Below are 57,671 nucleotides of genomic sequence, written 5' to 3'. Positions count from 1 at the left end.
GCTACTGTTGCGAGGAGTAAAAACAGGAGGGAATATAGTTTCGAAGTCATACCGAGTTGTAATTAAGGTGGAAAGTCATACAAAATTACCATTATCCTGTGATAAAAAAACGGGGAAAAACCCGGATTAACATTTTTTTAGTTTAAAAAGATGTTTTTATAAAAATTAATGACTAACTGTTATAATGTTAAGATGTTGCTAAAATTTATACGAAACCATTCTGTAGTAACGTTATAATAATTTAATGACCTTTCAATTCTTCGGAATTATACCGTGCCGATAGCCGGGCACATTTCTGTTTTACTACATTTTTTTAACGTCATATTACAGAATCGGATATGGTTTTTCCAAGGGAGCCTTTTTCGGTTCCTGACGATTGTAATTTTACCGTGTTAAAAGTATTGAAATGAAGCACGAACTTAACATAATGTCCATTTGGAAAGGGGAAACCAAAGCCCTCTCTTTTTTTCAGCGGCTTTTCAGGCGACCAAAAGCTACCCCAAAACCACTGACCACTCCTAAGATGATCAGTGAAGATTGTAACGGCATTATGTTAGGCGGAAAAAACGTGAAATCATTACTGTTTTCGACCGATATGGCGATTATTGAAAACAATGATGCCGATGCAATATTGGCTGTTTATCCATTTGCCCCTTCTCCGAAAATTATGAAGGCATTAATTGATTTTTCCGATAAACCGGTAATATGTGGAGTAGGCGGGGGGCTTACGCAAGGGAAGGTGGCAATGGAAATGGCTATACAGGCGGAAGCCTTGGGCGCTGCGGCGATAATCGTAAACCAGCCGTTTAAAAACAAAGACCTCAACGTGATCCGGAAAAAGATTACAATTCCCATTATTTCCAGTGTTTCGGTAGCCGATTTTTCCTTTCAGGATCGGGTGGATGCCGGAGTGGATGTTTTTCATATCACCGGTGGAAAAAATACCGCTAAGATTCTGGAGCAAATCAGTTATGCGGTTCCGGGTTATCCGATTATGGCAACCGGCGGAAAGAGTCTGGAAAGTATTCAGAGTGCGATTACTTCGGGCGCGGATGCAATTGTGTTAACACCACCAACTAGTGGTGAATTGTTTAAGTCAATTATGGACGGGTATCGTAAAGGACTGGATTACCTACGACAGTAATCGATTGCTATTTCGCCTTTTTATATTCTTTAATAATACGATTATCAACCTGATTGTCTTTTAAAATAGCGATGATCAAATCTTTTGGTGCTTCTTTTCCGTTGATACGGGTCAGGATTTCCAGGGTCATATTGTTGTTCTGACTGATAAAGAGTAATCCGTAATCCGGACTAAAATAGCGGATTCCGGTAACCATGGTTTGATGATTGTGCTTGTTACCACACAACGGATCATAACAATTGTAATCGATATGTTTGTATAAAATATATTCCTTGTCGTCGAGATGATAGGTTATCTTTTCGGCGTAAAAGGCATCCGTTAGACCGGTATTAAGACTCTCTTTTCCTTTTAGGTCTTCACGGGTAAATGGGAATGTAAACTTACGTTGGTGACCGTGAATGGTCATCGCAATGGCATAATGATTTTTTTCAGCGCGAATTACCGATTCCGAATAGCTAAACTCCTGTATTTTTTCTCCCTGAACGGCAAGGTATTTCAGATTGGTAAAACGATTGACCGGACGAATGTCAAGACTATTCTTTTGCGAATAACAAAAGCATATATTTAAAAAGAGGAAAACGGAAAGAAGGCGCATCATAGTAAGCGGAAATGAGGATCAAAGATACAGATTATCCCGTTTGAGTCCGTCTAGAATCAATTGGAAATTATAAGGACTAACACTATTGATCATAAGAGAATATTCTTTGTCGTAATCGTTATAAAGAATACGGATCAGATCATAATCGGTTTGCCAGTAGTATTGATAGGTATCGGAACATTCCGGAACAAAAGTATAGTGTCGGTTCAGGTGATCCTTAATCGCCTTGATGTTTTCGGCCGCCAGCTCTTTGGTCGGAAAAGACGAATGATGTCGGTATTGACGCTCCAAAGCATATACCTCAATCATAATTTCAATGGATTCGTAGACACAGAAATACTGATTCACCGCATCATCCCAATAATAAATTCCACCGTCTTCCGTAAGCAAATAATACGGATCGGATTTACTGTTATCCATCGAAAAAGCGGCTTTACCGTCGATGGTGGTATAGTAGATTTTTTGATTTTTGGCCGTTATGGCATCCGATAAAAAATACAACCGAACGGCATAATCAGAATTTAGATCGGGAGAAAAAGTATACCCGGAGTAATTCTGTTGTATCTCGTACAGTCGATCACTGTTTTCCAGTCGATAGCGGGAAAGATATTTTTGAGTCGCTGTCGCCGGACAGATCCAATCCGGATTCCGGTCGAGTGTGTTTAGATAGTTTTGGGCGCTGCTGCTTAGTGTCATATCGTTGGAAAAGTAAGACAATTTATAAAACTTTAGCGAATAAAAAAACACCGGTCTTTTTACGGAACCGGTGTTTTCAACCAAAAACCAACCCTTTCGGGTATTATGAAAACCAAATTATTCTATACTGTGATCCGTTACTACGGCTATTTTTTATTGTGAATCGGTTATCGCCTGATTGCGGAAAACCAATTGGCCGTCGAAACTGTCCAGTAACACGATACTATCGGTGGCTACTTTACCGGAAAGAATTTCCTTGGACAATTCGTTTAGCACTTCCCGTTGGATCACCCGTTTTACCGGACGTGCACCAAAGTGCGGATCGTATCCTTTTTGCGCCAGATAATCGATTGCTTCCGGTGTGGCATCCATCGTAATATGCTGTTGTGCCAGCATTTTGATCACGCTTTTTAACTGTAATCCTACGATTTCACGGATGTTTGCCGAACTCAACGGTGTAAACATCACGATCTCATCAATACGGTTAATAAATTCCGGACGAACGGTTTGTTTTAGTAAACCAAGCACTTCTACTTTGGCCGCTTCGGTTGCCGCTTCGATACTTCCTTTCAGATTCTCGAATTTCTCCTGTATGATATGACTACCCATATTGGAGGTCATGATGATAATCGTATTTCTAAAATCAGCCAGACGACCCTTGTTGTCCGTTAAACGTCCTTCGTCCAATACCTGTAACAGGATGTTAAACGTATCCGGATGGGCTTTTTCAATTTCATCCAATAAGACTACGGAATACGGCTTTCTTCGAACGGCTTCCGTCAACTGTCCACCTTCGTCATAACCTACATATCCCGGAGGCGCACCAACCAGTCGGCTCACACTATGACGTTCCTGATATTCACTCATATCGATGCGTGTCATCGCATTTTCATCGTCAAACAGGTATTCGGCCAGAGCTTTTGCCAATTCGGTTTTCCCTACACCGGTGGTACCCAGGAACAGGAACGAACCGATCGGTTTACGGGAATCCTGTAAACCGGCACGACTACGGCGTACGGCATCACTAATCGCCTGTATGGCTTCTTCCTGTCCAACCACTCTGTGGTGTAATTCGTCTTCCAGTTTTAATAATTTTTCGCGTTCGCTTTGCAGCATTTTGGTTACCGGAACACCGGTCCATTTGGCGACAACTTCTGCGATATCGTCATGGGTAACCTCTTCCTTGATCAACGAATGACCGGATTGGTTTTCCTGTAATTGTTTTTGCAAGGCGTCCAGACGTTCCTGTGCTTCTTTGCTTTTTCCGTAACGGATTTCGGCTACTTTACCGTAATCACCATCACGTTCGGCGCGTTCGGCCTGTAATTTCAGGTCTTCAATTTCCTGTTTGGTCGCCTGAATATTGTCTACAACATCTTTTTCCGATTTCCATTTGGCAAAAATCTCGTTGCGTTCTTCTTTCAGGTTGGCCAGATCAAGACCTAAGATCTTAAGCTTGTTTTCGTCGTTTTCACGTTTAATCGCTTCTATTTCGATTTCAAGCTGCATGATTTTACGATCCAAAACATCCAGTTCTTCCGGTTTGGAGTTGATTTCCATACGCAATTTGGAAGCCGCTTCATCCATTAAGTCAATTGCCTTATCCGGAAGAAAACGATTGGTGATATAACGTTGCGACAATTCCACAGCGGCAATAATTGCATCGTCTTTGATACGCACTTTATGATGTGCTTCATACTTTTCCTTGATACCGCGCAGAATCGAAATCGCGCTTTCGGTATCCGGTTCGTCCACCATAACTTTTTGGAAACGACGTTCCAGCGCTTTATCTTTTTCAAAATATTTCTGATATTCGTCCAGCGTAGTTGCTCCGATAGCTCGTAATTCGCCACGCGCTAAAGCCGGTTTCAGAATGTTAGCCGCATCCATCGCGCCTTCGCCACCTCCGGCACCAACCAATGTATGGATCTCATCAATAAATAATACGATGTCACCTTCGGCAGAAGTTACTTCTTTTACGACCGATTTTAAACGTTCTTCGAATTCCCCTTTGTATTTGGCTCCGGCAATCAACGCACCCATATCCAATGAAAAGACTACTTTGTCTTTTAGGTTTTCCGGTACGTCTCCCTGAACAATACGGTGTGCCAGCCCTTCGGCGATGGCGGTTTTACCCACACCCGGTTCTCCAACCAGCATCGGATTGTTTTTGGTACGACGGGATAAAATCTGTAATACACGGCGGATTTCTTCATCACGACCGATCACAGGATCCAGTTTGCCGTCGTTGGCCAGCTGGTTCAGATTTTTCGCATATTTGTTTAAGGCATTATAGGTTTCTTCGGCCGAAGCTGAGGTTACCCGTTCGCCTTTTCGGATTTCATTAATGGCACTTTCAAGGCCTTTTTCGGTCACACCCTGATCTTTTAAGATCTGTGCCACTTTGCTTTTCGATTTGAATATCGCCAATAATAAATGTTCGATCGATACATATTCGTCGTTCATTTTCTTGGCAATATTGGCGGCTTCGTTTAAGGTTGTTCCGGCATCGCGGGAAAACATCAATTCGCTTCCGCTTACTTTAGGAAAACTTTGAATCGTACTGTCCAGAATTTGTTTGAACAGGTTTACATTCACATTCAGTTTTTTCAAAATGAATGGTGCCACATTCTCATCAACTTCGAGGATACCTTTAAAGATATGCTCGTTCTCGATTTGTTGATGGCCTGAACCTTGCGCAATTTGTTGCGCTTGTTGCAGGGCTTCCTGAGATTTGATTGTTAGGTTATTAAAATTCATATTTTTAAATGTTGTTTGTCGATTGTGATAGTTATTTTTTAACTTTGATTGGTAATAGTCAATTTATGTTCCAATGTGAAAAACAAGACAAATTGGCGTTTTAGCACTTAAATTTACAAAAAATAAATGCCAAAATGGCGTAAAATCGGACAGAAATGGGATTTTTAGATAAAATATTCGGAGGACAGGAAGAGGCTGTACCTTCAAAAGTGAACTGGAAACGTTTAGAAACAACCACTTTGGATGCAATTGCGGAACAGTCTTTCGAAAAACCGGCGGTTATTTTTAAACACAGTACCCGATGCAGTATCAGTCGTATGGCTTTAAAACAATTTGAACGGGAATATGCTTTGGACGACGAGCTGGATGTGTACTTTTTGGATTTACTGGAACACCGACCGCTTTCGAATGGGATAGCGGAGCGTTTTGGCGTACAGCACGAATCGCCGCAACTTATAGTGATCAAAGATGGAAAAGCGGTTTATAACGCTTCCCATAGCGCGATACAGGCCGACGATCTGAAACGATGGGCCGAATAAAAAAGAGGTTCCAAACGGAACCTCTTTTTATTTATAGTACCGCCTGCATTTTTTGACGGATCTCATCCAGACACAAATTATTGATACTGCCTTCGTGGGTATGAGAAATCGCTTCCGGGGCATTATAAGTCCCTTTTTCAATTTGTTCCGCTACGATTTTATACGCATCGCGAAACGGAATGCCTCGGGTTACCAGTTCGTTCAGTGTATCAACGGTAAAAAGGTGTTTGTATTTCGAATCCTTTAAAATGGAGGTGTTTACTTCGATGTTCTGTAGTGCATAACAGGTCATTTCCAAACAGGATTTTAAATTTTCCACAGCTGGAAATAAGCCTTCTTTTAGCAACTGAAATTCCCTGTGATAACCACTGGGCAGGTTATTCGTAAGTAACGTCAGCTCGTAAGGAAGACTTTGTATTTTATTGCATTTACCGCGAATCAGTTCAAACAAATCCGGATTTTTTTTATGCGGCATAATGCTTGACCCCGTGGTTAAATGACCGGGAAGCCTGATAAAATCAAAATTCTGGCACAGATACAAGCACGCATCGGTTGCCATTTTCGATAAGGTTGCTGCGATGCTACTCATTGCAAAAGCGACTGTTTTTTCGGATTTGCCACGGCTCATTTGTGCGGCGACAACATTGTATTTCAACATCGAAAATTTTAGCGATTGTGTGGTATGCATACGGTCGATAGGAAATGAACTGCCATAACCTGCCGCAGAGCCCAATGGATTTTGATCGACCACTTTTAATGTGGCATTCAATATTATAATATCATCAATCAGACTCTCGGCATAGGCGGAAAACCAGAGTCCAAACGACGATGGCATAGCGATTTGCATATGCGTATAGCCCGGTAATAAAACGTCCTGATGCTTTTCGGCCAGAACAAGCATTAATTCAAATAATTCCGTAATCAGGTTTTTAAGCACACCGATTTCGGTTTTCAAATAAAGATGTAAGGCCACCAAAACCTGATCGTTTCGGGAACGTGCCATATGGATTTTTTTCCCGGTGACGCCCAATTTTTCAATCAGCATAAATTCGATTTTGGAATGTACATCTTCAAAATCCGTATTGATGGCAAAATTCCCACTGTTGCAATATTGTAAGATATCTTCCAGTGCCAGAACGATATCGGTGGCTTCCTGTTCTTTTAACAGACCTGTTTTGGCCAGCATTTTGGCATGTGCAATCGAAGCCAACACATCGTATCGGGCGAGTACCAGATCCAGTTCACGGTCGTTTCCAACGGTAAAGTTTTCTATTTTCTGATCGGTGGCGATCCCTTTTTCCCATAGTTTCATACTATTCTGTTTTTTTCGTTAAAAAGCCATTGAGGATTTCGATATACAAAGCGATTCCTGTTTCAATTTCATGGCGGTAAATAAATTCATTGGCGGTATGGGAACGCAGCGAATTCCCGGGTCCTAATTTTAAAGATGGACAACTTAAAACCGATTGATCGGAAAGGGTAGGCGAACCGTAGGTCGTACGCCCCAACGCGACACCCGATCGAACTAATGGATGTTCCGGCGCAATAGAAGAAGCATTCAGATGCATCGAACGCGGTTCTACCGTTGCGTTTACGGATTGTACAACCGTATCGAGAATTTCGTGGTTACTATACTGATCATTCACACGAATATCGACTACCAGTTGGCATTCGGATGGTACAACATTATGTTGCTTTCCGGCATTGACCTGTGTAACGGTCATTTTTACCGGGCCAAGTATTTCGGATACTTTTTCAAAACGATAGTTCCGAAACCATTCGATTACGTTTAACGCATTATAAATCGGATTGTTTGGGTTGTCATGTGCTGCGTGACTGGCGGTTCCGTGTACGGTTATATCCAGTACCAAAAGTCCTTTTTCGGCTATAGCCAATTGCATTTCGGTCGGTTCACCAACAATGGCACAATCCAGTTCCGGAAGGTGTTGTAGTACGCTATTCAGACCATACGGGCCGCTACTTTCTTCTTCGGCCGAAGCCACGATCACGATATTATGCGACAGGTTTTCCTGCGGATAGAAATAAGCGAATGCGGCAAGTAAGGCGACAAGGCAACCACCGGCATCATTACTGCCCAATCCGAAGATTTTTCCGTCTTTTTCCAAAGCGGTAAACGGATCGAGCGTATAGGCCTGATTGGGTTTTACGGTATCGTGATGGGAATTGAGCAATAACGTAGGCTTGCTACAGTCGAAGTGACGGTTATAAGCCCAGAGGTTATTATTTTCCCGATTATATGGAATGCCATGCTGTTCGAACCAGTCGGCGATTAATACAGCCGTTTGGTTTTCTTCTCCGGAAAAAGAGGGTGTTTCGATTAGCTTTTTTAGCAAAAGAATCGCTTCAGCGGTTAAAGAGGTTATCGTTTTCATAGTTACAGCTGGATGACGGTACATAATGTATTTGGATTTTCTAAAGTGGATAGGTTTCCGATGATCACGCGATCAACGCCTTTTGTCAATGCGCTGAAACAATTATCGAGTTTGGGAATCATTCCCGAATGAATACCCCCAATAGCCAACAGATCGCGGTATTTCGATGTTGTTAGTAATGGAATCAGAGACGATTCGTCGTTGGTATTAATCAATACACCTTGTTTTTCAAAACAATAGATGATTTTTACCGAATAGGTATCCGACAAAGCAATGCCCAGTTCCGCGGCAATGGTATCGGCATTGGTATTGAGCAACTGACCTTTTCCGTCGTGTGTGATGGCACAAAATACCGGTACCGCTTTTGTACTGAGAATCGAAAGGAGTTGCGGGGCATTGATATGACGGATATCGCCCACAAAACCAAAATCGATATCCTTAACGGTTCTTTTCTCCGATTGAATCAGATTGCCATCGGCTCCGGAAAAGCCAAAAGCCGGACAATCCAAAGCGTTGAGTTGTGCCACCATTCGTTTATTGATCAACCCGGCGTAGGTCATTACAACGACATCCAGCATCGGCTGATCGGTAATACGTCGGCCATCTACCATTTGCGTTTCAAGGTTTAATGCTTTTGCGATCTTACTGGCTTCTTTACCACCGCCATGAACCAGAATTTTGGTCCCTTTTAATTGTGAAAAAGCTGTAAGCGCCTGTTGCCAGGCAATCGGATCGTCAATTATGTTTCCGCCTATTTTAATAAGGGTTAGTTCCGGTTTAGCTGTTTTCATCCTGTAAAATTTTAGTCAGTATTGCCTGTGTGGCATAGGTTCTGTTATTCGCCTGCGGAATCACTATGGAATTTTCGCCATCCAAAACCGCATCACTCACAATCTGGTTACGGCGTACCGGAAGACAATGCATAAACTTAGCCTGGTTGGTAAGCGCCATTTTTTCCGGGGTTACCATCCACGACAAATCCTGAGAGGTAATTGCGCCGTAATCGTTGTAATTGCTCCAGTTTTTGGCATATATAAAATCGGCATTCTCAAAAGCCTTGTCCTGATTGTACACTATGGTGCTGTTTTGCGTGATTTCGGAATTGAGTTCATAGCCTTCCGGATGGGTAATCACAAAATCGACATTGGCTTTTTGCATCATTTTGACAAACGAATTTGGAACCGCATGCGGCAATGCTTTCGGATGTGGTGCCCAGGTTAATACGACTTTTGGTTTTTGTCGGGTTTTATATTCCTGTATGGTTAGTATATCGGCTACGGCCTGTAGCGGATGTTCCGAAGAGCCTTCGAGACTGATCACCGGAATGGAAACCGTTTTTACAAAAGCGTTGATCACATATTCTGCTTCGTCTTTTTCCTTATCGGTTAGTGTAGGAAAACTACGGATAGCTATGATATCGCAGTATTGTGCAACTACCTGTGCGGCTTCTTTGATGTGTTCGGATTTAGTCCCATCCATCACGGCTCCGTCTTCAAATTCCAGACTCCAGCTTTCGGTATTCAGGTTTAAGGTGATACAATTCATTCCCAGATTAGCCGCCGCTTTTTGTGTACTCAATCGGGTTCGCAGACTTGGATTAAAAAATAAAAGCCCAATGGTTTTATTGGTACCTAATGCTTTATGCGCATAAGGATCGGATTTGATCTGTTTGGCCAGTAATAAAAGCGCGTCGAGATCGTCTATATGGTTTACGGATGTAAAATGTTTCATGGTATTTTAGTTTAAGGGGGTAAGGACTTTTTCGAGTCCGTTTACAAATAAATCGATCTGTTTTTGGGTGATGGATAAAGGAGGAAGAATGCGCAACAGATTTTTCTGCGATGCATTTCCGGTAAAAATATGGGCTTCGTAAATCAGTTTTTGACGCAATTCACTAACGTCAAAATCGAATTCCAATCCGAGCATCAGGCCTTTGCCTTTTATCTTTTTTACCGCCGGAATTTGTTGGATCTGCGTTATAAAATAATCATGGATCAAATTGACATTCGCGATCAGCTGTTCCTGTTCGATGGTTTCCAAAACCGACAAAGCAGCCGCACAGGCCAGGTGATTCCCACCGAAGGTAGTACCCAGTAAACCGTAGGATGCTTTAAACTTTGGATGGATCAGAATTCCGCCGATAGGGAAACCATTGCCCATTCCTTTGGCAACCGAAATAATATCCGGCTGAATCGCATGATGCTGGTGCGCGAAAAACAACCCGGAACGGCCATAGCCACTTTGGATTTCATCCAGAATCAGGACAACATTATTCGTATTACAGATCTGTTGTAAAAACTGAAAAAAGGACGTAGTTCCCTCGTCCAAGCCGCCTACGCCTTGAATTCCCTCGATAATCACGGCACAAACATCTCCTTTGGCGATTTCCTGGGCAACAGCCTCACTGTCGTTTAACGGAAGAAAAACAACCTCGTGTTTGCTGTTCAGCGGCGCGACGATCGATGGATTATCAGTTACCGCAACAGCGGCAGAGGTTCGTCCGTGAAACGCTTTTTGAAACGCAATAACTTTTGCTTTTCCGTTGTGAAAGGAGGCCAGTTTTAAGGCATTTTCGTTGGCTTCGGCACCGGAATTACACAAAAACAGCGAATAGTCGGGATAACCGGATAGGGAAGTCAGCTTTTGCGCCAATTGTTCCTGTATCGGGTTTTGAATGGAATTGGAATAAAAACCGATTTTTCCAACCTGATCGGTAATGGCTTTTACATAGGCCGGATGCGAATGACCAATGGAAATCACACCGTGACCCCCATAAAAATCAAGATATTCCTGGTTGTTAGTATCCCATACCGTTGCGTTTAAAGCGCGGACAGGAGTGAGGTTGTATATTGGATAAACATTAAATAAAGACATTGTTAAAAAATTAAAGGGGTTAAAAACTGCCTGATTTTAGTTGCAGTCCGGTTTTTTCGTCCAGACCAAACATCAGGTTCATATTTTGTATCGCCTGTCCCGAAGCACCTTTTATCAGGTTATCGATAATGGAAGTGATTAACAGGTATTTTCCTTTTTTTTCCAGACTGATGATACATTTGTTGGTTTGCACTACCTGTTTTAGATGAATGGTGTCGGTAGTAACAACCACAAAAGGATGATCCTGATAAAAAGTTTTGTATAAGGCAACAATAGCATCCAGTGATTTCTCCGTTTGGGTATATAGGGTCACAAAAATCCCACGACTAAAATCCCCTCGGTTTGGAATAAACAGCAACTCCTGATTAAAACCGGGTTGCAGTTTGTCCAGACTTTGTTGGATTTCGCCAAGATGCTGGTGTTCAAAAGCTTTGTAATGCGACATATTATTAGTCCGCCAACTGTGATGTGTAGTTCCGGAAGGTTGTACACCAGCACCCGTACTACCGGTAGTCGCGTTAATATGAATACTGTTTTGTAGTTCCTGATCCTGTGCTAAAGGTACTAATGCCAGTTGTATCGCAGTAGCAAAGCAACCTGGATTGGCTACAAACTGAGCCATTTTGATCTTTTTACGGTTTAGTTCCGGTAGGCCGTACACAAAAGAACCGGCATCGGGATGTAAACGAAAATCATTACCCAGATCGATAATACGCGTATGGGGAGCAAAATGATGTTTTTCCAGAAAAGCCTTCGACTGACCGTGGCCTAAGCAAAGAAAAACAAGATTTACTTCGGGATTGATCGTATCGGTAAAGAGCAGATCCGTATCGCCCAGCAAATCCTGATGCACATCTGTAACGGATTTTCCGGCATTGGTCGTGCTATATACAAAGTCGACTGTTGCTTTGGGATGGTTTTGGAGCAAACGTAATAACTCTCCGGCGGTATAGCCCGAACCGCCAATAATACCTGTCTTAATCATAATCGAGGGCATTTACCTGTGAATAAATAGTTGGTGCATTTCCGAGGATTTTAATAAAACCCTTTGCATCCGTAGCCGTCCAGGCATTGTTCATTTCGCCATACTGACCAAATCCGGTGTTCATTAAATCGTGTTGGGATGCAATACCATCGAGCGAAAAATGATAGGGTTTTAGGGTAACGGTAACTGTTCCGCTTACGGTTTGCTGCGTATCGGTTAGAAACGTTTCGATATTACGCATCACCGGATCGAGGTATTGCCCTTCGTGAAAAAGCATACCATACCAGTTCCCCAGTTGTTCCTTCCAATATTGCTGCCATTTGGTCAATACATGTTTTTCGAGCAAATGATGTGCTTTGATAATGATTAGCGGAGCGGCGGCTTCAAAACCGACACGTCCTTTAATCCCGATAATCGTATCACCCACATGAATGTCGCGACCAATCGCAAAAGCACTGGCTAAACTTTCCAGTTTCGTGATATTGGTCGTTGGAATGGCTTTCTCACCGTTTAGGGCTACCAGTTCCCCTTTTTCAAATTCAAGAACGACTTTTTCGGGTGTTGTTTTTTGTAGTGGCGACGGATACGCTTCGTCCGGTAACGGAAGATGTGAGGTTAACGTTTCCTTTCCGCCCACACTGGTTCCCCAGATTCCTTTATTGATCGAATATTGTGCCTTTTCCCAGGAGTAGAAAACACCTTGTTTTTCGAGATAATCGACTTCTTCCTGGCGGGATAATTTCAGATCGCGGATTGGCGTCATAATTTCAATTTCCGGAGCAATGGTTTGAAAAATAAGATCAAAACGGATTTGATCATTTCCGGCTCCGGTACTTCCGTGGGCTATCGCATCGGCTCCGATTTTTTGAGCATAACGGACAATTTCCAATGCCTGAAAAACCCTTTCGGCACTTACCGAAAGCGGATAGGTATTGTTTTTTAGCACATTCCCGAAAACGAGGTATTTGATGGCTTTCTGATAATATTTCTCAATAATGTTACAATTGGTATGCTGAAAACTTCCCAATTCGTAGGCACGGGCCGTGATGGTTTCTAATTCGGTTTCGGAAAAACCACCGGTGTTCACCAAAACGGTATGTACCTGGTAGTCTTTGTTCTGTAGGTATTTCAGGCAAAAAGAGGTGTCCAGTCCGCCGCTATAGGCTAAAACTACTTTTTTGATTTCCTTGGCTGTATGTTGTGCTGTCATCGTATTTATTTTTTTAAGAAAAGTGCCAGTTTGATATTTTTCAGTCGGCTTAACACTTTTTGATTAAAGGTATAGGTTGCTTTTGGCTTTCTTTTTTCGTTTGGATCGTATAACATTCCGGTACAAAGACACATTTTATTTTCCTTCCGTTGCAGAATATCAAAATTCGAACAGGTTGTGCAGCCACTCCAAAAACTCGGATCATCGGTTAGTTCGGAAAACGGTACCGGCCGGTAGCCTAAATCGGAATTGATTTTCATCACGGCCAGACCGGTAGTGATCCCAAAAATTTTAGCTTCGGGATACTTTTTTTGCGAATAGTCAAAAACAAACGTTTTGATTTTTTTAGCCAGTCCGAGGTGACGGTAATCCGGATGAACAATAAGGCCCGAATGGGCTACAAACTTGCCGTGACTCCAGCTTTCGATATAACAAAAACCGGCGAATTTTCCGTTTTCGAGTGCGATAACAGCATCCTGCATGTCGATCTTTTTACGGATGTATTCCGGTGTCCTTTTGGCAATACCGGTGCCTCTTTGTAAGGCTGAGGTTTCGATCGTGTCGCAAATCTCTGCCGCATAGACATAATGCTCCTTTTGAGCAATAACAATGATTACATTCATCTTTTACAATGATGGGTAAATATTAATAAACAATAAAAACTAAAGGGATATAGAAAGAAGTCGAAACCGTCGGGATGTTTCGAAAAAGGCAGTGTTTACCGTCGTGTTGCAGGAATTGCAAACGGTAATCCTAAAATAATACTTAAAATAATAAGGCTAATCAAGCCGGTAAAAACAATAGCTATTTCCAAAATGGGAAAAAATAGAAGATGAATAACAACAGGAAAAACTCGGGTACTAGGATAGACTCCGCACTGTCCGCGAAGTAGTGGACAGGCTTTTCCGTAGGGAACGGTTACTATGTAATGCCGTTAATTTCATCGGGACAAATGTAATATAAATTATAACATAAGTTGAAAAAAATAATAAAAATGCTGTTTTTTGTCTTTAAATGAGTGTTTTTGTACGATTTCTACAATAAAAAAACCGGGATTAATCATCTGATTAATCCCGGTTTACTGTTACAAAGGTTCTTTATTTTTTCACGACTTTTCGGATATATTCTTTATTTCCGGTTGTGATTTTTAAAATATACATACCTGTTGCCAGGTTGCGGATATCGATTTGCTCGGATAACGTATTATTCGTTGGCATCACGTTGCTTTCCAATACGATACGACCATTGGTGTCCACCAACATCAGGTTCACTTTCTGATCGGCGATATTTTCTACCGATAAGTTTACAAAACCATCAGACGGATTCGGATATAATTGTAGGTTTTCAAAACCATTTACAGGACTTTCCGTAGCCATTCGGGCACCACAGCTAATGGCCACAGCCGAACGGGTTCCGTTGGAATTGCTGGTTGATCCGGCGCTGTTTTTTGCTACCATCGAATAGGTATAACTCGAACCAGCGTTGATCAAATAGGTATTTAAAAACGAAGTACCGGTAACATCCGGAGCGTATAAGTTTCCGTTACGATAGATATCGTAGGTAGTGGCATTGGCAGAAGCCGTCCACGTCACATTAATAGCGCTGGTTGTTCCGCTACAAGTTGGTGTTAAAGTAACCGTAAACGCACCTGGAGCACCACAAGCCGGTGGTGTAGCCGACAAGGTTCCGTTAGAGTTATTGGTTGTTGTACTTCCGGCATTTTTCGCTTTTACGTAGTAGGTATAAGCCGTTCCGGAGGTAACTGCCGTATTCAGGTATTGTGTTCCGGTAATACTGCTGGCATATAAAGCCCCGTTGCGATAGATATCATAACTGGTCGCATTGGCCGAAGCCGTCCAGTTTAGTCGAACGCGGGTTGCGGTTCCGTTACATTCCGGAGTAGCGGTTAAGGTAAATGCACCTGGAGCACTGGTACTACATGTTAACCCTAAATTCGATTTTAAGGCATTAAAATAAGCAGATGCAAACGAATCCCTCCAGGTAGAGCTGGTTAGTTTGGCAGCATCGGCTGTAGTGTCGACAAAACCGATTTCATTTAAACATCCCGTAGCGGAGGAATAACGCAATACGCCCAGGTGATAGGCCAGGAAGCTATTGTCTTCCACGCATCGTCTGTTGGCCCAGGAACCGTAGGATACCATATCGGTCTGGATTTTCTGAGCGAAAGCAATATCCGGAGCGGTATTGGTATCGTCGGCGGTACAATAAAAGGTTTCGGTACCGGTTCCACCACCGGCATTACAGTGAATACTTAACAAACGGTCGGCATTCCAGTTGTTCGACATGGTTGCCCGTTGCGTTACCGAAGTCCAACTGTTCAGATTGGTTGTACGGGTCATATATACGGTCCAGGAACAACTCCCCTGGATGAGGTTACGGGTTCGTAAACCGACTTCCAGTGAGGTTTCAATTTCTGTAGCGGTCCGGCCATCGGGATTATCGCTGGTTGTGGCACCATAGCCATGTCCCGGGTCGATAACAATGATTTGTGCATTTGCTGCGAAACCTAATATCAGGGCAAAAAGGAGTGTAGTTATTTTTTTCATAGCATTAGTTTTTTAGTTCAGAAGTGAAAATTCTACCGGTTTTATCATCGGTAAACAATACTTTGTTTTTTCCGTAGAAAGAAGGGAACATTTCGGCAAAAACCTCCGTATTTGTAATTTTTCGCGGTTTGAAAGCTTTGGTGTCAAACAAATACAATTCGGAGTTGCTCACGCTATGTCCGTCTTCACTTTCGTCTAAAAAACCTAACAGGAATTGATCATCTGCCGACCATCCGGTGGCGATTCCGGTTCCGACTTTTACGGGTTTATTTTCCCCATTCAGATCGTAAACAAAAATATCGGCTCCGTTGTGAACGGCCACTTTTTTACCATCGTTAGACAATATGGCATTGTAAAACTGCCCTTCATCGTTGGTGATCACCCAGGTTTTTTCAGTAGCAAGATCTTTCGCTTCGATCTTTAAAGTCATTAGATTGGTGTAAACCACAACTGGAGTTTCCTTACCCTGGTAGGATGGCAGAAATGTGTGGTTGATATCGTCTTTTAATTCGCGTCTTTGAGTCGTCACATCATAGGCGTACACTTTTGACTGCGAAAAGAAATCTTTTTCACCTTTTTCTTTAAAATAAAAGGTGCTGTTGTTGCGATCCCAGGTATAACCGTAACCGCTTCCTTCCTTATCGGAAATTTTTTGAACCGTATTTTTGGCCAGATCCAAAAGATAGATTCCTTTAAAATGCTCGCCGGTTAAAAGGGCATGTGTTCCGTCTGGCGAAACTACGGGATTAGTAAAAAATCCCTCGACGTTTACGCGATTAAAATCGGATAGTTTCTGAGCATGCCCGCAGATGCCTAAAAACAACATCGAAATGTACAGTAGGTTTTTTTTCATAATGTATAGATTTGATTTTCATAAAATTACTATTTATATGGTACAAAATGCGAAATATTTATTAACAAATAATTAATATTATACTTCTTGTTAATATTTACGGGGTCTGCGCATAAAAAAAGCACTTCTTTTGGAAGTGCTTTTAGGGTGTTTTTCAACAATATTAGCGACGGAATTTATTCCGGGTGATGATGTTTTTTAGTTTTGCTTTCAGATCTTCACCGGTATCATAAACCATTTGTTCGTTACCCGGGAACGGAACCGGTTTGCGGTCGAAATATTTAAAATAGTTATCATCGCAGGCACGACGATCGCCCTGATAGTTGGCATAGATATTCTGGAAAACATATTCACTGCTCAACGGAAACGAATCGATCAGTTGGTTGGTTTTAAAATCGATATAATCTACTTTGGCCGTTACCTGACAGGCTTTAAACTGTGTAAACTCATAAATATCAATTCGGATCGTACGGAAATTATCCACTTTAACGGGTTTTCCCAAACTGTCGCGAACCACGCGACCATTGGCATCAACCAGATTTTTAACACCGTCTTTGATTTGTTTTTCTTTGATAAACTGGCGCTCTTTGATTTGCTCCGGAGAGATTTTAATATCGCGGAAGTTAACAATCAGGCCATAATCGTAGTTGACTCCTTTCTGACGGTTACTATGGTAAACCGTCCATTTATCGTCCAGACCAAGCGTACTGAAATCCAGTAAATCCGACTCCAGACGAACCGGAATTACCATATTGGTTTCGTTTTTAGAGTATACATTTACAAAGTCGGTTCCTTTAAACTGGGCTTCGTCCATTAATTTGGTAACGTCTTTAAAGTTAGGACTCAGCGTTAGCAGATAAGCGAAATCATCGTAAGCTCTTCTGTAATTTAGTTTGTTATTGGTTGCCATTAAGGCTTTGGAATTGTCGTACAGGAATTTGGCCAGTGCATTTTTACTGCTTACAATCTGATCGGAATAATCGTCAAACGGAAAAATAGCATTCCGGTTTTCTTTTATAAGTCGGAGTGGCAATAACGGACGAATACGCTCCTGACGGTTGTTGAGCTGCAAATAGGTATTGTATAATTTTTCCAGTTTGGAAGGATTCGCATCTTTAACAAGGAGTTCAATGGTGCGAAGATCACGGTCTTTGGCTTTGGCAAATGCTTCTTCCAGCAGGTACACATAATCTTGTTTTCCTTTTGCATTTTTATTGTTTCGCAATCCTTCGATAGCCCGGTCAATGGCCCCGTCGTAATCGCCTTCACTCAGCATATTCTGGGTTTGCTTGACACCACAGGAACAGACAAATGCCAATATGAATACTACAGCAGTAATTTTCCTCATAAATGAAATCTTTAAAGATGTCCAAAAGTATAAATTTTGAGCGGATAATAAGAAACGGGCATAAAAAAACTCCGGACGAACCGGAGTTTTTATTAGGAATATAGTATCTTATTTTCGTTCGAACGGCGGTAATAGTTTACTGGAAACTTCACCAAATCCGATACGTACCTGATCATTCTGGCAGTAACCTTTCATGATAACTGTATCCCCGTCGTTGATAAACTTACGTTCGGTACCATCGTTCATTTTTAATGGGTTTTTACCACCCCATGTTAATTCCAGCATGGATCCGAAGCTGTTTTCCGTAGATCCGGAAATCGTACCAGAACCCATCATGTCACCGGAATTCACACGACAACCGTTAACGGTGTGGTGTGCCAGCTGCTGACTCATGGTCCAGTACATATATTTAAAGTTCGATTCACAAACTACCGTAGCATCGGCATTTTCCGGAGCGATAGCCACTTCCAGGTTGATATCGAACGCGTGATCGCCGGTTTGTTGTAAATACGGAAGCGGGGTTGGTTCCTGTTTCGGACTTGCCACGCGGAAAGGCTCCAAAGCATCCAACGTTACAATCCATGGTGAAATGGAAGAGGCAAAGTTTTTAGCAAGGAAGGGACCTAGTGGCACATATTCCCATTTCTGAATGTCACGGGCACTCCAGTCGTTTAACAATACCATACCGAAAATATACTCTTCGGCTTCTTCCACAGGGATATTTTCGCCCATAATGTTGGCATCAGTCGTAATAAAAGCGGTTTCCAATTCGAAATCCACTAATCGTGACGGACCGAATACCGGTTGGGTTTCACCATTTGGAAGGGTTTGTCCCATCGGTCGATGTACCGGAATTCCGGAAGGCACGATTGTAGAACTTCTTCCGTGGTAGCCTACCGGAATATGCAACCAGTTTGGTAATAGCGCATTGTCCGGGTCACGGAACATTTTGCCCACATTTGTAGCGTGTTCTTTGCTGGAATAAAAATCGGTATAATCGCCGATTAAAACCGGTAATTGCATTTCGATGTCATTTACGTTAAAAATAACGATTTCTTTATGGGCATCGTTATCGCGTAATTGCGGATTTACGATGTCAAAAATATCAGCTAGTCGGTTACGTACTAAACGCCATGTTTTTTTACCGTCGGAGATAAAATCGTTCAGCGTATCCTGCATAAACATATCGTCAGTTAGTTCAATACCTTCAAAATAACCCAATTGTTGCAGGGCTCCCATATCGATTGCAAAATCACCAATACGTGTTCCGATAGTTACCACGTCATCTTTAGTTATAAAAACCCCAAAAGGGATGTTTTGTATTGGAAAATCGCTGTTCACGGGGACGTCTAACCACGATTTTCTGGTAGGGTCATTGGCACTTATAGGCATATTGTATGTTTGTTTTTGTTGTTGAAAAATTCGAAATCAAATATAGTAGCTATTGTGAATTTAACAAACGATTTTCGTATTTTTGAGGTCAATTTAACGAAATATTATAAAATGCAACGCGACGAACAAATTTTCGACTTAATTCTTGAAGAACAAGACAGACAAATTCACGGCTTGGAACTTATTGCATCTGAGAATTTCGTGAGCGATCAGGTAATGGAAGCTGCGGGTTCAGTTTTAACGAATAAATATGCGGAAGGGTACCCGGGTAAACGGTATTACGGTGGATGTGAAGTAGTAGACGTAATCGAACAAATTGCAATTGACAGAGCTAAAGCTTTGTTTGGAGCTGACTATGTAAACGTACAGCCACACTCCGGATCGCAAGCCAACACAGCCGTTTTTGCAGCCTGTTTAAAACCGGGCGATAAAATATTAGGTTTCGATCTTTCACACGGAGGACATTTAACACACGGTTCGCCGGTGAACTTTTCCGGAAAATTATACAATCCGGTATTCTACGGAGTGGAAAAAGAAACCGGAATGCTGAACTACGATAAGATTCAGGAAGTAGCAACCCAGGAACAGCCAAAATTGATTATTGCAGGAGCTTCGGCTTATTCCCGCGATATGGATTTTAAACGTTTCCGCGAGATTGCCGACAGTGTAGGGGCTATTTTAATGGCAGATATTTCACATCCGGCCGGTTTGATTGCTAAAGGATTGATGAACGATCCGGTTCCGCATTGTCATATCATCACGACAACAACACACAAAACCCTACGTGGGCCAAGAGGTGGAATGATCATGATGGGGAAAGATTTTGAAAATCCGTTTGGAGTCAAAACACCAAAAGGAGAAATCCGTATGATGTCGTCTTTATTGGACGGATCGGTATTCCCGGGTAACCAGGGAGGACCGTTGGAGCATATCATTGCGGCAAAAGCAGTAGCCTTTGGCGAAGCGTTAAGCGATGAGTTCTTTACCTATGCAATGCAGGTTCAGAAAAATGCAAAAGCTATGGCAGAAGCCTTTGTAAAGAGAGGATACAACATTATTTCGGGCGGTACCGATAATCATATGATGCTGATCGATCTTAGAAATAAAAATATTTCCGGGAAAGAAGCTGAAAATGCTTTGGTAAAAGCTGAAATCACCGTAAATAAAAATATGGTTCCTTTCGATGATAAATCACCATTTGTAACCTCTGGTATCCGAGTGGGAACTCCTGCGGTAACGACGCGTGGTTTGGTAGAATCCGATATGGAAACCATCGTAGCTTTGATCGATAAAGTGATTTTAAATCATACAGACGAAGCAGTATTGGAAGAAGTAGCCGATGCAGTAAACGACATGATGGGCGAACGCGCCATGTTTGTTTTCTAAGCACAGCATTAATAAAAACAAAAATCCCTCCATACAGAGGGATTTTTTATTGTATTAAAATTAAAGATAAAAGAGTTGACAGCTATATAAAACCCATTGGGGGATTTAGATAGTTTAGGTGTTGTCAGGGACGTTAAAATTACAACAACTGGCCGAAATTGATGATCAGCAGTATAAGTTGTTTAATTAGCATAATCATTAGCTGTACCATGAGTAGATCAATGATTTTATAAAAGTTTAACGAACTGCAAGTTACAAAAAAAGTTAGTAGGCTATTACGGTTTTTCGGATTATTTGCTGTGGATTTGTCTTAAAGAAATCATAAAATTTTACTGCGGCATTCCTTCGGGATCCATATAAATGATTTCCCATTGATGCCCGTCCAGATCGGAAAAACTATGCGAATACATCCAGCCATAATCCATTGGTTCGGCATAAAGCGTTCCACCGGCTTCGACGGCTTTGGCTATTATCGCATTTACCTTTTCCCGGCTATCGGTGTCCAGGCATAATAGTACTTCGGTTGTCTGTGTGGCGTCGCTAATTGCCTTACGGGTAAAATCTTTAAAACGTTCGTGTACCAGTAACATCACAAATATCGTATCGCTAACGATCATGCAGGTGGCTTTGTCGTCTGTAAACTGCGGATTAAATGTAAATCCCAGTTTGGTAAAGAACGCAATCGATCGATTGAGGTCTTTAACGGGCAGGTTTACAAAAATTCTTGTTGCCATAAGTATGTCTGTTTAGTTGGTTATCAGGAGGAAAGTCATGAAGTTACTTCTTTTTTGATTGCAGTAATGGTAATGAAACGTTAAGAATTAAAAGGTATAAAATAGCGTTAAAAGTAGCCGGAATATTTTTAGGTAGGGTTGAATTTGCTATTTTTAGACTTTAAAAGTAAATCAGTGAGATCGTTATATCTGTTGTTCATTTTAATCGGGTTATCTGCAAGCAGTTGGGCGCAAAATGATTTTGTAACCAAGTCGAAACCGATTCCCCGTTTGAAAATACCGGCTATTAGTCCGGATAAATCATCCAATTCGACCGCTTTTCCATCGATGAATTTTAGTTCGTCTATTTTTGATACGCCCTTAAATCCGTTGGAAACCTTAAAACCCAATACTTCTTCGTTTCAGATTGGAGAAGATAATTCCAAATTTGGCGCCGAAAAAGAAAAATTTGCCAATCCGGGCGATGTATACGTCGAAAAGCTAAAACAGGATTTTAAAGGAGAAGGGAATGGCGATTCGCGTATCTTTAAAAGAGACCAGTCGTTCGGGGAAATCCGTACCAAATCGGAATACGTTAAAATTGTTTACCGCGATCACGAATATGTGGATGGCGACATGATTAAGTTTTTAGTGAACGGAAAAATCGTGATCCCGCAGATCATTTTAGATGCTAGTTTTAAAGGCACGACACTTGGATTGGAAAAAGGGTTTAATAAACTCGATTTTGAAGCGTTAAATCAGGGAAGCTCTGGTCCGAATACGGCCGAATTCCACGTATATGATGATAAAGGAACACTACTTTCGGCCAACCGATGGGATTTGGCCACCGGGTTTAAGGCTACGATTATGATCATCAGAGAATAAAATAATAGTTACCGAAATACCTGACAGGTTTCCAAAACCTGTCAGGTGTAAAAGATATAAAAAGAATAAAACATTAACAAAGGGTCGCTTGTAGCGGCCCTTTGTTAATCCTGTTCCGGCATCATTTTAGTAGCAATGGCGATCCGGTTCCACGAATTGATCGTGATAATGGCTACCATCACCTGAGCCAGATAATTATCGTCATTGAGCGCTTTACGGGCGTTTTCGTAGGTCACATCCGACACATGGTTGGGAATGAGCGTCATTTCTTCCGTAAGGGCTAAAATCGCCTTTTCCGCTTCCGAAAAGAAATTCGTATCCCGCCAGGCATTCAGCGCATAAATACGTTGTTCGGTTTCGCCATATTTACGGGCATCTTTGGTGTGCATATTAATACAAAAAGCACAACCGTTGATTTGCGAAGCCCGTATTTTGATAAGCTCTTTATGAATGGGCGTAAGCTTGGTAGTGCTTAAATACTTTTCGAAAGCATACATGATTTTATACGCTTCCGGTTCCAGTTGACTGATGTTAATTCGATTGTCCATAGTGATTGATTTTTTATCAGGACAAAGTTCGGAAGTGCCGACCGGAAAAAAATTAAGCTGGTTTAAGAAATGCGTTTAGCCAATTTTTTTGCGAACCTCACTGACGTATTCCGGACTGATTCCTAAAAAAGAAGCCAGTATATATTGTGGAATCCGTTGGGCAAACTCCGGATAAGTGCCTACAAATTGCAGGTAGCGTTCTTCGCCCGAAAGCAGAAAAAGATACTCAATTCGCGTCAGAGAAGCGGCATAGGCCCGTTCCAGGTTTTTCCGGAAATACCCTTCCAAAGCGGGAATTTTTTCAAACAAAGTTTCCTGTTCCGAACGACTGATATAGAGTACTTCCGAACGTTCCAACGCCTGAATATAAAATTTGGATGGTCGGCCGGAAGTATAACTCGAATAATCGGTAATCCACCAATTTTCAAGTCCGAATTGGATAACCTGTTCTTTTCCGTTTTCGGTGATCAGATACAAGCGGAAACAACCTTTGGTGATAAAATAATTGTACTGGCAAACGCTACCTTCGCTGTGAAGAATCTCTTTCTTAGCGACGGTTTTCGAATGGAAAGTCGTCGTGATGATTTCTTTTTCCCCGGGTGTAAGGGGGACCGATTTTTCAATATGCCGGATGAGTTGTTCCATTTACATCGGACTACAGATTTCCACTAAAAAACCTTCGGGATCTCTCACATAGGCCACTTTTTGTCCCCATGGTTTGGTTTTGATCGCTTCGGTTAACGTAGCGCCGGCCTGAAGAGCGGCGGCTACGGTTTTTTCGACATCATCGGACGTAAAGCCCAATTCGATACCAAAAGGTTTGGCTGTTGGATTGCTTTCGGTATAACCGTCTTTTAGGTTCGATTTTGCCAAAGTATGTACTGCAAAAGACAGCGTGGTAGAACCGGTGATCAATTCACCGTAATCCGCATCGGGTGTGATAAATTTACGTTCAAAGCCAAACGCATTTTCGTAAAATGTCATGGCTTTATTTACATTTTGGACATATAGAATGGTATAGGCAAAAGTGATCATATGGAATAAAATAAGATTTGATGTTAGCGCCGGGAAATAACCGAATCACTATTACAAATATACTAACTTTCTCTTACAGGGAATCCTGGATCGGTTTGCTCAATACAATCATATGTTTGCATTGGATTCCGTTTTCGAAAATCGGCTCCTTATAATGTTCCGTAAAGAAATTCTTTTTCAGACCGATAACTTCAAAGCCTTGTTTCTGGTACCATTGCAATTGTGAAATACTGGAATTTCCCGTTCCGATGATCACCTCGTGAAAGCCCCTTTTTTTGGCTTCAGAAAAGGCATGGTGCAATAAAAGCTTCCCAATACCTTTTTGTTGGTGATCTTCGCGTACGGCTATGTTTTTGATCTCAACAGCGGTTTCATCGATCGGATAGAGCGCATAAACCCCGATATAATCGTTTCCGACGGGAATACCATACAAAAAAGATTCGTGTACATAGCTATTGATCATGTCAATATACGGATCGGCTAAAAGTAATAGGGGATACGGGATGGATTTGCTGTAGATCGGTTGTATCGTCATAGGCGTCATTTTTTGGTTAAGGTTAAGGTATTCAAATCACCAACACAGTTTCGGAACGTTACTTTAAAAGTTTCTTTATTCTTATTTCGCAACGGTGATGGTTTGGTAACGATATCGCAATAATCGATGTTCTCATAGTTTACATCATCAATCTGGACAATTTCATCTTCAATACCAACAATTCCTTTTATTGCATCGTCCCAGATAATGCCAACCACCAGTTTTTCATTGCTTATGGTTGGTTTAACCCCGATTTGTTTTTCTGTTAAATCGTAACTTTCATTATAAGGTTCAAAATAAAAATAGTTGTTTTTATAATCCACAGTAACCAGTCCGTGGTTTAGTAGTTCGGCACCGATTCGTGAATTTTTGTCATTGGTGGTTTCGATGGTCATGTTTTTAAAAACGGTTCCGTTGATTTTGATTTGTGGAACAGTGAACCGATAGTTTTTGGTATCCTCAGAATTGCCAAATATCCCAATAGATGCATTTCCGTAGCCTTCTTCAATATCGACAAAAAGATTCGCTTCCTTTAGAATATCATAAGCCCGTAATGACATGTCGTAGAGGTTATTCATTCCGGTGTCGAAAAGGAGTTCTTCGGACGCTTCTTTTTTATTTTTCAGGCCGATTTTAATAAAAGGGCTACTTTGTGTATCGTATAGGTATAATTTGGACGCATATTTTTTGCGTAAATTTAATCGGGAAGGATTATCGGTTATGATGATGGACTTTTTTTGAGATGACAATTGCAGGATAGAATTACGAAGGAGGTTACTACCGATAAAACCGTCAATTTTAAGGCATTCAAAAATCATTTTATTGTCGTTAACCAATGCGGGAATATCCTGAAAAGTAATACCGCCTAACGATAATGCTGGTATAGCGACCATTTTCATGGTATCGTTTTTTCCGTTGGCATCTACAATATTAATACTGCTTAGAAATTTCGATTGCATTGCATTACTCAGTTCACTGGTAATCACACAAGGTGCGCCCGTATCCAATAGAAAACGGTAGGTTTTGTTTTCGATCACAACAGGTATGATCAATTTATTATAAATATTTTCAAACGGAATTTCGGCAAAATAATCTTTTTGAAGCGTATTGCCCTGATTCAGCGTAATGGATTGTGCCTTATGCTGAATCGGGATAAAAAGTAAAAGAAAAAGGCATAGAATACGGTTCATACGGTTTTGTTTTGATTATATTTTTTTTAGATGCGATAAATTACAAAAAGTATGCGTATTATTTTGTTAAAATTTGCAACAACTAAATAAAAAAAGGTTGTTTTTTAGACAACCTTATAAATATCTGTCGGATTTTGAAAGTCAGACAGTCGTATTGTAATTGGATTATTTTTTTGGTTTCGGAAGGTTTTCGGAGATTTTTTTTATTTTGGAAATCTCTTTAACCAATATGCATTTTACCGATGAACCGTCGGCAGGAGGATTGTCAATTTTTTCTTCTTTGATCTCCAATACATATTCGTTACCTTCTTCATAAGTAAAGCCTTCGATACCGCTATACAAGAATTCCCAGTCTTTTTGCCCGTCTTTTTTCACTAAAAAGCATTTTTGCGGGGCCACACCGGTACAATCGGCTTGTTGTGACGCTACGGTAATCCGGAAGGTTTGGGTAACTGGTGCTTCGACTTTTGCTGGTAAGCCTTCGGACGTTTTAGCGACTTTCGAAATTTCGTTTACCAGAACATATTTCATAGAAGGCGCATCGGCCGGCGGATTGTCAATTTTTTCTTCGCGTACTTCCAATACATATTCGTTTCCATCTTCAAAAATAAAACCATCGATTCCATTATAAAGATTCTCCCAGTCTTTTTGGCCTTCTTTTTTAACCAGCAAACATTTTTGAGGCGCTACACCAACACAGTCCGCTTCTTCGGAAGCTACTGTTAATCGTATCACTTCACTTTTGCTACACGATGCAAATAGAAAAAGGGATACTGCTAAATACATTAGGTTTCTAAACATACTATTTGATTTTAAAGTTAATGACTTTTGTGGATTTTACCTGTATCCGGTTTGTTTTGGAATATCAGGTGGTGTAGTGAAGTGAATATATTACAAATGTAGTGATTTTTGTTAAAAAAAATCGTATTAAATTTTAAAATCACCGAATAAAAAAAAGGGCTATCTCTTTTGAAACAGCCCTTTTACTATGTTTTTTTTGAATCTTATAAGTGAATCACTTCTCCGTAAGCATCAGCAACAGCTTCCATTACCGCCTCACTCATGGTAGGGTGTGGGTGGATTGCTTTAAGGATTTCGTGACCTGTAGTTTCCAGTTTACGGGCAACTACAGCTTCAGCGATCATATCGGTTACTCCGGCACCAATCATATGGCAACCTAACCATTCACCGTATTTCGCATCGAAAATAACTTTTACAAAACCGTCTGGCGTACCGGCTGCTTTCGCTTTACCGGAAGCCGAGAATGGGAATTTACCCACTTTGATTTCAAATCCTTTTTCTTTGGCTTGTTTTTCGGTCATACCCACAGAAGCAATTTCAGGAGTAGCGTAAGTACATCCCGGAACATTTCCGTAATCGATTGGCTCTACGTGTAAACCGGCAATTTTTTCCACACAAAGGATTCCTTCAGCAGAAGCAACGTGTGCCAATGCCTGACCCGGAACCACGTCACCGATAGCATAATACCCCGGAACATTGGTTTGGTAATAGTCGTTTACAAGGATCTTGTCTCTGTCGGTAGCGATACCCACATCTTCCAATCCGATATTTTCGATGTTGGATTTGATACCTACTGCAGAAAGTACGATATCGGCTTCCAGAATTTCTTCTCCTTTTGCTGTTTTAACCGTTGCTTTTACGCCGTTTCCAGTGGTATCCACTTTTTCAACAGAAGCATTGGTCATGATTTTGATACCGGCTTTTTTAAGCGAACGCTCAAATTGTTTTGAGATATCTTCGTCTTCAACCGGAACGATATTTGGCATAAACTCCACGATGGTAACATTGGTTCCCATAGCATTGTAAAAATGTGCAAATTCGACTCCGATAGCTCCGGAACCAACCACAATCATCGATTTTGGTTGTTCTGGTAACGTCATTGCCTGGCGGTATCCGATTACTTTTTTACCATCTTGCGGTAAGTTTGGTAATTCACGGGAACGCGCACCAGTAGCGATGATGATATGATCAGCAGTATACTCGGTTACTTTTCCGTCTTTATCGGTTACATCTACTTTTTTACCTGGTTTTACTTTTCCGAAACCATCGATTACATCGATTTTATTTTTTTTCATCAGGAACTGAACACCTTTGCTCATTCCTTCAGCAACACCGCGGCTACGGTTGATCACGGCTCCGAAATCTTTGTCGAATTCGTTAACCGTTAATCCATAGTCGGCAGCATGTTTTAGGTAATCAAAAACCTGAGCCGATTTTAATAACGCTTTTGTTGGAATACATCCCCAGTTCAAGCAGATACCTCCCAAGTTTTCTTTTTCAATAACAGCTACTTTAAAGCCTAATTGTGAAGCTCTGATGGCAGTTACATAACCACCTGGCCCGCTTCCTAAAACAATAATATCGTATTTCATAAATGTATAATTTCAAATGAATTTTCTGCGTACGAAAATAGGGATTTATTTGTTTTCTGAAAAGATTAATAGGATCAAATTTCAAAATATCCCAAAAATGAATGCGCTAAAAATAGGGTATTGCTATTTTTAAGGCTAAATGACTGTCGATTTTTTAATTTTTCTGGTCAGAATAGCCGGTTTGCCGCTTATTCTGTAACGGCAAACTGAGAGTAATACAGGTTTTTGTAGTAACCATTGTCCTTGTTTAACAATTGATAATGGGTACCTTCTTCAACGATTTCCCCTTTATCCATCACGATGATTTTATCGGCATTGATAATAGTCGCCAGTCGGTGTGCAATCACGATAGACGTTCTGCCTTTAGTGATGGTTTCGGTAGCTTTCTGAATCAACTCTTCCGAATAGGTATCGATAGAAGAAGTGGCTTCGTCGAGAATCAGAACACTCGGGTTACTCACATAGGCCCGTAAAAAGGCAATCAATTGTCGTTGACCGGATGATAGCATAATACCACGTTCTTTCACATTGTAATCGTAATTTTCGGGCAGACTCATAATAAAGTCATGTGCTCCGATTTTCTGAGCGGCAAGAATAACATCCTCCCGACTAATAGCCGGATTGTATAACGTGATATTGTTCAAAATCGAATCGGCAAATAAGAAGACATCCTGTAATACGATGGCGATTTGTTTCCGTAGACTTCCAATTGTGAATTCTGTAATCGGTGTATTATCAATGGTGATAGTACCGCTATCGATTTCGTAAAAACGGTTCAGTAAGTTAATAATCGTTGACTTACCGGCTCCGGTTGCACCCACAATGGCTATAGTTTCACCCGCATTGACCTTAAGATTGATACCTTTTAAAACTTCTTCCCCTTCGATATAACTGAAACGAACATTTTCAAACCGAATATCGCCTTTAAAATGTGTCGCTTCCACGGTTCCCGAAGTTTGTAGGTGATCATCAATATCCAACACTTCAAAAACCCTTTCGGCTGCGATGATCCCCATTTGCATCACATTGAATTTATCCGCAATTTGACGCAACGGGTTAAATAACATGTTAATCAACATTGTATAGGCAAACAAATCTCCAAAAGTAGTGGCGCTATCGCCATTGATGATGTTTAGACCGCCATACCAGATAATACAGCCTAAAGTCACAGACGATACAATATCGGCTATCGGGAAAAAGATCGAGTTATACAAGATATTTTTTAGCCAGGCATCGTTGTGTTTCTGGTTGATTACTTTAAATTTTTCATATTCAATCGCCTCGCGGTTAAAGAGCTGTACGATTTTCATTCCGGTAACGCGTTCCTGTACAAATGTATTGAGGTTACCCACCTGATTTCGTACTTCTTCGAAAGCGACCTTCATTTTTTGCTGAAAAATACGGGTGGCATATAATAATACCGGCATACCCAGAATAACGATACAACTGAGTTTCCAGTTCATATAAAACATGATACCCAGAATCACGACCATTTTTAGCAGGTCGCTGACAATCATAAACAATCCCTGACTAAAAATACTGGCAATCGACTCGATATCGGAAACGGAACGGGTCACCAGTTTTCCTACGGGTTCGTTGTCGAAATACTTCATTTTAAAATTGCTGATATGGCGGAACAGTTTTTCGCGGATATCTTTTACAATATCTTGTCCGAGCCAGTTGGCCCAGTATACAAAATAAAACTGCGAAGCCACCTCAAGCAGTAATATCACTGCCATCAGCAGGATAAAAAGCAGGAGTCCTTCGGAATCGTGTGTTGTCAGATAACGGTCTACCGTTTCTTTTAACATATAAGGGCGTAATGCGGCAAATATCGACAACGATATCGCCCAGGCAATAACAGCGTTAAACCGTCCCTGATAGGGTTTGGCAAAACGCATTACTTTTCTTAAAGAAATAGATTTTATGGCTTTCATAGGGAATGGCGCTCTTGTATATAGGGATAAACAACCCGGGTGAGGTAAAGTCCATGTGCCGGAACGGAAAAGCCGGCTCTACTACGGTTTTTACTTTCGATAATTTGTCGGAATTCGTCCAGTGTTGTTTTTCCAAGTCCAATTTTAATTAAAGTTCCCACTATGGCGCGGACCATATTTCGCAAAAAGCGGTCGGCACTAATGGTAAAAACTAATTTTGTACCGTTTTGTTGCCAATACGCCTCGGTGATAGTGCAGTTAAAAGTACGCACATCGGTATGTACTTTCGAAAAGCACTCGAAGTCGGTATAGTCAAACAGCAATTGCGATGCTTGATTCATGGCTTCCACGTTTAATGGATGGAAATGGAACCAGCTACCTTCGTTTTCAAAGGGATCTTTAAAAAGATGAATATGGTATTCGTAGGTTCTGCCAGTGGCGTCGAAACGGGCATGGGCTTCGTCATGTAGTGGGATAAAGCGGTAAACGGCGATATCTTTCGGTAAAAACGAATTTAATTTTTGTACCCAGCGATCCGAATCCAAAATTTGGTCAAAATCAAAATGGGCATACATTTGCCGCGCGTGCACACCGGTATCGGTTCTTCCGGCTCCAACAAGTTCGATCTCCTGTTTCAATAAAAGCGATAAAGCCTTATTTAACGTTTCCTGAACCGATATGGCATCCGGCTGATACTGCCAGCCATGATAATTCTTTCCGTTATAAGCGAATTCTATGAAATACCTCAAAGTTCAATTTCCAGATTAATACAAAAAGAACAAAGATACGGGAATTCGAGGACTGACAAATTTGAAAATACCATAATTTTAAGTTAAAACACGGTTAAGTATGATTATTTTTGTGGGAATTTGAGAAGTACGTGCCACGTTAAAAAAGACTCGTTGTGAAAAAGATTTTACTGCTTTCGGATACGCACAGCCATATGGATGCGACCATTTTAAAATATGTAGACCAGGCCGACGAAGTATGGCATGCCGGTGATATCGGAGATTTGTCGGTTACCGATGCGATAAAAGAGCGCAAACCGTTGCGTGCCGTTTATGGGAATATTGATGATGGAAAAGCCCGACTGGAGTTTCCGTTACACAACCGTTTTTTCTGCGAAGGTGTAGACGTTTGGATTACGCATATTGGTGGTTATCCGGGAAAATACAATCCGGCGATCCGTACGGAAATCAAAACCAATCCTCCGAAATTATTTATTTGCGGGCATTCACATATTTTAAAAGTACAATTCGATAAAGAACTGAATTTGTTACATATGAATCCCGGAGCAGCCGGAACCCATGGATTTCACCAGATGCGTACAATGTTGCGATTTGAAATCGACGGTGAAAAAATTCAGAAACTGGAAGTTATTGAACTCGGAAAAAGAGGCTAACTAATCCGGGAGCTCTACTTTTATATAGATTAAGGTTCCGGTATTCGGTTTGGAATTGATTGTGATGCTTCCTTTCATACTTCGTATCCGGGCTTTGATCTGAGTGAGACCAAAACCTTCCTTGTGTTCGGTTTTTTTGGTGTCAAAACCAGCGCCATTGTCTTCCACATTAATAAAAAGCTGCTTGTTGTTTTGTTCGACCGAAATAAAAGCTTTTGACGCCTGACTGTGTTTGATGATGTTGTTGAGTAATTCGGCTACGATAAAATACATCTTCATTTCGAATTCACTGTTATAACGGCTCTCTTTTGCGATATGATTGGTGAATTCAAACTGGATCAGGGTATTGGAATTTTTTTCGCATAAATCCTGTAAAGCCGACAAAAGGCCTAGTTTTTCCAATACAGGCGGAATTAATGTATGTGACAGATCACGGATTTTATCGTGCGCTTCCTTGATAATGGCTCTCGTTTTGATCAGCTCAGGTGACGATTCGTCCAGATGGGTGGTTTCATAGGCCATTAAATGCAAACTCGCCGACGATAGAAGTGCACTGATACTATCGTGGAGAATGCCGGCAATTCGTTTTCGTTCGAACTCCTGCCCGTCGATGGTCGCATTGATAATATTTTGCTGGATTTTATTATTCACATCTTTAAGCTTGTTTTTTTGTTTCAGGCGCATGTTCTGGTAAAAGAAATAGAAGAGAATACTACAAAACGCAAACAACGTAATAAAAATATAAAGGAGCTTTTTGTTACGGGCTTCTTTGTCTTTGAGTAGTTGTTCTTTGGTTTTGTAATTGTCTTCTATTTTGTAAATCTTGTATTTTGTTTCTGTATCCCGTAATTCCGAACTCACCCTTTCGTTAAACAATGCTTCTGTATTATCGATGTATTTGTTCAGATAAATATTCGCCTTCCGAAAGTCGTTCATCTTTTCGTAGACATACGACAGATTCAGATAGGTGTCGGAAGTCGACAGGGAAATGGTATCATTTGGTTTTGATGCGAGAATTTCTAAAAACAGTTTTTCCGCTTTTTTATAATTCTTTTCAACTTCCAGATAATAGTAGGCGATATTATTACGGGTATTGTTCAGGCTATTCAAATTGTGCGAAGCCTTGGCGTATAGCAATGTAGTATCCAGGTATTTTTTGGCTGTTTCGTATTCTTTTGTTTTAAGATAATAGGCGGCAAAATTGCTGTAGCCAATATATTTCTGATGATTGGTACCGTTATTTTTGGCAATGTGTAAAATGCGCTTCATGTAAAAACGAGCACTGTCCAGATTGTTTTTTTCGGTAAAAATTTTAAAAAGACCTTGTTGTGCCCAGGCCGATAAGGTGTCATTTTCCTGAGCATAAGCACTCTTTTCACTTCTTCGGAGATAATATATGGCTTGTTTAATGTTTTTAGTTTGTTCAAAACAAATCCCGATATGCTTTAATATGATGGCTTCCTGTAAAAGCAACTTTTCTTTTTCGGCAATCTGAAGTGCGTTAAACAGTATTTTTGTTGCTTTGGAATAATCTTTCAGTTGCGTATAGATCTGCGCTTTGTGTATGCTTTTATGACAGAGCTCGGTATAATTTTTATCATGGTATAGTAGCTCCGATTCCCGTTGCAGGTATCGCAGCGCTTTTAGTTCCTGATGACGCTCCATATAATAGTTGGTCGAGTCGCTGCCCATTGGGATTTGCCCCCAAAAAGCGCTGCTATACAGGAAAATAAAAAATAGGATACTACTTTTCAATATCAGATCTCGATTACAATTTTAGGTTTGGTTGCGGTAACACCATTTTCAGTTTGTGTTACGTCAATTTTTAGTTGATCATTATACGGTATAATCGTTTCATTACGGGTAATGAAATTGAGCGATGGCTTTTGTGCCATGCTCAGGATAATATCGATATGATTTTTGGATGTTGCACTATCAAAATAGTACGTATAGCTGCAATTGTCCGGAAAAGTGATCAACAGATCAAATGAATTGTTTCCATTGTCACGTACTTCATGTTTTTTTAGTAAGGCCATAGCGATGTAGATTTATTGGTTGATTAAATTATTACGTATCGCAAATTTTACAAGTCCTATGGTATTTTTTACGTTCAGTTTTTTAATCAGGTTTTTGCGGTGTGTTTCAACGGTATTGGTACTGATAAAAAGTGCTTCGCTGATTTCTTTGCCGCTATATTCTTTGGAGATTAGTTTTAAGATCTCAAGTTCCCGGTCGGTTATTAAAAGTAACAGATCGCTGTTGTCGATCGATTTATCGTTTCCGATTCCGGTAAAAGACAGGAATATTTTTTCCCGAATGGCTTTGGAATAATATTCTTCGCCTTTGCTTACACAAGTGATGGCGTCCACAATGTTTTCGCTGGCACATTGCTTGGTAAGGTAGCCTTTGGCGCCCAGTTGAATTACTTCCTTGATTAGTTTTACATCGTCATAACTCGATAAAACAATTACATGGCAGGGAAACCCTTTTTGAGTAAACTCTTTTAAGACTTCAATACCGTCTTTGCAAGGCATGTTAATATCGATAACCAAGACATCGACCGACTGGGTATAGATTTTATCCAATAATTCGCTTCCGTTAAGGGAATAGCCAACGACCTCGAAATTCTTGTTTGTTTTTAAAACAGCAAGAATTCCTTCGATTAGCACCAGATGGTCATCGGCAAGGTGAATACGTATTTTGTTATTCATTGCTGTTATTTTTACTCAAATTTACTATTAATTGTGTTATATTTTTGATTTATATCTAATTAATTAAGTTTGTTATTATGAATAAACGATAAAAGGAAGGGAATAAACGATGAGTGGTTTATGGAAGAAATAAAAAAACCGGATCAAAACGGATCCGGTTTTTTAACGCACTAATAAACTAAGATGATAGGTTTATCGTAATCGGTCTACAGATTTTACAAGATCTTCATCCTTCTTGATGGCTTTATTGGCTAAGACCAAAAAAACGATAGAAACAATAGGAAGAAACATCCCAATACCTTTCTCAGAAACTTGCGTTTCTCCAGATAAATTTAGTGAGCGATACACAAATAATCCTAGTAATATAACGTTTGATATCATATTTAACCGGTTCATTACAAACTGGTTTTGTCTGTTTTTATAACTAAAGATACTAATCAACGAAAGTGTTGTACTTAAACCGAAAAGGGATACATAAACCAGATTGGTCATGAAAAATACTTTTTCACCGGCAGGATTTGTCCAAAGCGGAAAAACAAAAGGTAGTATTCCCGAGAAGACAAAAGCGATAAAAAGGTAAACGGTTTGAATTCGTTGTAACATTGCGATCTGTAATTGTTGAGCAAAAATAGCATTTCTTTTTTTAAAAAATAGGATATGAAACAAAATAAATTCGTATTATTGCATAGTCAAACCGTAAGTACTTCATTTTGCGGTTCTTTCATTTCACAAAAACATACTACCCAAATTTAGATCTACATTACATTTAATTTAACGAGAAAACGATTCATGTTTGATATTTCTGTATTAAAAGAAATGAAGCTCGCTGAGCTTCAAGAGATTGCGAAGATTGCTAAAATTAATAAGTATCGAAACCTAAAGAAAGACGAATTAATTTATCAGATTCTAGATCATCAGGCAACCAATCCGGAAGTTGTAAAACCGGCTTTAAAAGAAGAAACGCCTGCGGCAGAGGGTAAAGTTAAAAGAGCAAGAATAGCAAAACCACAAAGGGAAACTAAAAAAGAAAGCAATCCGCTTCCTGTTGCAGTTAAAGAGACCAATGTAAAGGCAGAAGCAGTAATTGCGGCCCCGAAAGAAGCAGAAGCGACCCCTTCAGAAAAAAACAAAGAAAAAGCAACTCCGGAAGTTACAGAACCGAAAAAGGAAAATAGCTTTACCAAGAAAAAGGATTTCCAGCAAAAACAGCGCTTTACAAAAGATAATAATTCCAAAACACCAGCGCAACCACAGGTAAATGCATCCCAGCAACCATCCCGCCAGCAAAATCAGGAAGAAACCCCGACAGAGGGCGTAACCGAAAAACCACAAACCAACACCAATCCGGGGAATTCCCAAAATCAGAATACCAATCCAAACCAGAAAAACAAAAAGCAAAATTTCAGAGAACCGGATTATGAGTTCGACGGAATTATTGAAAGTGAAGGTGTATTGGAAATGATGCCGGATGGATACGGTTTTTTACGTTCTTCGGATTATAATTACCTGGCTTCACCGGATGATATTTACTTATCGCAATCCCAGATCCGTCTGTTTGGATTGAAAACGGGAGATACGGTAAAAGGAGTAGTGCGTCCGCCAAAAGAAGGGGAGAAATATTTCCCATTGGTACGCGTATTAAAAATTAACGGACATGATCCTCAGGTGGTTCGTGATCGTGTTTCTTTTGAGCATTTGACGCCTTTATTCCCGGAAGAAAAATTCAAATTGGCAGAAAAGCAAAGTACAATTTCAACGCGTATTATCGATTTGTTTTCACCAATCGGAAAAGGACAGCGTGGTATGATCGTGGCGCAGCCTAAGACGGGTAAAACCATGCTTTTAAAAGATATTGCCAATACCATTGCGGCCAATCATCCGGAAGTATACCTGATTGTATTGCTTATTGACGAACGACCGGAAGAGGTTACCGACATGCAGCGAAGTGTACGTGGAGAGGTAATCGCCTCGACTTTTGATGAGCCGGCAGAGCGTCATGTAAAAGTGGCTAATATTGTCTTGGAAAAAGCAAAACGTCTGGTAGAATGCGGACATGATGTGGTGATTCTTTTGGATTCGATTACACGTCTGGCACGAGCCTACAATACGGTTCAACCGGCATCTGGTAAGGTGTTGAGTGGAGGTGTCGATGCCAATGCACTTCAGAAACCAAAACGTTTCTTCGGAGCGGCCCGTAATATCGAAAACGGAGGTTCTTTGAGTATCATTGCTACGGCATTAACCGAAACCGGTTCTAAAATGGATGAAGTGATCTTCGAAGAATTTAAAGGTACCGGTAATATGGAACTTCAATTGGATAGAAAGATTGCCAACAAACGTATTTTCCCGGCTATCGATCTGACATCATCCAGTACGCGTCGCGATGACTTGTTGTTGGATGAAGGAACGATTCAGCGTATGTGGATCATGCGTAAATACCTGGCCGATATGAACCCGGTAGAAGCGATGGATTTTATCAACGACCGATTTAAGAAAACCCGAAATAACGAAGAGTTCCTGATTTCGATGAATGACTAACGAACAGGAATTAATTATATAAAAAAGGCTGCTTCCAATTGGAAGCAGCCTTTTTTATTTGGTGTTAACCTGACAGGTTTTCGAAACCTGTCAGGTTTAAAAATTATGCAATAGGATCTTGTTTTTTAGCGCGGATCAATAGAATAAGACCTACAATGATAAATGGAATACTTAACCACTGACCGGTTGAGAATAGTCCTAATTCGTTTTCGAAACCACCTTGACTTTCTTTTACGTATTCTACAATAAAACGTACCGTCCAAAGTAATACTAAGAACAAACCGAATAGGAAGCCTAACTTCTCACGTACGTTTGTTTTCCAGTATAAGAAGAACAGGATCAGGAATACAAAAATATAGCCGAATGCTTCGTATAACTGTGCCGGGTGTTTTGGGATTACATTTTCCAAAAGCGGCGCAAATTGCGGATTGCTTTCGATGGCTTTATAGGCTTCGGTAGCATTGTTGATATTGGTTAATCGCATGGCTTCACCCGGTGTATATTTGTCCTGAATAAAGCGGATTCCCATTGAAGATGCTGTTTCGTGTCCTACGATTTCGGAATTAAAAAAGTTACCCAAACGAACAAAAATACCACCACAGGTAACCGGAATAATAATACGGTCTAAAATCCATAATATTGGTTTGTGGATGATTTTTTTGCTGTAGTAGTACATTACCAGGATGATGGCAATAGCAGCACCGTGGCTGGCCAATCCGGCGAATCCGGTAAATTCGAAATGCGGTTCAAAGCGGAATGGTAGTAAAATTTCCAGTTTGTGATCTTTAAAATAATCCCAATCGTAGAAAAATACATGTCCCAGTCGGGCACCGATTAAAGTTGCGAATACGGTATAAATAAAAAGAGAGTCCAGTTTTTCGATTGGAATATTTTCTCTTTCGTAGATATGTTTCATAATATACCATCCTAATCCAAAGGCGATTACAAACATCAGACTGTAATAGCGAACGGTAAAAAAGCCTAAATCAATTCCGTGTGAAGGATTCCAGACGAATTGTAAAGCGTGTGTCATCATAGTATTATGTGCTTATATTTTGGTAAAAATAGAGAAATGTGAGCGAACGATACTCATATTTAAGGGAAATTTAAAGATTAAATCACGGAACAGGATCGTAACCTTTTCCGCCCCAGGGATTGCAGCTGATAATTCTTTTTGCAGCCAGCCAGCTCCCTTTAAAGAGTCCGTGTTTTTGCAAAGCTTCGAGCGAATATTGCGAACAGGTAGGTGAATAACGGCAAACTGAGGGTGTAAAAGGGGAGATCGCCACCTGATAAAAACGGATGATCCAGATAAAAGGCGTGATGAGTATTTTTCGAATGGTCATGGGTGTTTAAAATAAAAATGATGAAGTTGGAGGCTTCATCATTTTGGTTGTATATTTTAGTTTAGCGAGAAGGAAGTACCTTCTTTTCCGTCTTTTAATTGAATGCCCAAAGCAATTAACTGATCCCGGATCTGATCGGATAGGGCAAAGTTTTTATTGGCTCTGGCTTCGTTTCGCATACCAATCAACATGTTGATAACGCCTTCCAGTTTTCCGTTTTCGGCATCATCTGCTTTTTCATTTTTCAGACCTAAAACGTCAAAAACAAAGGCTTTGATTGCTTTTTTAAATTGCTCCAGATCGGTAGCGTTTAAACTTTCTTTACCGTCTTTTACTAAGTTGATATAGCGAACGGCTTCAAAAAGCTGTGCGATCAGGATCGGACTGTTAAAATCGTCGTTCATGGCGTCATAACAAGTCTGTTTCCAATTATTGATGTCTAAAGTGGACGTCGCTTCCGGTTGGATGTTTTCCAACGCGTCGATCGCTTCCATTAGTCGGTTAAAACCTTTTTCGGATGCTAATATTGCTTCGTCCGAAAAATCAAGGATACTTCTGTAATGCGCCTGAAGAATAAAGAAACGGGCTACGGCTGGTGAAAAAGCTTTGCTTAAAACCGTGTTTTCGCCTGAAAATAATTCTCTTGGAAGAATGTTGTTTCCGGTCGATTTTGCCATTTTTTTACCGTTTAATGTAAGCATATTGGCGTGCATCCAATAATTTACCGGCGAATGACCTGTACAGGCTTCGTTTTGAGCAATTTCACATTCGTGGTGTGGGAATTTTAAATCCATTCCACCACCGTGAATATCGAATTTTTCGCCCAGATATTTGGTACTCATAGCGGTACATTCCAAATGCCATCCCGGAAAACCATCGCCCCATGGTGAAGGCCAACGCATGATGTGTTGCGGTTCGGCATTTTTCCATAAGGCAAAATCCTGCGGGTTCTTTTTATCCGACTGACCATCAAGGTCGCGGGTGTTAGCAATCATATCATCGATATTACGACCACTTAAAATTCCGTAGTGGTGTGATTCGTTGAATTTAATCACGTCAAAATAAACAGAACCGTTTACCACATAGGCAAAGCCGTTGTCGATAATCTGTTTGATAATCTCAATCTGTTCGATAATATGCCCGGTGGCTGTTGGTTCGATGCTAGGTGTCAGGTTGTTGAAAAGCTCCAGAATCTGGTGAAAATCCACTGTATATTTTTGTACGACCTCCATTGGTTCGATCTGGTCGATACGTGCTTTTTTAGCGATTTTGTCTTCGCCATCATCTTCGTCGTCCACCAAATGTCCAACATCGGTAATATTGCGTACATAGCGCACTTTGTAGCCAAGATGCTTTAAATAACGATAGATTAAATCAAAAGAGATAAAAGTTCTACAATTTCCCAAATGCACATTACTGTAAACCGTTGGTCCACAAACATACATTCCGACATTTCCCTCGTGAATAGGAGTGAAAAGTTCTTTTTCCCCGGAAAGAGAATTGTAAATCTTCAAATTCTGATTTTGATATAATTGCATCGTATACTATTTGTTGTTTAATGTAATTAATTGTCTAAAATAGCAAATTAAAATTGAGTGTTCAGCTTAATATAGTCTAAAAACTCGCGGCGTACCTTGTCTTCTTTGAATTTTCCGCCAAATTCGGCCGTAACGGTACTACTTTCGATATCGCGGATTCCACGTGAATTGACGCATAGGTGTTTGGCATCGATAACACAGGCTACATCCTGCGTATTTAGTACGCGTTGTAATTCCTGTACAATCTGAATCGTTAAACGCTCCTGAACCTGCGGTCTTTTAGCGTAAAAATCGACAATACGGTTCATTTTGGATAATCCCACTACGGTACCGTTGGAAATATAGGCTACGTGTGCGCGACCTACGATAGGTAATAAGTGGTGTTCACAGGTTGAATATACTGTGATGTTTTTTTCAACCAGCATTTCGCCGTATTTGTATTTATTGTCGAAAGTAGACGAACCCGGTTTTTTCGCAGGATTTAATCCACCGAAAATTTCCTTAACAAACATTTTAGCAACACGGTTTGGTGTTCCTTTCAGACTATCGTCGGTTAAGTCAAGACCTAAAGTATTTAAGATGCTTTCAACGTCTTTTTTGATAGCATTTATTTTTTCTTCATCGGATATTTCAAAAGCATCAGGACGTAATGGTGTTTCAGCGCTGGATGCGATGTGATTGTCACCCATTTCGTCGTGCAAATCATCATTATTGATCATTATGTAGAATTTTAGAGTAAAAAAATTAGCTGCAAAGATAATTAATAAACTTGATTTTGTATTCGGATTCCTACTGTAAATTGTGTTTTTAAATGTTAATCATTTAATAAAATAAAAAAAGGTTAAACAAAATGCTTAACCTTATATAGTAAATAGTTGTTGGGAACTATTATTTATTTTTACAAGTACCGTCGGCATTAAGGTGTTTTTTGCAATAGCTGCTCCAGGAAAAACATTGCCATGCTGTTTTTTCACCGTTGTTTAAAACCACTCTCCAACGAAACCATTTTGCAGCCAGTGTTCCGGTTGTAAATGGCGTATTGAAAGTATAGGTGTTTCCTGTTTTGGAAAAGTTAGCGGCTAAAGCCGGGTCATTTGATTTGTAAAAAACAGGTTTTTCCAATAGTTTAGAGTCGTCAATACCACAGGCGTTATTTTGTAATTCAAGGGTGTAGCCGCCTGTAAGATTTTGAGAGGTGCTTACTTTTAAAGTGGCAATATCGGAAGTGTTTTCAGATGATAATACCAGATCCGAACTGCTTTGTGCAAATAGGGAAGAGGTAAACAAGAAAAATAATCCAATCAAGCCGTTTGTATACAATTTTCTCATGATTCGTTTTTTGGTTAAAAAATTAGAATGTAAAGCTAGAAAAAAAAATGAGATGACCTATAGTGTGTTAATTTTTTTAACTAGGTTGGTCTATTTTGTTACGAAGTTTTATTTAAAATGTTAATTTTTATGATGAATAAATTTTTTTGAGGCAATAAAGTTAATTGTTTCTTAATTTTATGTAAATTTCGCGTTCCAAAAAACTAATACAATGAGAAACAATTATCTATTATTGTTATTGGTTTATGTCTTTTCGATTAATCTCTATGCACAAGCGCCTGGTTGTGCGAATGTTAAAGGAGGAGATGTAAACGGTAACCCGGTTGCGACCATTTGTAATCCTGGAGAATGCAGGCAAATCAAAGCAACCTATTTAGAAACGGGAGGTACTAATACTTATACGGTTTCTCCTATCCCGTATGCGCCACCATTCCCTTTTGTGGGAGGTAATGCTATTCCGATCATCGCGGATGATGACTGGTCACAGATTATTAACTTAGGTTTTAAATTCTGTTTCTTTAACCAGTCTTATACTAAAGCGTTGATCTGTGATAACGGGGCACTTTCGTTTAGTATTGCCGGAGCAGGTGGTACTCCAGGCGGATTGTATACACCGGGATCAGACAGTGGCTATTCTTTTAATACGCCAATTCCGCAAAGTGCGTCAACAGTTCCTTATCGAAATGCCGTTTTTGGAGTATTGCAAGATTTGAATCCGGTTGTTTCTCCGGCGAATCACTCGATTAACTACCAGATCATCGGACAAGCGCCATGTAGAACGCTTGTTTTTAATATTTATGAAATGGGCCACTATTCTTGTGGTGTTTCTCAAGGAACTCAAACGAGTCAGATGGTACTTTATGAAACAACAAACGTTATTGAGGTTTATGTTAAAAGAAGAACATCTTGTACAACATTTAACTATGGTTCCGGATTAATTGGAATCCAGAATCAGGCCGGTACTGTAGGATATACCCCGCCGGGAAGAAATACAGGTACCTGGAGTGTTTTAACTCCGGAAGCTTGGCGTTTTACACCATCGGGACCATCTAATGTGACGTTCCAATGGTTGGATGCAAACGGAAACCCGCTTGGTACCAATACTACAATGACGGTTTGTCCTGCACAAACAACAGTTTATACAGCAGAAGCTACCTATACCGCTTGTGACGGAACTAAAACAGTTGTACGTGATTATGTAACCGTACCGGTTAGTACCTTTGATATTAACGAACCAAATGACTTGAACAAATGTCCGGACGACCCGAGTTGTTGGGATTTAACACCCAATAATGCAGTTGTATTGGGTACCTTAAACCCGGCAGATTATCTGGTGACCTATTATCCGACTCAGACGGATGCCGAAAATGAGTTTAACTGGATTGATGATCCAACGTGCTATAATCCGGCAGCCGGAAATAACTTCGTATATGTAAGGGTGAATGATCCGAATTCGGATTGTTATAAAATCAAAGAATTTGAATTGATTCGCGGTGGAGCAACACCTCCTGCGTTTACACCGGTTGGTCCACTTTGTTTAAATACGACACCACCAACATTACCTACAACTTCCAATGATGGAATTACAGGATCATGGAGTCCGCTAACAGTAAGTACGAGTGCAGTTGGTACAACTACTTATACTTTTACACCGGATCCGGCACAGTGTGCAAGTCCAACAACTATGGATATTCAGGTGATTGCAGAGCCTACAGCAAGTATTACCGGATCGACTATCTGTAAGAATACTTCAGGTACGCTTACCGTAACAGGTACGCCTAATGCATCTGTAGATTATTCAGTAGGTGGAACTACAACAACAATTACTTTGGATGCTTCAGGATCGGCGACTATTACAACACCGATCTTAACAGCAACAACTACTTATACTTTAGTAAGTGTAACATCGGCAGGGACAACTCCTTGTTCGAAAACATTAAACACATCGGCAGATGTAACGGTTCTGGAATTACCAACAGCTACCATCAGCGGAACGACTACGATCTGTGCAAACCAGACGGCAGTTATCAGTTTTACCGGTACACCGGGAGCAACTGTAAACTATGATGTAGACGGATCAGCAGGAAGTGTTACCTTAAATGCATCTGGAAACGGATCGGTAACAACGCCACCATTAACGGTTAATAGTACGTATACATTAGTGAGTGTAATTACAAATGGTATAACACCACAATGTAGTCAGCCAGTAACCGGAAGTGCTACCGTTACTATTGCAGCACAACCAACAGCGACTATTTCGGGAAGTACAACAATCTGTTCCGGTGATACGGCGGTAGTAACGTTCAACGGAACACCAAATACGATTGTTACCTATAATAATGGTACAGCTAATGCAACGGTAACTTTGGATGCTGCCGGAGACGGAAGTGTTACAGTAGGACCATTAACAGCAACTACAACGTATAATTTAGTAAGTGTAAGCACTCAGGGAACTTCTCCATGTGTTGAGTCATTAACCGGCAGTGTTACAATCACAGTAAACCCATTACCAACAGCAACTATCAGTGCACCGGCATTAATTTGTTCTGGTGATACCGCTGTTGTGACTTTTACAGGACCAGCTAACGGAACGGTTACGTATAGTGACGGAACGACTCAGACGACTATTCCTCTTGATGCAGCGGGTCAGGCAACGATTACGACCCCTGTGTTAACGGCTCCGGCTACTTATAGTCTGGTTAGCGTGAGTACAGCAGGACCTTTGGTATGTAACCAAAACTTAAGTACATCGGTAACGATAGGTGTTAAAGCCCTACCGGTAGCAACAGTAACCGGACCAGCTTCGGTATGTTCAGGAAGTTCTGCGGATATCGTATTCAACGGAACGCCAAATGCTACGGTAACCTATACTATCGGAACGGATCCGACTCAGTTTACAATTACCTTAAACAGTGCCGGAACCGCTACAGTTGCCACAGGAGCAATAACCGGACCGGTTACGTATACTTTGGTAAGTGTACAAAGCAACGGAACACCAAACTGTAGTCAGCCGCAAACAACGAGCCATACGGTAACTACAGTAGTAGCGCCAACCATTTTCAACCCGACGCCACTAGAAGTTTGTAACTCCAACTACGACGACGGAATTGAAACGTTTGATTTGAGTATTAAAATTGCAGAAATCACCGGAGGTGATCCTAACTTAACGGTAACCTTCCACGAAACACCGGAAGATGCTCAGTTAGGTAACTATCCGATTGCAATGCCATTATACACGAATATTAATCCACATACACAAATTATTTACATCCGTGTGGTAAACACCGGAGTAAACGCTTGTGCTTCTTTCAGTACCTTAACTTTAATTGTTAACGAAAGACCACGTATTGTAGAAGGAGATATTACCGATTACGAATTATGTGAGACCAGTACACCGGGAGACGGATTTGAAATCTTTAACCTAACGACTAAAGATACCGAAGCCATCAATGGTCAGACAGGAGTAAACGTAACGTACTATACAAACGAACCGGATGCCTTAGCAGGTACCAACCCAATTACAGGTGCGGCAGCTTATACTAATGCTACGAACCCACAAACGATCTGGTATCAATTGCAAAATGCATCAGGATGTATCGCTGTAGGTTCATTCGATTTAATCGTTAACCCACTACCAACGGTACCGAACCCTGTGCCGGCGTATACATTGTGTGATTACACCGGACAGGCGTTATACGAGCAATTCGATCTATCGACCAAGATTCCGGAAATCATCGGAACAACAACCGGCTTGGAAGTTAAGTTTTATAAAACACAGGTTTTAGCCAATGCCGGAACAGCCGGAACGGAATTACCAACATTATATACCAACGAAGTAGCCACAGTACAAACGATTTTTGTACGTGTGACCAATAGTACAACAGGTTGTTACACGGTAACGGCAATGGACCTACGGGTAGAGCCACTACCGGTATTGGTAATGCCAACGGCTCCGGTAACCACATGTGACGGAACGAACAACGATGGAATTGGTGATTTTGATTTAACGACTTTAATTCCGGGTATGTTAAGTGGCGAAGCTAATGTGGTATTAAGCTTCCACGAGACACAGCAAAATGCACAAAACGGCTTGTTCCCAATCACGGTTCAACCGTACCAAAACATCAACCCTTGGACACAAACCCTATGGGTATTGGCAACCAACACGGTAACAGGATGTAAGAGCGTTTACTCGTTCAACTTACTGGTAGAACCGGCACCAATCATGCCAACGTTATTAGACCTTGATGAATGTGATACGGATTCGAATCCGCATGACAACCAGACGATGTTTGATTTAACAGTACACACTGCGACAATCCTTGCGGCTCAACCAGGAGCGGCATCGGATTATGAAGTGAACTACTATATTTCACAAACCAATGCTCAGAATGGTTCACCATTTATCGTATCCAACGGGAACTTTATCGGAACCAACGGACAAACGATCTGGGTACGTGTTACGCATAAAGCAACGGGATGTTTCACCATCGGAAGCTTTAAACTGATTGTAAACAGTCCGCTGCAATTAACCCAGCCGGACGAGATTACCCTTTGTGATGATGCTTTACCAAACGATCAGCATCAGATCTTTGACCTAACGATCCGTGAGGCGCAAATCACCGGAGGCGCCACAGGATATACTTTCAACTACTACAGCAGTACGGCTTTACCACCGAACCCGGCTACGTTGATCACCGATCCAACCGCGTTCCACAATACGGCTACAGTACAGACGTTATTAGTAGGAGTAGTAAGCGGAGCAGGCTGTAGCAGTTATGTAACCTTAACCATCCGTGTTACGCCACTACCGGAACCGAAATTCGACCCGGCACCACTTGTAACCTGTGATGATGATTACCCTGGAGACGGAATCACGTTCTTTGATGTAACGCAAAATGCGAGCTACATCTTAAATAATGCGAACTACGTATTAACGTATCACCCAACTCAGGCGGATGCTTTAGCGGGAATCAACGCGATTGCTACACCAACCAACTGGCAAAATATGGATGCTAACGGAAACGCTTTAACCAGCGTATGGGTACGTGTAACAACTGCACCGGCTAACAACCGTGACCGTTGTTCGTTAGTAGTAGAACAACCATTAATCGTAAACCCACGACCAGCGGCAGGTCCTGTAACGGATTACCATATGTGTCAGATTCCATTCACAGGAAGTGGTGTATTTGATTTAAGTACGAAAACCCCTGAAGCTTTAGCCGGACAAGGTCCAGCAGGTTACACGGTGAGCTACCATGCTAACCAGGCAGATGCGGATACCGGAGCAAATCCACTGGCAACCAGTCACCCAAGTACCGTGAACGGAGAGACGATCTATGTACGTGTGGTAAACACCGCAACAGGATGTTACAATACGACCAGCTTCCAATTATTTGTAGAGCGAGGATCGGAAGCTACCGATGTAGCGGATATCGACAGATGTGATGATCTGAATGATCAAACGGAAACGTTTAACTTGAATGATTTAGACGCTACGATCTTAGGGCCTGTACAGGCAGCGGATCCGAACTTTAGCGTAAGCTACTATGCTTCGGATGCTGATTTAGCCAACGGAACACCAATTGGAACACCGGGAGCTTATACGATCACGGATTACCTGACGCACGAAATCATTGCGGTAGTTAAAAATACGTATAGTGCTTACGGATGTCCTGCTGAAATCCGATTCAATATCACGGTACACCGTTTACCGGAGCCAACACCAAACGCAGGATTTGTGTGTATTGATCAAGAAACTGGAACAGTACTAAGTACGCATATTATCAACAGTGGATTAGATGCTACAACGCATACGTTCCAATGGTATGAGAATGATGCAGCCGGAGTACCACAACCAATTGCAGGCGCAACAGGAGCGACGTATGAAGTAAACCACCCGGGAACGTTCTCTGTAATTGCAACCAGTATTGCAACAGGATGTCCTTCATTACCGGCATCAGTTGTGATCACACAATCGGAACCGGCAGAAGTAACGGCTTATGTATCGAATGCTTTTACGGATAACCAATCGATTACAGTAGAAGCGATTGGAATCGGGGAGTATGTATACCAGTTAGACGAAGGCGATATCCAGACAAGCCCTGTATTTACTAATGTAAGCTCTGGATCGCATACCGTAACGGTATACGATAACAAAGGTTGTGCTACGGTAACCATCCCTGTAACAGCGATCAACTATCCGCATTACTTTACACCAAACGGAGACGGTTACCACGATTTCTGGAATATTGGTGATTTAGAAAACGATGCAAACGCAAAAATTTATATATTTGACCGATACGGAAAACTATTGAAACAGATCAAACCATCGCGCTCAACCGGATGGGACGGAACGATGAACGGTCAACAGCTGCCATCGACGGATTACTGGTTCACAGTGACCTATACGGAGAATGGAGATATTAAAGAGTTTAAAGCGCATTTCTCATTAAAAAGATAATTGTAATTGAATCTCAAATAAAAGGGCTGTCCAATTGGACAGCCCTTTTTGTTTGGGTTATAATCGGGTGAAAACAAAACACCTGACAGGTTTTTAAAACCTGTCAGGTGTGGCATAACATAGCAGATAAAGCAAATAAAAAAAGCGATGCTAAGGCATCGCTTTTCTAGTATATGGAAAGTAGTCTTACTTATTGTTATACGTGTGTAAAGCTTCTTTTAAAATTCGAACTGATTGAATCAGATCTTCTTTTTTCAAAACATAAGCAATACGCACTTCATCAAGACCAACATTTGGAGTCGAGTAGAAGCCGGCAGCCGGAGCAACCATAACTGTTTCGCCGTTTAGATCATAACTTTCCAAAAGCCATTGAGCGAAATCATCGGCATTTTTAATCGGTAGCTTAACGATACAATAGAAAGCGCCTTTTGGAGAGGCAACGGTAACACCATCGATTTTATTCAATTCGGCGATTAGCGTATCTCTACGATCTTTATATTCAGTGATTACATCGTCAAAATAACTTTGCGGCGTTTCAAGTGCCGCTTCGCTGGCAATCTGTGCAAATGTTGGCGGACTCAAACGAGCTTGCGCAAACTTCATAGCGGTAGCCATTACGGCTTTATTTTTGGAAACAATACAACCGATTCGCGCACCACACATACTATAACGTTTGGAAACGGAATCAATCATAATAGCGTGTTCTTCCAAACCTTCGATATTCATTACAGAATAATGCTTATCACCGTCGTAAGTAAACTCGCGGTACACTTCGTCGGCAATCAGGAAAAGATCGTGTTTTTTAACCAATTCGGCCAATTGCATGATCTCTTCTTTCGAATATAAATAACCGGTTGGATTACCAGGGTTACAAATTAAAATGGCTTTGGTTTTAGGAGTGATCAGTTTTTCAAAATCACTGATTGGTGGAAGCGCGAACCCGGTTTCGATAGTCGAAATAACTGGTACCACTTTTACACCTGATGCTGTTGAAAAACCATTATAGTTGGCATAAAAAGGCTCCGGTATAATAATCTCATCATCGGCATCCATTGTACTTCCCATTGCAAATAAAAGCGCTTCCGATCCACCGGTAGTGATAATAATATCAGCAGTATCGATAGGGAGACCGTGGTTGCGGTAGTATTGGGAAAGCTTGTTTCTGTAGCTTTCAAATCCGGCGGAATGACTGTATTCCAAAACCGTGATATCGGCATTTTTTACAGCGTTTAAAGCTACTTCCGGTGTTTTAATGTCCGGCTGACCAATATTAAGATGGTAAACTTTATGACCTTTCTTTTTCGCAATTTCTGCATAAGGAACCAATTTTCGGATTGGCGATTCAGGCATCTGTTGCCCTTTTAATGAAACTTTAGGCATGATAGTAATTTTTGTTGCACAAATTTGCGACTTTTTTTTAAGAAATTGATAAAAAATCCGCCCTCAAATTTTATATTAATAGGAAATATCGACGAAAATAGCTATATTTAAGAAAAAAAATAGTGATGCGGTTATTTGTCTTCCTTTTGCTAATCATCACATATCCCGCCAAACTTTTGGCACAAGAAGGCTTTCAATGGCATTCCCCTAAAGACAAGATTGATATCCCATTTGTTTTTGTAGATAATTTGATCATTATTCCGGTGGAAATCAACAATGCCAAAATGAATATGTTATTGGATTCGGGTTCGGAACCGTCGTTGATTTTTAGCTTTCCACAAAGTGATACGCTACAATTATATAATACTAAAAAAGTGCGGATTTCCGGATTAGGAAGTGAAGAGATGGCTGAAGGACTGTTGTCGCAAAAAAACAAGCTTAATGTCAGTAATTATATTGATACAAATTTTGAAATTCTGGTGATTCTGGATCAAAAACTAAATTTCTCATCCCGAATTGGAATCCCGGTCAATGGGATTTTAGGGTATTCTTTTTTTAGAAATCACCTGGTAGAAATCAACTATATCAAAAAAAAGATCACACTTTATAAAAACAACAACCTGTTAAAAAGCAAGCGGATACGGAAGTATACGACGATACCATTGGATATTGTTAATGGGCGACCTTATATTAATGTTGATGCAAGACTGGACAGTAAAGAATTACCGCTGAAATTATTGATGGATACCGGATTAACCGATGGTTTATGGTTGTTTGAAGATGATGTGATCAAATGTAATGACAAATACTTCGAGGATGTTTTGGGAGAAGGAATAGGAGGAACCATTTACGGAAAGAAATCACGTTTATCGGAAATCAGAACGGCTCATTTCCTGTTTAAAGAACCGTTGGTTTCTTATCCGGATACGACTTCGTATAAACAATTAAGCATTATCAAAGATCGAAATGGTTCGTTGGGAGGGGAGATCTTAAAGCGCTTCCATTTGATTGTGGATTATAGTGGAAAACAAATTTTTGTAAAGAAAAACAAAATGTTCGACGATCCGTTTTTGTATAATATGAGCGGTATCGAAGTGCAGCATAATGGTGTTCAATGGATACAGGAATCGGTTAAAAACGATGTTAACAAAAATTTGCCAATAGGTACGACCAATATCGATGATATTGTATTTGATAATTCCAGTTTTAAATACAAATTTATGCTGAAGCCGGTTTTTGAAATTGCCAGTGTACGCAAAGGTTCACCAGCTGATGAAGCCGGATTAAAGGCGGGCGATAGGATTATTCGGATCGATCGTAAAAAAGCCTATAATTTGACCAAACAGCAAATTAATGAGTTGTTGCAGGTCGAAGACAGTAAAACGATTCGGATTGAAATAGAACGCGACGGAAAGAACCAGGAATATCAGGTAACGATCCGAAAGCTATTCTAAAAAATGTTGATCAAATAAAAAAAGAGCAGTTCAAAATGAACTGCTCTTTTTATATCAGTAAGTAAAGTTGTTACGACTGTGGTGTTGCTTTTGGTTTTTCAAGCACGCCCGATTCCTGTTTCACAACTACTTCTCCTTTAATACGTAAAGCTACTTTTCCACCTTCATAGTTAACCGCATTGGATTCTACTGTAATGGTTTTGCTGATTTTACCAGGGTTCATGTTATACTTAACATCGATTTTACCGGTTTTACCAGGCATAATTGGTTCCGTAGGTTTAGAAGGTACTGTACATCCGCAAGTAGATTGTACATTAGTAATAATTAGCGGAGCATCTCCGGTATTTTTAAATTCGAAAGAACGAATACCGTTATCTGATTCTTTGGTAACTATACCATAATCGATAGTGTTGTCTTTTGCTTTAAATTCAATTTTTGGTCCTTTTTGAGCATATGAAGCAACACTAAATGCTAATACTGCAACTAATCCTAATAATTTTTTCATTTTCAACTTAGTTTTTTTAATTGTTATTGTAAAATTACATTGTTTTGCTAAACGAACAAATATTTTAACGCTCTTTTTTTATTTGCTCAGATATAACTATTTTTGCGATATAGTTTACAAAAAGTGTACCAAATTATAACGCTATAAAGGGTTCTTTTTTGAGGAAACATTTTGAAAATAAGTTATTTATAGTTCGGTAAGCTATGTTAAACAAAAAACAAATCAAATTATTAATATGACAATTCCAGCTCAATTTGACGCCAAAGCAGTAGAACAGAAATGGTATGACTACTGGATGAAGAACAATTATTTTCACTCGGAACCTGATCACAGAACACCGTACACTATTGTTATTCCTCCGCCAAACGTCACCGGGGTACTACACATGGGACACATGCTGAACAACACGATTCAGGATGTACTGATCCGTCGCGCCCGTCTGAGAGGATTCAACGCCTGTTGGGTTCCGGGTACTGATCACGCTTCCATTGCGACAGAGGCTAAAGTTGTAGCAAAATTAAAAGAGGAGGGGATCAATAAAAACGATCTTACCCGGGAAGAATTTTTAGTACACGCCTGGGAATGGACCAACAAATACGGTGGCGTAATCCTGGATCAGCTAAAAAAACTGGGTGCTTCCTGCGATTGGGAACGTACGAAATTTACGATGGACCCGGATATGTCGGCATCGGTAATCCGCACGTTTGTGGATCTGTATAATAAAGGATTGATCTATAGAGGGTATCGTATGGTAAACTGGGATCCGGAAGCCAAAACAACGCTATCGGATGAAGAAGTTATTTACGAAGAACGTCAGGGCAAATTATACCATTTGCGTTATCAGATCGAAGATAGTAACGAATATGTTACCATTGCAACCACACGTCCGGAAACGATTTTGGGGGATACAGCAATTTGCATTCACCCGGATGACGAACGTTATTTCCATTTGAAGGGTAAAAAAGTAATCGTACCGATCTGCAACCGTGTGATCCCGATTATTTTTGACGAATATGTAGATATGGAATTCGGAACCGGATGTTTAAAAGTAACACCGGCGCACGATGTAAACGATAAGGAACTGGGGAATAAACACAACCTGGAGATCATCGATATCTTTAATGAAGATGCGACGCTAAACGCGTTCGGATTGCAGTATGAAGGAAAAGACCGTTTCGTAGTTCGCGAAGAAATCGCAAAAGAACTGGAAACATTAGGAGCTTTGGTAAAAGTGGAATCCCATATCAACAAAGTAGGAACTTCCGAAAGAACCAAAGCTGTAATCGAACCGAGGTTATCCGATCAGTGGTTCCTGAAAATGGAAGAACTGGTAAAACCGGCGATCAAAGCGGTATTGGAAACGGAAGAGGTCAAACTCTATCCAAGCCGATTTAATAATACGTACCGTCACTGGATGGAAAACATCCGCGATTGGAATATCTCTCGTCAGTTATGGTGGGGACAACAAATTCCGGCCTATTATTATGGCGATGGAAAGGACGATTTTGTAGTAGCCGAAAGCAGAGCGGAAGCCTTAACATTGGCAAAACAAAAAACAGGGAACCAGATTCTGACCGAAAATGACCTAAAACAGGATGTAGATGCCTTAGATACCTGGTTCTCTTCCTGGTTATGGCCGATATCGGTTTTTGGAGGAATTATGGATCCGGAAAACCCGGAATACAACTATTATTATCCGACCAATGATTTGGTAACCGGACCGGATATCCTGTTTTTCTGGGTAGCGCGTATGATTATTGCCGGTTATGAATATGCCGGAGAAAAACCGTTTACGAATGTATACCTAACCGGTTTGGTTCGGGATAGCCAACGCCGAAAAATGTCGAAATCACTTGGAAACTCACCGGATCCGTTGGATTTGATTGAAGAATTCGGTGCCGATGGAGTACGGGTAGGGTTGTTGTTAAGTGCTTCGGCCGGAAACGATATCCTGTTCGACAAAGAATTGTGTAACCAGGGGAAAGGTTTTACCAATAAAATATGGAATGCTTTCCGTTTGATCAAAGGATGGGAAGTAAGTGATAGCGTTGCACAACCGGAATCGGCAAAAGTTGCGATTGAATGGTATGAAGCCAAATTACAGAAAACCCTGTTGGAGATCGAAGATCATTTCGAAAAATACAGAATTTCGGATGCGCTTATGGCCATTTATAAACTGGTTTGGGACGATTTCTGCTCATGGTTCCTGGAAATGATTAAACCGGGTTACCAACAGCCAATCGATAAAACGACTTTCGAAAAAGCCATCGAAATGTTGGAAGCAAACCTAAAACTATTGCATCCGTTTATGCCGTTCTTAACGGAAGAGATCTGGCAACATATAACCGAAAGAACAGAAAAAGAGGCATTGATCATTTCCGAATGGCCAAAAGCGAAAGCCTATAGTGAGCCTTTAATTCAGGAGTTTGATTTTGCAACCGAAGTAATTTCGGGTATCCGTACGATCCGTAAAGACAAAAATATTCCGTTTAAAGATGCGATTGAACTTAAAGTGATCAATAACGAAAAGGCAACGACTTTCTTTGATACGGTAATTCAGAAATTAGGAAATATCAGTACGTTGGAATATGTTTCGGAAAAAGTAGATGGAGCGTTATCGTACCGTGTAAAATCCAACGAATACTTTATTCCGATTACGGGCAATATCAATGTAGAAGAAGAAATTGCGAAGTTAACGGAAGAGTTGAATTATATCAAAGGCTTCCTGAAATCGGTTCAGGCAAAACTATCGAATGAGAAGTTTGTGGGATCGGCTCCGGAAAAAGTGGTAGCGATGGAACGCCAGAAAGAGGCCGACGCGCTTGCTAAAATTGAGACGATCGAACAAAGTCTGATGAGTTTAAAATAAACGAAAACGACAGATAAATAAAGGCTGCTTCCTACGAAGCAGCCTTTGTTGTTTATTAATACACCTGACAGGTTTTTAAAACCTGTCAGGTGTTGAATGTTAGCGATTAAAGAAAGATAGATAACCTAACTAAGGTATTGCGAATAAATCACTATCTTTAAAAGACATATAAAAAGAAGTGTTTTTTAAAAGTTAGAATTTATGATAAAACGCATACTGGAATACCTAAACCTGGAAAGAGAAGTTGACGATTTTGATAAAATCCACGAGAATATCGAAAAAGATGTCATTTTTAAAGGGACAAACCTCTGGATTTTAGTTTTTGCCATTTTTGTAGCTTCGATTGGATTGAATATGAATTCGACGGCCGTGATTATCGGAGCGATGTTGATTTCTCCGTTAATGGGCCCAATCAACGGAATGGGTTATAGTCTGGCAACCTATAACTTTCCGTTATTCCAGAAGGCTTTTAAAAATTTCGGATTTGCCGTTATGGCGAGTTTAATCGCGTCGACCTTATATTTTACAATCAGTCCGGTTTCGACTGCACATTCGGAATTGTTGGCCCGAACCAGTCCGACGATTTACGATGTACTGATTGCTCTTTTTGGCGGTCTGGCCGGAATTGTAGCGATGAGTAGTAAACAAAAAGGAAATGTGATTCCCGGAGTAGCTATTGCTACGGCTTTGATGCCACCTTTATGTACGGCTGGCTATGGTCTGGCTACCTTTAATCTGAATTATTTTTTCGGGGCTTTCTATCTTTTTACGATCAATACGGTATTTATAGCCTTATCGTCTGTTTTGGTATCACAGTTATTAAAATTCCCGATCCGAACGCTGGTCAATGAAACCCAAAAGAAAAAAGTCAATCGCTGGGTATCGTTTGTAATCCTTATTACGATAGTACCGAGCATTTATTTCGGTTATGTACTGGTCGAAAATGAAGAATTTACAACGGAAGCCGGAAATTTTGTAAAGAGTGTCAGTGTATACGATGGAAACTACCTGTTAAAAAACGAAATTGATGCCAACAAAAAGAAAATTACCCTGATGTATGCCGGAAATACCATAACGGATAAGACCAAAAAGAGCATTCGTAATAAAGCCGCCGATTTTGGCATCGACAGTTCAAATGTCGATATTCAAAAAGGACTTAATTTTAACGAAGTCAATAATAACAACCTGTCCAAAGTCGAAAACCTGCAAAGCGAACTCAATCGGATGCGGCTTTTGGTAAAAGAAGGTAAGCACAAACAGGATAGTATCAATGCCCGGATTCAGATAGGAAAACAATTATTGGCCGAGATTAAACCGTTATATCCGGGAATAACATCCTGCTCGTTTTCGGAAACGGAAATTTATAGCAACACCACACCGGAAAAAACAGCGATCGTAACCTTTTCGGCAGCAACAAACGCTCTAAAACCAAACGATAAGGGGAAAATTACCGAATGGATTCGTTCGCGGGTCAATAACGAAAAAGCGAGAGTCTATTTTGAAACGGAAGGAGCTGTTAAAAAGCCCCGTTAAACTTTTAGCTGTTTTCGTATTTTCCTTTGTACCTTTGCAACTAGCAAAATGTAACCAATGAAATTTCAGGTAGTTTCCGAGTATAAGCCAATGGGTGATCAACCACAGGCTATAGACAAACTGAGTAATGGAGTGAATAGTGGTGAACGGTACCAAACCCTTTTGGGAGTAACCGGTTCCGGAAAAACCTTTACGGTGGCCAACGTGATTCAGGAAGTGCAACGACCAACACTGGTATTGGCGCATAACAAGACACTGGCGGCACAGCTGTATTCGGAATTCAAACAGTTTTTTCCGAACAATGCGGTAGAATACTTCGTGTCGTACTACGACTATTACCAGCCGGAAGCCTTTATACCGGTAACCGGAACCTATATTGAAAAAGATCTGTCGATTAACGACGAATTGGAAAAGATGCGTCTTAGTACGACTTCATCCCTGTTGTCGGGTAGGAGAGACGTATTGGTGGTGGCTTCGGTGTCCTGTTTGTATGGTATTGGTAACCCGGTGGAATTTCAGAAAAACGTAGTTTCCATCGAACAGCATCAGGTCATTTCCCGAACAAAATTATTACACCGTTTAGTACAGAGTTTATACGCGCGTACTGAAGCCGAATTTACGCCGGGAACCTTTCGGATAAAAGGGGATACGGTGGAAGTATATCCGAGTTATGCGGATGATCCGTTTCGGATTCACTTTTTTGGTGATGAAATTGAAGAAATCGAAGCCTTTGATCCGAAAACGGCGCAGGTAATTGAAAAATACGACAAACTAAATATCTATCCGGCCAATATGTTTGTAACGTCACCGGATGTATTGCAAAATGCAATCTGGGAGATTCAACAGGATTTGGTAAAACAGGTTGATTATTTTAAAGAAATCGGAAAACACCTCGAAGCCAAACGTCTGGAAGAACGAACCAATTTTGACTTAGAAATGATTCGCGAATTGGGGTATTGTTCCGGTATCGAAAACTACTCCCGTTATCTGGACGGACGAGCGCCGGGAACACGACCATTCTGCTTACTGGATTATTTTCCGGACGATTTTCTGATGGTTGTCGACGAAAGTCACGTTACGATTTCTCAGGTACATGCGATGTATGGTGGCGACCGTTCGCGTAAGGAAAACCTGGTGGAATACGGTTTCCGTTTACCGGCGGCGATGGATAACCGTCCGTTAAAGTTTGAGGAATTTGAAAGCCTGCAAAATCAGGTGATTTACGTGTCGGCCACACCAGCCGATTACGAATTACAAAAATCGGAAGGAATCTATGTCGAACAAATTATCCGTCCGACCGGTTTGTTGGATCCGGTAATTGAAGTACGTCCAAGTCAGAACCAGATTGACGACCTGATCGAGGAAATACAATTGCGTTGTGAAGCCGACGAACGCGTGTTAGTTACCACATTAACCAAACGTATGGCGGAAGAACTAGCCAAATACCTGACAAAAGTGTCCATACGTTGTCGTTATATCCATTCGGAAGTCGATACGCTGGAACGGGTTGAAATCATGCAGGATTTGCGAAAAGGATTGTTTGATGTACTGATAGGAGTAAACCTCTTACGGGAAGGATTGGATTTACCGGAAGTATCGCTGGTGGCCATTTTGGATGCCGATAAAGAAGGATTTCTGAGAAGCCACCGATCGTTGACACAAACCGTGGGACGTGCCGCGCGTAACGTAAACGGTAAAGCGATCATGTATGCCGATAAGGTTACCGACAGTATGCAGAAAACGATCGATGAAACCAATTACCGTCGTAGCAAGCAGATGGACTATAACGATAAAAATAACATCGTTCCCAAAGGGTTGAATAAAAAAATAGAAAGCGCGCTGACCAAAAACCAGTCGAGCTCCTACCAATATGAAGTGGCGGCCAAAGCAGCAGAACCGAATACGGCGTATATGTCGAAAACGGAAATTGAAAAGCTGATTCGCGAAAAACGCAAGGTTATGGAAAAAGCCGCCAAAGATCTCGACTTTATGCAGGCGGCCAAATTACGAGACGAAATCAAAAGTTTACAGGAAAAAATATAAGTGTTTTGAAGAACGGCTAGTTATGCTGTTCTTCAAAAGCACAAATCAGAAAAGCCGGTTCGACCATTCGGTTCGGCGATTGTTCCATGGCTTTTAACGTCTTCCGGATTCCCATTGGGTTTAATCCCATTTTAATTCCGATTTCATTGATCATCTTAATTTCGCGTTCGTGTAAAACATTGTCCACATGCATTAATAAAGCCAGACGATAAAACTGCATCACGCGTTGGTGTTCGCTTTGAATCGGAATAATGGCAGCACGTTTTTTAAAAAGCTCCAGAAAGAGTTCTTTTTCAATGGCCAGTTCTTCGGCAACAATCGCTAAAAAATCGTATTCACTATCGTGCAGCTCGCCATCAACAATGGCAAAAGCAATCATTTCAGATAAAAGACTTATTCGTTCCTCACGGGTATTCATATCGGGTATTTTTTTGCAAAAATAAATTAAAATCAGTTTCAAAACAGAGACCGTTGATTTTATGTATCTTTGAGCGATAATTTAGGACTATGACGAATAATGATATTTTTAAAAAGCTTCGCGTGGCATTGCAGTTGCGTGATGATCAAATTGTAGAGATT

Annotated in this window: 50 protein-coding genes (2 of these 50 cut by a window edge); 12 read left to right on the top strand and 38 right to left on the bottom strand. The window is 40.7% G+C overall.

Going from position 1 to position 57,671, the window contains the following annotated elements:
- A protein-coding gene (locus ABFU83_RS08495) for a thioredoxin family protein (protein WP_347070090.1) crosses the window boundary here: on the bottom strand, positions 1–50 show its start. The gene continues 1,144 nt to the left of window position 1, outside the view; only the first 50 of its 1,194 coding nucleotides appear in the window; the start codon lies at positions 48–50; the stop codon falls past the left edge of the window.
- A gap of 356 nt (positions 51–406) precedes the next feature.
- Here ABFU83_RS08495 and ABFU83_RS08490 point away from each other — a divergent pair, with 356 nt between their 5' ends.
- Positions 407–1,144, top strand: a complete 738-nt coding sequence (locus ABFU83_RS08490) for a hypothetical protein (protein ID WP_347070089.1) — start codon at positions 407–409, stop codon at positions 1,142–1,144.
- A 7-nt stretch (positions 1,145–1,151) separates the two neighbouring features.
- Here ABFU83_RS08490 and ABFU83_RS08485 read toward each other — a convergent pair whose 3' ends face one another.
- The 3 genes from ABFU83_RS08485 to clpB all read right to left on the bottom strand — a co-directional run bounded on the left by ABFU83_RS08485 (position 1,152) and on the right by clpB (position 5,198).
- Positions 1,152–1,742 carry a hypothetical protein gene (locus tag ABFU83_RS08485; protein ID WP_347070088.1) on the bottom strand — a complete coding sequence of 197 codons (591 nt, stop codon included), beginning with the start codon at positions 1,740–1,742 and terminating at the stop codon, positions 1,152–1,154.
- Between the two features lie 18 nt (positions 1,743–1,760).
- Positions 1,761–2,459 carry a hypothetical protein gene (locus ABFU83_RS08480; protein WP_347070087.1) on the bottom strand — a complete coding sequence of 233 codons (699 nt, stop codon included), beginning with the start codon at positions 2,457–2,459 and terminating at the stop codon, positions 1,761–1,763.
- Between the two features lie 132 nt (positions 2,460–2,591).
- Entirely contained in the window at positions 2,592–5,198 is a 2,607-nt protein-coding gene (gene clpB, locus ABFU83_RS08475; RefSeq protein ID WP_347070086.1) for an ATP-dependent chaperone ClpB, read from the bottom strand.
- 155 nt (positions 5,199–5,353) lie between these two features.
- Here clpB and ytxJ point away from each other — a divergent pair, with 155 nt between their 5' ends.
- Positions 5,354–5,737: a bacillithiol system redox-active protein YtxJ gene (gene ytxJ, locus ABFU83_RS08470; protein WP_347070085.1), complete on the top strand. Its 384-nt coding sequence runs from the start codon at positions 5,354–5,356 to the stop codon at positions 5,735–5,737.
- Positions 5,738–5,768: 31 nt separating this feature from the next.
- Here ytxJ and argH read toward each other — a convergent pair whose 3' ends face one another.
- The 12 genes from argH to fahA form a co-directional block, all read right to left on the bottom strand.
- On the bottom strand, positions 5,769–7,049 hold the full coding sequence (gene argH, locus ABFU83_RS08465) for an argininosuccinate lyase (protein WP_347070084.1): 1,281 nt from the start codon (positions 7,047–7,049) through the stop codon (positions 5,769–5,771).
- Between the two features lies 1 nt (position 7,050).
- Complete coding sequence (locus ABFU83_RS08460) at positions 7,051–8,130, bottom strand: M20 family metallo-hydrolase (RefSeq protein WP_347070083.1); 1,080 nt, start codon at positions 8,128–8,130, stop codon at positions 7,051–7,053.
- Positions 8,131–8,132: 2 nt separating this feature from the next.
- A complete protein-coding gene (gene argB / locus ABFU83_RS08455) occupies positions 8,133–8,921 on the bottom strand; it encodes an acetylglutamate kinase (protein ID WP_347070082.1) in 789 nt (262 codons plus the stop codon).
- Positions 8,908–9,861, bottom strand: a complete 954-nt coding sequence (locus tag ABFU83_RS08450; RefSeq protein ID WP_347070081.1) for an N-acetylornithine carbamoyltransferase — start codon at positions 9,859–9,861, stop codon at positions 8,908–8,910. The genes argB and ABFU83_RS08450 overlap by 14 nt, the downstream gene beginning before the upstream one ends.
- A gap of 6 nt (positions 9,862–9,867) precedes the next feature.
- Entirely contained in the window at positions 9,868–11,004 is a 1,137-nt protein-coding gene (locus ABFU83_RS08445) for an aminotransferase class III-fold pyridoxal phosphate-dependent enzyme (RefSeq protein WP_347070080.1), read from the bottom strand.
- A gap of 19 nt (positions 11,005–11,023) precedes the next feature.
- Entirely contained in the window at positions 11,024–11,989 is a 966-nt protein-coding gene (gene argC, locus ABFU83_RS08440) for an N-acetyl-gamma-glutamyl-phosphate reductase (RefSeq protein WP_347070079.1), read from the bottom strand.
- The gene (locus ABFU83_RS08435) at positions 11,982–13,172 is read right to left on the bottom strand and encodes an argininosuccinate synthase domain-containing protein (protein WP_347070204.1); all 1,191 of its coding nucleotides are present in this window, start codon (positions 13,170–13,172) and stop codon (positions 11,982–11,984) included. The genes argC and ABFU83_RS08435 overlap by 8 nt, the downstream gene beginning before the upstream one ends.
- Before the next feature lie 32 nt (positions 13,173–13,204).
- Positions 13,205–13,822 carry a GNAT family N-acetyltransferase gene (locus ABFU83_RS08430; protein WP_347070078.1) on the bottom strand — a complete coding sequence of 206 codons (618 nt, stop codon included), beginning with the start codon at positions 13,820–13,822 and terminating at the stop codon, positions 13,205–13,207.
- Between the two features lie 474 nt (positions 13,823–14,296).
- Positions 14,297–15,766, bottom strand: coding sequence for an N-acetylmuramoyl-L-alanine amidase (locus tag ABFU83_RS08425; RefSeq protein ID WP_347070077.1), 1,470 nt, complete (start codon positions 15,764–15,766; stop codon positions 14,297–14,299).
- Positions 15,767–15,770: 4 nt separating this feature from the next.
- A complete protein-coding gene (locus ABFU83_RS08420; protein ID WP_347070076.1) occupies positions 15,771–16,619 on the bottom strand; it encodes a hypothetical protein in 849 nt (282 codons plus the stop codon).
- A gap of 163 nt (positions 16,620–16,782) precedes the next feature.
- Positions 16,783–17,967 carry a hypothetical protein gene (locus ABFU83_RS08415; protein ID WP_347070075.1) on the bottom strand — a complete coding sequence of 395 codons (1,185 nt, stop codon included), beginning with the start codon at positions 17,965–17,967 and terminating at the stop codon, positions 16,783–16,785.
- Positions 17,968–18,075: 108 nt separating this feature from the next.
- Positions 18,076–19,359: a fumarylacetoacetase gene (gene fahA, locus ABFU83_RS08410; RefSeq protein ID WP_347070074.1), complete on the bottom strand. Its 1,284-nt coding sequence runs from the start codon at positions 19,357–19,359 to the stop codon at positions 18,076–18,078.
- A 111-nt stretch (positions 19,360–19,470) separates the two neighbouring features.
- Here fahA and glyA point away from each other — a divergent pair, with 111 nt between their 5' ends.
- Positions 19,471–20,745 (top strand): serine hydroxymethyltransferase, encoded by a 1,275-nt coding sequence (gene glyA, locus ABFU83_RS08405; RefSeq protein WP_347070073.1) that lies wholly within the window; start codon positions 19,471–19,473, stop codon positions 20,743–20,745.
- A gap of 329 nt (positions 20,746–21,074) precedes the next feature.
- On the opposite strand, the gene ABFU83_RS08400 is transcribed toward glyA, so the two are convergent.
- Entirely contained in the window at positions 21,075–21,479 is a 405-nt protein-coding gene (locus ABFU83_RS08400; RefSeq protein WP_136402879.1) for a VOC family protein, read from the bottom strand.
- Between the two features lie 174 nt (positions 21,480–21,653).
- Between ABFU83_RS08400 and ABFU83_RS08395 the strand changes: the two genes are divergently transcribed.
- The gene (locus ABFU83_RS08395) at positions 21,654–22,343 is read left to right on the top strand and encodes a hypothetical protein (RefSeq protein ID WP_347070072.1); all 690 of its coding nucleotides are present in this window, start codon (positions 21,654–21,656) and stop codon (positions 22,341–22,343) included.
- A 104-nt stretch (positions 22,344–22,447) separates the two neighbouring features.
- On the opposite strand, the gene ABFU83_RS08390 is transcribed toward ABFU83_RS08395, so the two are convergent.
- The 9 genes from ABFU83_RS08390 to truA all read right to left on the bottom strand — a co-directional run bounded on the left by ABFU83_RS08390 (position 22,448) and on the right by truA (position 30,730).
- On the bottom strand, positions 22,448–22,891 hold the full coding sequence (locus tag ABFU83_RS08390) for a carboxymuconolactone decarboxylase family protein (protein WP_347070071.1): 444 nt from the start codon (positions 22,889–22,891) through the stop codon (positions 22,448–22,450).
- Positions 22,892–22,966: 75 nt separating this feature from the next.
- Entirely contained in the window at positions 22,967–23,536 is a 570-nt protein-coding gene (locus tag ABFU83_RS08385) for a Crp/Fnr family transcriptional regulator (RefSeq protein ID WP_347070070.1), read from the bottom strand.
- Positions 23,537–23,926, bottom strand: a complete 390-nt coding sequence (locus ABFU83_RS08380; protein ID WP_347070069.1) for a VOC family protein — start codon at positions 23,924–23,926, stop codon at positions 23,537–23,539.
- Between the two features lie 73 nt (positions 23,927–23,999).
- Positions 24,000–24,461 carry a GNAT family N-acetyltransferase gene (locus ABFU83_RS08375; RefSeq protein WP_347070068.1) on the bottom strand — a complete coding sequence of 154 codons (462 nt, stop codon included), beginning with the start codon at positions 24,459–24,461 and terminating at the stop codon, positions 24,000–24,002.
- Between the two features lie 5 nt (positions 24,462–24,466).
- Positions 24,467–25,651: a retropepsin-like aspartic protease gene (locus ABFU83_RS08370; protein WP_347070067.1), complete on the bottom strand. Its 1,185-nt coding sequence runs from the start codon at positions 25,649–25,651 to the stop codon at positions 24,467–24,469.
- Positions 25,652–25,816: 165 nt separating this feature from the next.
- Positions 25,817–26,452, bottom strand: coding sequence for a DUF4377 domain-containing protein (locus ABFU83_RS08365; protein ID WP_347070066.1), 636 nt, complete (start codon positions 26,450–26,452; stop codon positions 25,817–25,819).
- 203 nt (positions 26,453–26,655) lie between these two features.
- Positions 26,656–28,044, bottom strand: a complete 1,389-nt coding sequence (lpdA, locus tag ABFU83_RS08360; RefSeq protein ID WP_347070065.1) for a dihydrolipoyl dehydrogenase — start codon at positions 28,042–28,044, stop codon at positions 26,656–26,658.
- 188 nt (positions 28,045–28,232) lie between these two features.
- Positions 28,233–29,981 carry an ABC transporter ATP-binding protein gene (locus tag ABFU83_RS08355; protein WP_347070064.1) on the bottom strand — a complete coding sequence of 583 codons (1,749 nt, stop codon included), beginning with the start codon at positions 29,979–29,981 and terminating at the stop codon, positions 28,233–28,235.
- Positions 29,978–30,730 (bottom strand): tRNA pseudouridine(38-40) synthase TruA, encoded by a 753-nt coding sequence (truA, locus tag ABFU83_RS08350; protein ID WP_347070063.1) that lies wholly within the window; start codon positions 30,728–30,730, stop codon positions 29,978–29,980. Before truA ends, ABFU83_RS08355 begins: the two co-directional genes overlap by 4 nt.
- A 155-nt stretch (positions 30,731–30,885) precedes the next feature.
- On the opposite strand from truA, the gene ABFU83_RS08345 reads away from it, so the two are divergent.
- Positions 30,886–31,383 (top strand): metallophosphoesterase family protein, encoded by a 498-nt coding sequence (locus tag ABFU83_RS08345; RefSeq protein ID WP_347070062.1) that lies wholly within the window; start codon positions 30,886–30,888, stop codon positions 31,381–31,383.
- Here the strand turns inward: ABFU83_RS08345 and ABFU83_RS08340 are convergent, their stop codons facing one another.
- The 4 genes from ABFU83_RS08340 to ABFU83_RS08325 all read right to left on the bottom strand — a co-directional run bounded on the left by ABFU83_RS08340 (position 31,384) and on the right by ABFU83_RS08325 (position 34,697).
- Complete coding sequence (locus tag ABFU83_RS08340; protein WP_347070061.1) at positions 31,384–33,075, bottom strand: ATP-binding protein; 1,692 nt, start codon at positions 33,073–33,075, stop codon at positions 31,384–31,386.
- A 65-nt stretch (positions 33,076–33,140) separates the two neighbouring features.
- Complete coding sequence (locus ABFU83_RS08335; protein ID WP_347070060.1) at positions 33,141–33,419, bottom strand: hypothetical protein; 279 nt, start codon at positions 33,417–33,419, stop codon at positions 33,141–33,143.
- Between the two features lie 12 nt (positions 33,420–33,431).
- Positions 33,432–34,094, bottom strand: a complete 663-nt coding sequence (locus ABFU83_RS08330) for a response regulator transcription factor (RefSeq protein ID WP_347070059.1) — start codon at positions 34,092–34,094, stop codon at positions 33,432–33,434.
- A 192-nt stretch (positions 34,095–34,286) separates the two neighbouring features.
- Positions 34,287–34,697: a DUF4293 domain-containing protein gene (locus ABFU83_RS08325; protein WP_136402941.1), complete on the bottom strand. Its 411-nt coding sequence runs from the start codon at positions 34,695–34,697 to the stop codon at positions 34,287–34,289.
- 186 nt (positions 34,698–34,883) lie between these two features.
- On the opposite strand from ABFU83_RS08325, the gene rho reads away from it, so the two are divergent.
- Positions 34,884–36,632 (top strand): transcription termination factor Rho, encoded by a 1,749-nt coding sequence (gene rho, locus ABFU83_RS08320; RefSeq protein WP_347070058.1) that lies wholly within the window; start codon positions 34,884–34,886, stop codon positions 36,630–36,632.
- A gap of 103 nt (positions 36,633–36,735) precedes the next feature.
- On the opposite strand, the gene lgt is transcribed toward rho, so the two are convergent.
- From lgt to ABFU83_RS08295, 5 genes are all read right to left on the bottom strand, one after another.
- Positions 36,736–37,665, bottom strand: coding sequence for a prolipoprotein diacylglyceryl transferase (gene lgt, locus ABFU83_RS08315; protein ID WP_347070203.1), 930 nt, complete (start codon positions 37,663–37,665; stop codon positions 36,736–36,738).
- 85 nt (positions 37,666–37,750) lie between these two features.
- Positions 37,751–37,978, bottom strand: coding sequence for a membrane protein insertion efficiency factor YidD (gene yidD, locus ABFU83_RS08310; RefSeq protein ID WP_168732778.1), 228 nt, complete (start codon positions 37,976–37,978; stop codon positions 37,751–37,753).
- A 56-nt stretch (positions 37,979–38,034) separates the two neighbouring features.
- Positions 38,035–39,516: a cysteine--tRNA ligase gene (gene cysS / locus ABFU83_RS08305; RefSeq protein WP_347070057.1), complete on the bottom strand. Its 1,482-nt coding sequence runs from the start codon at positions 39,514–39,516 to the stop codon at positions 38,035–38,037.
- 47 nt (positions 39,517–39,563) lie between these two features.
- Complete coding sequence (gene folE, locus ABFU83_RS08300) at positions 39,564–40,235, bottom strand: GTP cyclohydrolase I FolE (RefSeq protein WP_347070056.1); 672 nt, start codon at positions 40,233–40,235, stop codon at positions 39,564–39,566.
- Positions 40,236–40,404: 169 nt separating this feature from the next.
- Positions 40,405–40,845 (bottom strand): hypothetical protein, encoded by a 441-nt coding sequence (locus ABFU83_RS08295; RefSeq protein ID WP_347070055.1) that lies wholly within the window; start codon positions 40,843–40,845, stop codon positions 40,405–40,407.
- A gap of 211 nt (positions 40,846–41,056) precedes the next feature.
- On the opposite strand from ABFU83_RS08295, the gene ABFU83_RS08290 reads away from it, so the two are divergent.
- On the top strand, positions 41,057–47,308 hold the full coding sequence (locus ABFU83_RS08290; RefSeq protein ID WP_347070054.1) for a T9SS type B sorting domain-containing protein: 6,252 nt from the start codon (positions 41,057–41,059) through the stop codon (positions 47,306–47,308).
- Between the two features lie 186 nt (positions 47,309–47,494).
- On the opposite strand, the gene ABFU83_RS08285 is transcribed toward ABFU83_RS08290, so the two are convergent.
- Entirely contained in the window at positions 47,495–48,688 is a 1,194-nt protein-coding gene (locus ABFU83_RS08285) for a pyridoxal phosphate-dependent aminotransferase (RefSeq protein ID WP_347070053.1), read from the bottom strand.
- Positions 48,689–48,813: 125 nt separating this feature from the next.
- On the opposite strand from ABFU83_RS08285, the gene ABFU83_RS08280 reads away from it, so the two are divergent.
- Positions 48,814–50,142, top strand: coding sequence for a PDZ domain-containing protein (locus tag ABFU83_RS08280; RefSeq protein WP_347070052.1), 1,329 nt, complete (start codon positions 48,814–48,816; stop codon positions 50,140–50,142).
- 70 nt (positions 50,143–50,212) lie between these two features.
- Here ABFU83_RS08280 and ABFU83_RS08275 read toward each other — a convergent pair whose 3' ends face one another.
- Positions 50,213–50,647 carry a DUF1573 domain-containing protein gene (locus tag ABFU83_RS08275; RefSeq protein WP_347070051.1) on the bottom strand — a complete coding sequence of 145 codons (435 nt, stop codon included), beginning with the start codon at positions 50,645–50,647 and terminating at the stop codon, positions 50,213–50,215.
- Positions 50,648–50,882: 235 nt separating this feature from the next.
- Here ABFU83_RS08275 and ABFU83_RS08270 point away from each other — a divergent pair, with 235 nt between their 5' ends.
- The 3 genes from ABFU83_RS08270 (at position 50,883) to uvrB (ending at position 57,092) form a co-directional block, all read left to right on the top strand.
- Complete coding sequence (locus ABFU83_RS08270; RefSeq protein WP_347070050.1) at positions 50,883–53,516, top strand: valine--tRNA ligase; 2,634 nt, start codon at positions 50,883–50,885, stop codon at positions 53,514–53,516.
- A 201-nt stretch (positions 53,517–53,717) separates the two neighbouring features.
- The gene (locus ABFU83_RS08265; RefSeq protein ID WP_347070049.1) at positions 53,718–55,049 is read left to right on the top strand and encodes a DUF389 domain-containing protein; all 1,332 of its coding nucleotides are present in this window, start codon (positions 53,718–53,720) and stop codon (positions 55,047–55,049) included.
- A gap of 57 nt (positions 55,050–55,106) precedes the next feature.
- Positions 55,107–57,092, top strand: a complete 1,986-nt coding sequence (gene uvrB, locus ABFU83_RS08260) for an excinuclease ABC subunit UvrB (RefSeq protein ID WP_347070048.1) — start codon at positions 55,107–55,109, stop codon at positions 57,090–57,092.
- 16 nt (positions 57,093–57,108) lie between these two features.
- Here uvrB and ABFU83_RS08255 read toward each other — a convergent pair whose 3' ends face one another.
- Entirely contained in the window at positions 57,109–57,510 is a 402-nt protein-coding gene (locus ABFU83_RS08255; protein WP_347070047.1) for an excinuclease ABC subunit B, read from the bottom strand.
- An 89-nt stretch (positions 57,511–57,599) separates the two neighbouring features.
- On the opposite strand from ABFU83_RS08255, the gene ABFU83_RS08250 reads away from it, so the two are divergent.
- Positions 57,600–57,671 carry the 5' end (the start) of a DUF1456 family protein gene (locus tag ABFU83_RS08250; protein WP_347070046.1) on the top strand. The gene runs 363 nt beyond the window's last position, so the window shows 72 of its 435 coding nt (coding positions 1–72); its start codon is at positions 57,600–57,602; its stop codon lies beyond the right edge, outside the window.

This window comes from Flavobacterium sp. WV_118_3 (assembly GCF_039778605.1).
Classification (GTDB): domain Bacteria; phylum Bacteroidota; class Bacteroidia; order Flavobacteriales; family Flavobacteriaceae; genus Flavobacterium.
Note: the sequence above shows the minus strand (reverse complement) of the source record. Positions and strands in the feature narration are given on the sequence as shown.

Excerpts from the sequence above, each read along its gene's own strand:
- ABFU83_RS08490 (WP_347070089.1), top strand. The coding sequence starts at position 407 with ATGAAGCACGAACTTAACATAATGTCCATTTGGAAAGGGGAAACCAAA.
- ABFU83_RS08485 (WP_347070088.1), bottom strand. The coding sequence starts at position 1,742 with ATGATGCGCCTTCTTTCCGTTTTCCTCTTTTTAAATATATGCTTTTGT.
- clpB (WP_347070086.1), bottom strand. The coding sequence starts at position 5,198 with ATGAATTTTAATAACCTAACAATCAAATCTCAGGAAGCCCTGCAACAA.
- ytxJ (WP_347070085.1), top strand. The coding sequence starts at position 5,354 with ATGGGATTTTTAGATAAAATATTCGGAGGACAGGAAGAGGCTGTACCT.
- argH (WP_347070084.1), bottom strand. The coding sequence starts at position 7,049 with ATGAAACTATGGGAAAAAGGGATCGCCACCGATCAGAAAATAGAAAAC.
- ABFU83_RS08460 (WP_347070083.1), bottom strand. The coding sequence starts at position 8,130 with ATGAAAACGATAACCTCTTTAACCGCTGAAGCGATTCTTTTGCTAAAA.
- argB (WP_347070082.1), bottom strand. The coding sequence starts at position 8,921 with ATGAAAACAGCTAAACCGGAACTAACCCTTATTAAAATAGGCGGAAAC.
- ABFU83_RS08450 (WP_347070081.1), bottom strand. The coding sequence starts at position 9,861 with ATGAAACATTTTACATCCGTAAACCATATAGACGATCTCGACGCGCTT.
- ABFU83_RS08445 (WP_347070080.1), bottom strand. The coding sequence starts at position 11,004 with ATGTCTTTATTTAATGTTTATCCAATATACAACCTCACTCCTGTCCGC.
- argC (WP_347070079.1), bottom strand. The coding sequence starts at position 11,989 with ATGATTAAGACAGGTATTATTGGCGGTTCGGGCTATACCGCCGGAGAG.
- ABFU83_RS08430 (WP_347070078.1), bottom strand. The coding sequence starts at position 13,822 with ATGAATGTAATCATTGTTATTGCTCAAAAGGAGCATTATGTCTATGCG.
- ABFU83_RS08425 (WP_347070077.1), bottom strand. The coding sequence starts at position 15,766 with ATGAAAAAAATAACTACACTCCTTTTTGCCCTGATATTAGGTTTCGCA.
- ABFU83_RS08420 (WP_347070076.1), bottom strand. The coding sequence starts at position 16,619 with ATGAAAAAAAACCTACTGTACATTTCGATGTTGTTTTTAGGCATCTGC.
- ABFU83_RS08415 (WP_347070075.1), bottom strand. The coding sequence starts at position 17,967 with ATGAGGAAAATTACTGCTGTAGTATTCATATTGGCATTTGTCTGTTCC.
- fahA (WP_347070074.1), bottom strand. The coding sequence starts at position 19,359 with ATGCCTATAAGTGCCAATGACCCTACCAGAAAATCGTGGTTAGACGTC.
- glyA (WP_347070073.1), top strand. The coding sequence starts at position 19,471 with ATGCAACGCGACGAACAAATTTTCGACTTAATTCTTGAAGAACAAGAC.
- ABFU83_RS08400 (WP_136402879.1), bottom strand. The coding sequence starts at position 21,479 with ATGGCAACAAGAATTTTTGTAAACCTGCCCGTTAAAGACCTCAATCGA.
- ABFU83_RS08390 (WP_347070071.1), bottom strand. The coding sequence starts at position 22,891 with ATGGACAATCGAATTAACATCAGTCAACTGGAACCGGAAGCGTATAAA.
- ABFU83_RS08385 (WP_347070070.1), bottom strand. The coding sequence starts at position 23,536 with ATGGAACAACTCATCCGGCATATTGAAAAATCGGTCCCCCTTACACCC.
- ABFU83_RS08380 (WP_347070069.1), bottom strand. The coding sequence starts at position 23,926 with ATGATCACTTTTGCCTATACCATTCTATATGTCCAAAATGTAAATAAA.
- ABFU83_RS08375 (WP_347070068.1), bottom strand. The coding sequence starts at position 24,461 with ATGACGATACAACCGATCTACAGCAAATCCATCCCGTATCCCCTATTA.
- ABFU83_RS08370 (WP_347070067.1), bottom strand. The coding sequence starts at position 25,651 with ATGAACCGTATTCTATGCCTTTTTCTTTTACTTTTTATCCCGATTCAG.
- ABFU83_RS08365 (WP_347070066.1), bottom strand. The coding sequence starts at position 26,452 with ATGTTTAGAAACCTAATGTATTTAGCAGTATCCCTTTTTCTATTTGCA.
- lpdA (WP_347070065.1), bottom strand. The coding sequence starts at position 28,044 with ATGAAATACGATATTATTGTTTTAGGAAGCGGGCCAGGTGGTTATGTA.
- ABFU83_RS08355 (WP_347070064.1), bottom strand. The coding sequence starts at position 29,981 with ATGAAAGCCATAAAATCTATTTCTTTAAGAAAAGTAATGCGTTTTGCC.
- ABFU83_RS08340 (WP_347070061.1), bottom strand. The coding sequence starts at position 33,075 with ATGGGCAGCGACTCGACCAACTATTATATGGAGCGTCATCAGGAACTA.
- ABFU83_RS08335 (WP_347070060.1), bottom strand. The coding sequence starts at position 33,419 with ATGGCCTTACTAAAAAAACATGAAGTACGTGACAATGGAAACAATTCA.
- ABFU83_RS08330 (WP_347070059.1), bottom strand. The coding sequence starts at position 34,094 with ATGAATAACAAAATACGTATTCACCTTGCCGATGACCATCTGGTGCTA.
- ABFU83_RS08325 (WP_136402941.1), bottom strand. The coding sequence starts at position 34,697 with ATGTTACAACGAATTCAAACCGTTTACCTTTTTATCGCTTTTGTCTTC.
- rho (WP_347070058.1), top strand. The coding sequence starts at position 34,884 with ATGTTTGATATTTCTGTATTAAAAGAAATGAAGCTCGCTGAGCTTCAA.
- lgt (WP_347070203.1), bottom strand. The coding sequence starts at position 37,665 with ATGACACACGCTTTACAATTCGTCTGGAATCCTTCACACGGAATTGAT.
- yidD (WP_168732778.1), bottom strand. The coding sequence starts at position 37,978 with ATGACCATTCGAAAAATACTCATCACGCCTTTTATCTGGATCATCCGT.
- cysS (WP_347070057.1), bottom strand. The coding sequence starts at position 39,516 with ATGCAATTATATCAAAATCAGAATTTGAAGATTTACAATTCTCTTTCC.
- folE (WP_347070056.1), bottom strand. The coding sequence starts at position 40,235 with ATGATCAATAATGATGATTTGCACGACGAAATGGGTGACAATCACATC.
- ABFU83_RS08295 (WP_347070055.1), bottom strand. The coding sequence starts at position 40,845 with ATGAGAAAATTGTATACAAACGGCTTGATTGGATTATTTTTCTTGTTT.
- ABFU83_RS08290 (WP_347070054.1), top strand. The coding sequence starts at position 41,057 with ATGAGAAACAATTATCTATTATTGTTATTGGTTTATGTCTTTTCGATT.
- ABFU83_RS08285 (WP_347070053.1), bottom strand. The coding sequence starts at position 48,688 with ATGCCTAAAGTTTCATTAAAAGGGCAACAGATGCCTGAATCGCCAATC.
- ABFU83_RS08280 (WP_347070052.1), top strand. The coding sequence starts at position 48,814 with ATGCGGTTATTTGTCTTCCTTTTGCTAATCATCACATATCCCGCCAAA.
- ABFU83_RS08275 (WP_347070051.1), bottom strand. The coding sequence starts at position 50,647 with ATGAAAAAATTATTAGGATTAGTTGCAGTATTAGCATTTAGTGTTGCT.
- ABFU83_RS08270 (WP_347070050.1), top strand. The coding sequence starts at position 50,883 with ATGACAATTCCAGCTCAATTTGACGCCAAAGCAGTAGAACAGAAATGG.
- ABFU83_RS08265 (WP_347070049.1), top strand. The coding sequence starts at position 53,718 with ATGATAAAACGCATACTGGAATACCTAAACCTGGAAAGAGAAGTTGAC.
- uvrB (WP_347070048.1), top strand. The coding sequence starts at position 55,107 with ATGAAATTTCAGGTAGTTTCCGAGTATAAGCCAATGGGTGATCAACCA.
- ABFU83_RS08255 (WP_347070047.1), bottom strand. The coding sequence starts at position 57,510 with ATGAATACCCGTGAGGAACGAATAAGTCTTTTATCTGAAATGATTGCT.